Below are 57,671 nucleotides of genomic sequence, written 5' to 3'. Positions count from 1 at the left end.
GAGTTCGGCGACGACGGCGCCAAGCCCGCCAAAACGCAGGCCCTCTTCGAAATTCGTGAGCACGTCCTCTTCCCGGTCAGCTTCGACATAGATCACCCGATCATGATGGAGGCCTGCCTGAGCCAATGCCGGCGCAAACAGATCCGGCCGTGTCAGGCACCAAAGGACGTCGCCTTTGGTGCGCGCGACGATCCCGGCGACAAACAGAGCGGCGGCCGCGCCATGGACCGCATCGGCGCCACCACCGGCCACTTCGTGCAAGGCGCCGCGGGCCAACCCACCACCGGGAAGCTTTGCATCGATCTCGGCAATTCCGAACGACAGCACCTCGCCCTTGCGCGCAGCTCCGCCTTCAAGCCGCCGGATGCGGTCCTGAAGCTCGGAAATGACGGGGTTGGCGGCAGTGATTGGCATCCGGTTCCTACATAAAGAGTGCATTTGCATAGCCAAAAAAAGCTGATATGTTCTGTTTTTGTTTTTTAAACGGCGATGAGTCAACGGGCAAGAATCGGGTGGACTGCAGCCGGCATCACGAGACGGCTGTTGCTCAATCGATTCATCAAGCAGATTCAATTCGATGCTGAATGGGACGAAAAATATCGTAGATGAGAAAATAGAAATATGCCCGGTCTACTGACGCTCAGAGATTTCAAGGGACCGGTGATTACCGTCGAATGCAAGCCGTGCGGGCAACAGGGCGAGCTCGATCGCAAGGCGCTGGTGAAACAGTTTGGCGCCAGCATGCGTTTTGTGGATCTGCGCCGTCGCATGGCGATGGGTTGCGACAAGATGCATTGTTCTGACGGGCAGGATAGATGCGGGACGGGATTTCCCTGTTTGCTGGAGGCGGCCGTGGTTTTTGAGCTGCAAAAGCCCACGTGATCGCTGGAGCTTTCAAAGCTTGCTTGCATTCCGAAAGGGCAGGAAACTTCGCCTTGAGCCGCATTGGATAGGAGGACGGGTAGTGTGTAATCTCTATAATGTGACGACCACGCGCGACGCGGTTCTGCAATTTACAAAGGCGTTCCGGGATCGAGCCGGCTGGAATGAAGCCTCATTCGATGTTTATCCAGGCTATCAGGCGCCGATCGTCCGCGTTGCCGAGGACGGACAGCGCGAGATTGCCCGGGCGACCTGGGGAATGCCCTCGCCGCCGGCTTATGTGAAAAATTACGATCCCGGTGTCACCAATATCCGCAACGTGAGTTCGCCGCACTGGCGGCGCTGGCTCGGCCCAACCAGCCGCTGCGTCGTGCCGTTCACCTCCTTTGCCGAACCGGATCCAGCCAGCAAGGTGGAAGGCGGACGCGTGCCGAACGCGTGGTTTGCCGGCAACGAAGATCGGCCGCTGATGTTTTTCGCCGGATTCTGGACGCCATGGAAGGGTGTGCGCAAGGTCAGGGATGGTGAGCAGGAATATGAACTTATCGGATTTCTGACGACCTCGCCCAACGAGATTGTCTCGCCGATCCATCAAAAGGCCATGCCGGCCATCCTGACCACGCCTGAAGAAGTCGAGACCTGGCTGACAGCACCGTGGGATGAAGCCCGCCACCTACAGCGTCCGCTCCCGGGCAACATGCTGGTGATCGTGCCGCCACAGGCCAAACCGAAGCCGGACGAGGAAGGTCTGTTGCTTTGATCACCAGCACAGAGCACGATCACGGCAGTCAAATGGCCGTTTACCAAATGCCGGCTTATCCTGTGGGCACTGACGTCATGGGGAGCGCGCAAAACGTGCGCAAAATCATCCATGTCGATATGGATGCCTTTTATGCCTCGGTCGAACAACGTGACAATCCGGAGCTGCGTGGCCTGCCACTGGCCGTCGGCGGGTCGGCGGCACGCGGTGTCGTAGCGGCTGCAAGTTACGAGGCCCGTGTCTTCGGCGTGCATTCGGCCATGCCGTCGGTCACCGCCAAGCGCAAATGTCCGGACTTGATCTTTGTGCCGCCGCGCTTCGACGTCTACAAGGTGGTATCGCAGCAGATCCGCGAGATCTTCGCCGAATATACGCCGCTGATCGAGCCGGTGTCGCTGGACGAAGCCTATCTCGATGTCACCGAGAACCTGAAGGGCATGGAGATCGCCACCGAGATTGCGCTGGAGATCCGAGCTAAGATCAAGGCGGTCACAGGCCTCAATGCCTCGGCAGGCATTTCTTACAACAAGTTTCTCGCCAAGATGGCGAGCGATCTGAACAAGCCGAATGGACAGGCTGTTATCACGCCGAAGAACGGCCCGGGTTTTGTCGAAGCCCTCCCCGTCAAGAAATTCCACGGCGTGGGGCCGGCCACCGCCGAGCGGATGAAACAGCATGGCATAGAAACCGGGCTTGATCTGAAGTCCAAGTCCCTCGCCTTCCTCCAGCAGCATTTCGGGAAGTCCGGCCCGTATTTCTACGGTATTGCTCGCGGCATCGACGAACGGCAAGTGAGGCCCGACAGAATCCGCAAGTCGGTCGGCGCTGAAGACACCTTCGTTGAGGACATCGACGATCTCGATCGGGCCAAAGCCGACCTGCGGCCATTGGCCGAGAAAGTCTGGAGGTATTGCGAGGCGCACGACATCATGGGAAAGACCGTGACGGTCAAAATCAAATATTCGGATTTCAGCCCGGCGACACGCAGCCAGACAGTGTCGGGAGCCGTCTCGGGCATCGACCAGATGCTGGAAATTGCGGAGTACCTACTTGCCTCGGTGTTCCCGTTCAAACGTCCAGTGCGGCTCCTGGGGATCACCCTGTCGTCCCTTAACACGGAAGAAAGCGGGCAAGAACCGCAGCTAGCTCTCGGGCTCTGATCAGCAAGTCCGCAAAACGAAAAAGCCTGCCGCGGGAGGAGGTGCGGCAGGCTTTCCGAAAAGAACCGAACAACGGCTGGGAGGAGGAGTGCCGCTGTTCCGACAGACGCCCCTTGGGAGGAGGAGTGGGCCGTCTGAATTCGAAGCTCTGCGGGAGGAGGTGCATCACTTCGATGAAAACCAAGATACCCATTCTCGCCGCACATTAAATAGACTTTGCTGCACTGCAGCTATGCGGAAAATGCACGGCCTAATTCTGATGAGAGCGATCTCCAGCACAGCGCCTCGCGGCGGTCAGACACAGAAACGCCCGCGTCATCAGCGGGCGTAGTGTCATTCAGGATGGGCAGGAAAAAGCCGCTTAGCGAGCGACCGACTGGCGAGCAACGCTGTGGATGTCGGCACGATTGATACCGAGGTCCTGCAGTTCGCGCGAGCTCATGCGGCCGAGTTCGGTAACGGTCTGACGATACTTGCGCCAGCTGTTGAAAGAGCGTGCTACGTTCATGATGATCCCCTTTCGTGAGGTCTCTTGACGCCAGCAACCTTGCGTTGGTTCCAACGTCGTTTCGATGACTGGAATATAGGCTCTTGGACGCCCGTCGATAAGGCACAAGGCCTCAGGTCGGCCATGCGCTTAAAGCATGCCTCCGATCAGGGATGGATCAAGTAGGTTACCTCAGGCCCGGAACCGGTCGAAGGCAGTGAGGCGTTTGATTGGAGGATCGGCGTCTGGATAACGGTAGATTTCGGCCCTGAGATAGCGGAGCTCATCATCGAGCGCTTCTTCCCCCACCTCGATCCACCAGGATTTGGGACGGCCGTCGCTTCCGTCAGACCAGCGATAGCCTCGCGCCCTCAGGTGGTCCTTCATGTCGAAGGGGCTGTTCTCCGCAAAGATACGCACACGCGAAGTCTGGCTTGCTTCATAGAGCTCGGCGAAAGCCGTGGAACCCGATCCATCGTCTTGCCGGGCGAGAACTTCCAAGAGCGCGAAACAATCATCAACAGCACGATGACCCTCATGAAAATATCCCGCTTGCCCGATCAGGTATCCGAGCTTGGTGCCTTCATATCCCCGCAACGACCAGTCGATCTCGGAGTTGGAGCAAGCCCAGGCCTTGCCGGAGAATAAAGGAGAGAATGCCTCGCAGAATGGCCGGTCGAAACCGGCATTGTGGGCGATCAGCAGATCAGCCGGTTCAATCAGTTCCCGCAACGCAGCCATATCGATTGACTGCCCGGCCACCATATTATCCGTGATCCCGGTGAGCCTGGTGATCTCAGTGGGAATGAAAACGCCCGGCTGCTGAAGTCCGCCGTAGATGCCGGTCACGTCACCGATGCTTCCTGTTGCATCGAAGGTGAATGCGATCACGCCAATCTCGATGATCTCATCCTTGCGAGCATTGAGGCCCGTGGTCTCGGTGTCGAGAATGATGCCCTTGAGGGGGTACGTTGGCCGGGCGAATGGCGCGATTGCGCGCGGCACGAGTTTCGTGAGGATCCGATATCGACCAGTCTCCGACAGATGACGAACCATGTCCTCTTCACTCATCGGGATGGCATGCTTTTCGACCTTGGTGGATTTGGAGGTGCCACGCGTGACCATCGGATCGCGCGCCGTCTGCTCCGAAAACATGTCAAACTGTTCTGCCATTCCTGTTGTCCAAGCCCCACCGCCAATGTGCCACCTTCAAAACACGGCACGATCGGCAGATCAACCGTGTTGGTGGGGTGCGATTTCAGCCAACTGGCGAGCAAGGTTTACAATCGCGCAGTTTCACGCGGTGACAGCTGTTGGGTCGTTGAGCGGAAGCGTCCAAAATAGGAAGGGCATACCAGCTGTAGCAGGAACTGCGAAAGCCGTTCGCCTCCCGAAAGACCGGTTAAAAGGGTTGCCGCAGGAGGTTTAGCATAGCGCCGGCAAAAAGCCGGAAATCGGGATCGACAGCCCCCGGCGCGCGGATCCGCTCTTAAACCAGCGACCAGTGTGGCGCCGCTTTTGGGCCGTTAAATGTGAACGCCTTAAAGGATCCGAACCAAGGACCCTGTTGTTTCAAGCCCATTTGTCTCAATCGCGTTCCAAGCGGACAAGCCATGGCTTCGATGAATGTCCGAGTCGGGGCGGAAGCAGACAGCCCGGTATCGAAGACCGATGCGGATAGAGCGGACAAATGTCTTGCAATGCTAAATCTGCAGTGCGATCTGGTTGCATGAAGCAGTGGGGGACTGACTTGCGCATCTCACGAGTAAAAATAAGGAATTTCGCCAACTTTTCGGACCTAGACGTAGAAACGGGCGACAGCATCGTTATCGTAGGCGAGAATAAGGTCGGCAAGAGCAACTTCATCCGCGCTCTCCAATTGATCCTCGACCCCGGTCTATCCGAGCGCGACCGGCAGCTCGGGCTTGAGCATTTCTGGGATGGGTTGGGGGCAGATAAACTCGGGGAAACTATCGAGATTTCCGTCGAGCTAACCGACTTCACCGACGATCCTCGGCTGATGGCTCATCTTGGCGATTGCGTGGTGGACCCTGGTCCGCCGATGGTCGCACGCCTGACTTACCGCTTCCAGCCTAAGGCAAATCTCGGCCGTGATCCGGAGGGCTTGGCCGACTACGAGTATATTATCTTCGGCGGCGACGACCCGGAGATGTCGATCGGCTCTTCGTTACGCCGGATGCTACCGCTCGACGTGCAGGTCGCTTTGCGCGATGCCGAGAAGGATCTGTCGAGCTGGCGCAATTCACCGCTCAGGCCGTTGATCGAGCAGTTGGCGACTTCGCTTGATGAAGATGCGCGCGAAGAAATTCAGGAGTTGGTCAGCGAAGCGCAGGCCGACCTGGTGGGCCGCGCCGAGGTGGTCGCTACGGCGCAACGGATAGGCGAGCGTCTGATTGCCATCGCCGGCGAGCAGCACGCTGTCCCATTGACGCTCGGTCTCGCGCCCACACGGGTGGATGCGCTGCTGCGCAGTTTGCGCTTGCTGATCGACAATGGCGCGCGCGGCATCCCGGACGCCAGCCTTGGCACCGCAAACTTGATTTTCCTGGCGCTGAAGAGCCTCGAGCTCGACCGGCTCGTCACAGACGGCGAGCGGGACCATACGTTTTTCGTGGTCGAGGAGCCGGAAGCCCATCTCCACCCGCATGTGCAGCGGCTCGTCTATCGTTATTTCCTCGGCAACACCGGGGAAGACGAGGAGGATATACCGCCGCTCACGACAATTTTGACGACGCACTCCCCGCATATTGCCAGCGTGACCCCGATCCGTTCAATCGTGCTGCTGCGCCATGATGTCAGCGAAGAGACGACGATCGCGGTTTCGACCGCGAATGCGCCGTTTACCGCGCGAGATGAGGCGGATCTGCAGCGCTACATCGACGTCAGCCGGGGCGAAATCTTCTTCGCGCGCGGCGTAATCCTGGTCGAGGGCGATGCCGAGCGGTTCCTCATCCCCGCCTTCGCGGAAGCGCTGGACATCCCGCTCGACATGTTGGGCATAACGGTGTGCTCAGTGGGCGGCACGAACTTCACTCCCTATGTGAAGTTGTTGGGGCCGCAGGGCTTGAACATTCCGCACGTCATCCTGACGGATCGCGATCCGAACGGCGCCAATCCGCCATTCGTCAGGCGGCGATTGATCAGTATTCTTTCGCTCGTAGAGGCGGGCGTGAATTATCTGCCCCTCGACGCCGACGCGGTGATCGCTCGCGCCGAACCATTCGGCTATTTCGTCAACAGCAACACACTCGAACCCGAGCTGTTCATCGGCGGGCTGGCAGAGGCCATGCAGGAGGTCATCGAACGAGAGCTTCCCATCAGCCAAGCCACACGCGACCTCGTGCAGACCTGGGTCGATGACACTGACGATCTCGACGAGGAGCGCCTGATCAAGCTCATCGAGCGGATTGGAAAAGGGCGCTTCGCACAGGCGCTCGCTCCCCACGTCAGCGACGAGACGTGCCCCGACTATATTTTGCAAGCGTTGGAGCATATCCGTGATGCCGTTTCGTAGCGTCAGTGCAGCTTATCTTTCGCAGGCGGCCGATCTGGCGGGCAATCCGGGCCAGCAGGCGGCTTACGATTCGACCGGACATTGCGTCGTCCTGGCAGGCCCAGGCAGCGGCAAGACCAAGACGCTGGTGCTCAAGCTGGCCCGGATCATGGCAGAAGATGTGCGCGCGCCGCGGGGAGCCGCCTGCATCACCTATAGTCAGGAATGCGCACGCGAGCTGACGCGTCGGCTGGAACGGTTAGGGCTGCGCGAAGCGCCTAACCTGTTCATCGGCACGGTTCACGGCTTCTGCCTGAGGCATCTTCTGATGCCCTACGCCCGTCTCGCCGAACTCCCCTTGCCGTTTCCGCTTGCCGTCGCCACGCAGCGGCAGAGCGATCAGGCAATGAAGCGGGTAGGCGATCGGCTCTTCGGCGTCGGGCATCCCAACAAGCCGATGGATCTCGGACGCCATAGGCGGTCTATCCTCGATCGGGACTCGATTGCTTGGACCAGCGGAGAGGCACTGGCCGCGTGGGCGGAGGAATATGAGGCCGAGCTGCGTAGGATGGGTCTGATCGATTTCGACGATCTCGTGATCTTTGGGCAGCGGCTCGTGTCGGAGCATGACTGGGTGCTCCCCTTGCTTCAGGCAAAATTCCCGGTCCTGGCGGTCGATGAATATCAGGACCTTGGGGTGGCGCTGCACCGCATCGTCAAGCGCATGGCTTTCGCGGGCGGCGTCCGTCTCTTTGCAGTCGGAGACTACGATCAGTCGATATATGGGTTCACGGGGGCCGACGGAGCGCTGCTGCAGGAACTGGCCGAGCGGGACGATGTCGAACGCGTCCAACTTCAGCTTAATTATCGCTCAGCCTCCCGGATTGTCAGCGCTTCTGAAATGGTGCTTGGCGAGGCTCGCGGTTACATATCGAACGACCCGGATAGGGAGGCGGTCATCGCGTTTGTCGAGTGCGATGATGGCCTTGAGGGCCAAGCGGCACACGCTGCCGCCGAAATCATTCCGGCGGCGCTGGCGGCCAAACCCGGCCGCACACTGGGCGACATCGCTATCCTCTATCGAGACTATCGCACTGGAGATGTGGTTGCCGAGGCCGTGGCCGCTGCGGGGTTCGACTTCATCCGCGTCGATACCGCTGCGCCATATCGCAAGGTGGCGCTGACAAGCTGGATCGAGGACTGCGCGGCCTGGTGTGCTGACGGTTGGCGCGCAGGCCGGCCACAGTTGCGCGGATTGCTGGATCGCTGGCTTGGCTTTCACCGCACCCGTCTCGCAGAGGCCGAGGCCCGCGGCGAGGCCCAGCGGCTGACCCGGCTTCTTTGGTCACTACGGGCAGACGCCGGGTTGGCGCGGGACTTCGTCGGCGCGCTGCGTGCGGGAATGCTCGATGCGCTGACGGCGGCGGAGCCAAGCCTCGCGGATCAGCGCGAACAGGTGGTGCGCATGTCGGCCGCGCTCGCAGTCGGCGGGCCGCTCGCCGACCTGGATCTCGCGAGCCTCGGTGGACGCGACGGGTCACCTCTCCACCTCAATCTGTTGACGCTGCATTCGGCAAAGGGCTGCGAATATGACGTCGTGATCATGGTGGGGCTCGATTTGGGTAGTTTGCCGTGGCGCAACGAGTTGCCGGCGGCGCGACGCGAAAGCCGACGGCTGTTCTATGTTGGACTGACTCGGGCACGCGACGAGATCCATATGCTGTATTCCGGTTACGTCGATACCGGCCGCGGGCGAATGCATTGGGGCCGCTCGCCGTTCCTGAACGAGCTTGAAGCGCGAATGGAGGAGGCCGAGGGCGACTAACCTATACTGTCATCCCGTGAAGCCCAGGCTGTCTAAGACCTGGCCAATCTCTTCTACCCGTCCTGGCAGCCCAGCGCTATGAGCGAAAAAGAACATATGGAGACCAAAATCGGGGTTTACCCCCGATTGATCGGGGAACTGAAGCACGCTAAGTTGCGCCATGCGCTACACTCAGAGCCAGATTCGAGACCTTCTTTCCATATCAGTAGATGCCTTTCGCGTCTGGCGGGACGCGGTGCCCGCGTTAACGAAGCACAGGGGCCACGCTCCGACATTCACGCCTGGCGACGTTGTTGCCATAGCCGTCCTAGCCGGGTTGGTCACAGATTTTGGCTTGCGTGTCGGTGTTGTGGGTGAACGGCTGAACCGGCTTTTCGAAACCTGCCACGGTAGGTCGTGGCTGGCCTTAGAGAATTGTATCGTCATCGTAGAAGTTGATGCTATTCGCCTGGTTGATGCTTCCAGCATTAATGCCGTAGCACTGACGGTGTCGTCGATTTGCGTACCCTGCGCACCGATTGTGGCTCGCCTGCAAGCTTTGCTCGTTGCAGCAGAGGCAGAGCAAACGCAGGGACATTTGCAGTTTCCGCCGACCGCGATAGCGACGGGCGCATCTCGATGAAAACTTTTGCCATCGAAGTTCTAACTGCTGCCGGCTATCTTTCGGAAAACGGCTCGCCGTCTGAAGGGCTTGTCCTTCCGACCGATGTCGCTAGCTCGCCAGGTGATGCCGCCCGATTGGGACCGATTCTGTCATCAGAACGTGGCGGGTTGGGCGCTGACGCCGTTTTCCGCGTCGGAACGTCTCCGGTCATACTTTTCAAATCCGCCGAAGCATCTGACGAAGTCGAAGCCGATTGGCATCGTGTCGCGTGGAACTTCGGTGTCGCGCCGCTGCTTTGGATTACCACGCCACAATATGTTCGATTGTACAATGCGTATCAGCCACCGGAAGAATATGGAAAAATACCGCCACTACTCGCTGAATTTCCGCTAAGCCAAGCACTTGGTGGCGCCCTGCACGATGTGGAAGCAGCCTGCGGCAGGCGTCACGTTGCTATGGGATCCTTCTGGAAATCGGCCCTAGCGCGGAAGATCGACCGACGGACGCGCATCGACAATGTGCTTTTATCCGAGCTTGGCTATCTTCTCGGCGCGCTTGTCTCAAAAGGGCTGCGACCGGCACTTGCACAGAAGCTCGTGGGGCGATGTGTTTTCTTTCAATATCTTCTTCACCGGGGCTATCTGAACGAGAACGAGCTCTCCGAACAGTTCGGGGCGTCGACGCTTCACCAAATTCTCTCCAACCTTGACAATACATACAGCCTATTCCGGTGGATACGCACGACGTTTAACGGAGACCTCTTTCCGATTGAAGACGAGGTCAGCGAACGCGAACAACTCGGGCAATCGGCCGACCACTTGGCCCCGCTCGCGGACTTCTTTGGTCATTTCAACATTCGGGATGGACAAGGTCGGCTGTTTCCTTTTCGTTTCGATGCAATTCCGGTCGAGCTGATTAGCTCGATCTACGAGAAGTTCGTTCACATGTCGGATACTGATGGTGCGCCGAAATTGGGCGTCCATTATACCCCCATCAATCTTGTTGACCTTGTACTCGATCCCCTATTTGAAGGCGTCCAGGCAAATGCCCGGGTGCTGGACCCTGCCTGTGGATCTGGCGTTTTCTTGGTGGAAAGTCTGCGACGTTTGGTTTGGCTGCGGGCTCAAGAGCAGGCACTCAGCCGCGAACTCATTCGTGAAACACTGCTCCACCAAATCCGCGGCGTTGATGTCAGCCCTGCTGCTCTCTCGGTCGCGGCCTTTAGCTTATATCTAGCCATTCTGGAGCTTGATCCGTCGCCGCCGCAGGGCATCGATGCTCTCGCTTGCCTGCGCTTTGATCCTCTCAACGACAGAGTCTTGTTCTCTACCAGCACCTTCGAGCCTGGTTTGGAGAACCGTCTGTTTCCAGATTCCGTCGCCCGAGGCTTTGACATAATCGTCGGGAATCCGCCATGGACTTACAGCGCTTCGGAAAAGCTCGCCGACCGTCAATTGGCGCGCGAGACTGACGAGGACGGGGATGAGGCGGAAGCCGACGCGGACGAAAACGCGGACGAACCAACCACCAGTGAGACGGGATCAGAACGTTCCGGAACAACCTATTCTCGACTGGCGGGGTTGCCGGTTCCGCCTCGTTCAACTGATTGGGCTTTCCTCTGGCGTTGCCGGGACCTGAGCCACACTGACACCCGTATAGCATTGGTGATGAAGGCCACGCCATTCTTCAGTTTGGCGCCAAAGACAAGTGCTGCACGCGACTCCGTGCTTCGTGCCTTTCCGAATGTGACACTGGTAAATCTTTCTCAGCTCAGAACTTCGCGCCTGTTTCAAGAATACGAAGGCGGCGACGACGACAGCAGACGCAAAAAGCGAGCTGCCGGTCCAGCGATGCTGTTTCTATCGAACTGCCTACCCTCCGATCCTGCCTCCATCTCGGTCGTAAACTTTCCGTGGTCGTCAACATTCAATCGAACTGGAGTGTTTGAGCTGCCTGCGGACCCGCCCAAGGTTGTTGGTCTTGATCAGTTGAAACGCCGGGGCGGTTTGTTAAAGGCGGCCACCTTCGGGGATGACAGGGACGTTTGGTTTCTCGACCGTCTAACGCGGAATTCCCGCGTTAGTGCATTTGATACCTGGTGTGAAATCTCTGATCTTCCCGCTGGTCGCGGCTATCGCGCCGGAACAACGATGGAAGCGGCGCATCTCATTGGCCTTCCCCAAGCCAATGCTCGGGATGTGAAACGCGGCAGACTGCCGAGGGAATTGCCCTTATTTGAGGACAAGCGGGTAAATCGATCGAGAGAGCCTGCATTGTTTAAAGGACCGTTGGTCCTACTTCCCGAAGGTTCGCTGACAGGGGCGCCATTTCACGGTCGTTACACGGCTGTCTTCGATGAACGCGATATCGCCTACAACTCCTCCTTCGTTGGTGTGTCATTCCACGGTCGCCCTCCGGAACTGGCGCAAGCATTTGCTGCTATCATGCACTCTCGGCTGGTGGCCTATCAACTGGCGCTCATGGGCGGCACGGTTGGGATAAAACAGACAAAAATCGAGGTGGTCGACCTAGAAAACGTAATGTTGCCGCGCCTTGAGATGTTGTCGGCTGCCGACATCACTGCACTCGCCAATGCATTCGACGAGCTGACTGTTGAGTTGGACGTGAAGGCACTCGCCCGGATATCTAAATCAATCGATCATATCGTAGAGAGTGCTTTAGGTCTGAGCGAGATCGATCGAAATCTGCTTCTCGATGCCGATCGACGAACGCGGGCAATCTTCTTCGAGACCGAAGCGGCCCGTCGAAGCATGGAGGTGCCTCCGACGAGGCCCGAGCTTCAGATTTACGCCGAGAATCTCTGCCTCGCTTTCAACGCATTTGCCAGCGAGCCAGACGATCACGTTCTTGTCCCCGCTCGCTACACGGAACTCTCGCACGACATTGTTGTGATGAAGTTCATGCTGACTCTTAAAAGCGAAGCCACCTTCCAAGTCATCGTGCCCGGTGAACTCGATGAACTGGATGACGCGCCAATTCACGCACTAGGCGGGACGGATTTGCCATATCTAAAGCCTGCCAAAACACTGAGGCTCTATGTTGGTCAGGCCGTCTATATCCTGAAGCCGTCACAGTATCGTTGCTTCTCCCCGGCGGCCGGCCAATCAGATGCTGACCGAATTGTCGCCGACCTTATGAATCCGACATTCCCGATATCGGAGGTCGCTGTAGCGTGAGCGTCCTAGGTGAGCATTTGGCGGGAGGGACACAAGCTCTTCCTAACAGCTTCTACCGCGCACGTCCTCAAGTCCTGAGGATCGTCCTTCAGACTCTTGAACGGGCGCTAACTGCGACGGTAACGATCGTTGGTGATGTCCGTATTCATGAACCTCGTTTTACAAGGCAACTCTTTCTCGATTTTGAGCGCGCTAGAGACGAAACACCAGGATCCCCTCGATACGACATCACGCATCAACCAGAGCTACCTATTGCCGACGACACCGGTGCCGTTGCCGTGTTGCGGCGACTGGACCTTCGAATCCTCTTCCAACGCCAAGTTGGTCGCACGGGCGATTATCTCTGCCTCGAATGCAAATATCTGGACGCGAATGACCGCGGGACCGATCGCGAGTATGTCGATGAGGGGGTCGATCGCATCGTGATTGGCGACTACGCCGCGAACCATCCGTGGGCGGTCATGGTAGGCTTGGAGAGAACTGGGCCACTCGATCTAACAGCGTGCAACGTGAATGCCCGCCTGATTGCGAAGTACGGTCTCGTTCACGGATTCAAGTCCAAGTCCGATATTAGGCTCGCCAACGTGCATGAGAGCGATCACTTACAAGCTGACGGTCCTCATCAGATCACAATAATACATGCACTTTATCTGATTACCCCTGCGAAGGCGGATTTGGAACCTAATGGGGCCCGCGGGCGGGTGGGTGAATCCAACGTTGCTTCCTGAACGTGACGCAACCGGGCGACACTACGCCGATAAGGTGCCGTGTAAGGGGAACCGCCAGTTAAAAGCTCAACGACATCGATCCACAGGCATGGCTTGCCAACGTTCTCGCCCGTATCGCCGAAACTTCGATCCCAGGCTGGAGCTACTGCCTCCGTGAAATTGGACGAAGCAGCCATGGCCGCATAACTTAAACGAAATAGACTCCGGCAGACCCGGCGCGGTTCAACGCTCAGGCGGTGTGGCCTGCGGCCCACCAGATGCTTAAACAATATCGTCGTCCGCGAAGCGATCAATCTCGGCAGACCAAAGCGTCTCAGAGGCGGGCATACACCGATGCAGCGTCGGATCGAACCGTTCGCACCCGCCGCGATTTGCATTTATTTATGATTGCAACCTCACACTAGCCAAAGATTTTCTGGTTGCGGTCTCCATTCGGCGATGGTACAGATGAATGCCGTCACCTGAAGCCACCGAGGTTCTACGAATGGATGATCAAATCCCCACCAGACTCATGCGCATGGCGCGTGATGAATCCAAGGTTCGGCAAGCCGACCTTGCTAGCAAACTCAGCGTCAGCGCTAGTGTGCTTTCACGTTTAGAGGCTTCTGAAACGGCTGACGCGAAGATGGCAAAGCGCTACCTTGAGGCACTGGATACATCGTTGGCCAAGGAGATCATCGCGTTTTTCGAACGTCGGTGGCGGCATCTTGATCGCCCGGACTTTCGTCTCCCCGAGCGTGAGGCAATCTGGGCTGCCGAGCAGGGGCTTCAGAAGCTAGATGCGTTTGAAAAGTCCGGTGACTTCGACCCTATTCTTCAAAACCCGCTCAACAACCTTCGCAAGCGACTGTTGGCGGATGTCGACTTTGTCCGCCATACTGAACATGGAATAGCGTTCATCGGCGAGATCGGCGTCGGCAAGACCACGGCTCTTTCATTCGTAACGAACCTGCTCGTTCCGGACGGTGAGAAGAAAACTAGCGTCTTTCCAACCGGTAGCGGCCGCATGACCGTGTGCGAGGTCGCAATCAAGATTGCGCCAGCTTACGGAATAGCGGTCGACAGCATGACTGAAGACGAGATCCGGATGCTGGTTTCCGACCTCGTTAATGGCATCGCAACCGGCAAAGGCGGTCTACCCAGCGAGCTTGATCGAGTTATTCGAAACATGGCCGACGTCCGTCGGGTGACGGTGCGGGCGCGAAAAGCCGGCGAAAAGCCGACCACGGTCGATCATCTGAAAGAACTAATCGATCGCATGGATGACGCCGACGCCGTGATCGCGGAGGTCGTCGCACGAATGAAGCTGGAAACGCGCACCAGCACACAGATAATTCTTTCGAAGGATACGGAGGACAGCATGGAATGGCTGTCCAAGAACATCTCACGCATCAATTACGGGCAGCATCCCGAGTTTTCAGTTCCGGAACGGATCACGGTTCTGCTGCCGCTCGACGCATTGAGGGAGACACCTTATGCGCTGAGTGTGATCGACACCAAAGGGGTTGAAGGCACAACTCAACGCGCTGACTTGATGAGACGCATCGAGGACGAGCGCACCGTCACCGTACTGTGCTGCTCCTTCTCCGACGCCCCCGGCAATGTGCCCTTGTCGATCATGCGAGATGCCTTGGATACGGGTACGGGGGCGATTGAGGGCGACCGGATTTGCTTGCTTGCGCTTCCGCGTAATGATGAAGCTCTAAAGATTGTTGACGACATGGGCAATCGGCCTGACTCGACGGAAGAGGGTTATGCCATCCGTCAGGGTCAGATCGAGCAACAATTCGCGACGGAAGGGCTACCCTCGGTTCCGGTTAACTTTTTCCATGTCGACAGCGAATCCGCGCAAGATGTCTGGGAATGGTTGATCGATCGCATTGGCGCGATCCGCTCTGCAAAGGTCGAGCGAATTGGCCGTCACGTCGAGGCTGCGGACAATCTGATAACGAACGCGGACGTTGCGAAGACGCGCGAGGCGCGTGCTACTATTGCGGAGACGATGCGCAAAGCCGCAGAGCGGTTTCTTGAGCTGCCGCCCGTGATGCGGCCGGCCGCGTCGAACCTCGTGGCGGAGGTCAAAAACACCCATCAGAGTTCGGTGGCGGCTTCCGTTAGCCGCCGAGGCGACTGGCCCCAATTTAACGCCGCCCATATTCTCGGTCAGGGCCTTCGACGCGACGTGAACCTGCGCACCAATGATATATTTGTCCGCATCGACGAGGCGGTTAATGGTCTGAAGGACGACTTCGGCCACCTAGCAGACGTGGCACAGTTCCTGGAAAATCTCTGCGAGGACAGCCAGGAATGGCGTAAAGAATTGCTCTCGCGCGTGGCTCTGGCCGGGCGGATGCTTTACGCGCCGCACCTCCTCAACAACGCAGGCGACCTCTGGCAGGCCTGCCAAGACAGGTATGGCGAAGGCAGCGGATACCGAGTCGATGTCTCCCAGCAGTTCCAGGCTCACTTCGATACCGACGCGGATGCGATGACAACGGCGGTTAAGGTAGAAAACCAGGTCAAAGCGCTCTGGGTTCAGATCGTTATCGACTCGCTTATCGCCAGCTCGGCATTCACGGAAGAATAGTGGATCAGTGAGCTACATCTGCGATTGAGCCGGGCGTCAACTTCGACGCCCGGCTCCATTCCTTTTCCGGGGCGGACCTATCGGGCGGCCTTTTCGATTGCTTCGTGAGCTACTACTACACGGCAAACAAATCAGTTTGAGCGTCGTCGGCAGTTTGGATGCTGCCACTCGCTTTTGCTCCCGCGAGAGCACCGTTAGAGGCAAGAACGTCGGCCGTCAAAAGTGGCCCGGCGCAGATACGATCAAGAAGATCGGCCTGCTTCGGCTCCAACAAAACTATCCTCCCAAGCACATGCAGCAAATCGAGAAGGTCGGTCGTATATTCTGCAAGCCAATGATCCGGTTGAATTCGATCAAGAGGCGACGGTGGACGGCGGTCGCCGATGATGGGCCGTGTCCGGTGGTAATCCCCCCAGCAAATAACGGGCTTCAAAAGTAGAATTTTCTCGGGCCTTATAATCGAGGAGATTTTGATGAAGACGAGCAGATTCAGCGAACCGCAAATCCTTGCCATCCTGCGCCAGGCGGAAGGGGGCATCCCTGTGCCAGATTTGTGCCGGGAGCATGGAATGAGCACAGCTTCGTTTTACAAGTGGCGAGCCAAATATGGTGGCATGGATGCGTCGATGATCAGCCAGATGAAGGCTCTGGAAGACGAGAACCGGCGACTGAAGAAGATGTACGCCGAGATGAGCATGCAAGCCGAATTGCTCAAAGAGGCTCTGGGAAAAAAGTGACGCGGCCATCTCAACGCCGGGAGATGGCCGGGAAAGCAGTGGCGTTGCGTGGAGTGAGCATCGCGCTCGCCTGCCGCACCTTTGGTGTCAGCGAGACCTGCTATCGGTACAGCGCCAAGCTGAACGACGAGAACGAGCAGATCGCCGATCTCCTGATCGGACTGACGCGGGCCAAGAAGAGCTGGGGATTCGGCCTATGCTTCCTATACCTGCGCAATGTCCGGGGACATCGCTGGAACCATAAGCGGGTCTACCGCATCTATCGCGAGCTGGAACTGAACCTGAGGATCAAGCCACGCAAGCGTCTGAAGCGAGACAAGCCCGATACCCTGACTGTGCCGGATGCGCCGAATATGGTCTGGTCCATGGACTTCATGGCGGACCGCCTTGAAGATGGTCGGCAATTCCGACTGCTGAACGTCCTGGACGACTTCAATCGCGAAGGATTGGGCATCGAGGTTGATTTCTCTTTGCCTGCCGAGCGAGTCATTCGCAGCCTGAACCAGATCATCGAATGGCGCGGCAAGCCCATGGCAATACGGGTCGACAACGGCCCGGAATATGTCAGTGGCAAGCTGATGGAGTGGGCAGAGACGCGGGGTATAGCGTTGAGCCACATCCAGCCAGGCAAGCCCCAACAAAACGCCTATGTCGAACGCTATAACCGGACGGTTCGACATGAATGGCTCGACCAGCACATCATCGAAAGCATTGAGGAGGCGCAAGAGTTTGCCACGCAGTGGCTATGGACCTACAACAACGAGCGGCCCAATATGGGCATCGGCGGCATCACTCCCGCACAGAAACTGAAAATGGTTGCGTGAAATTCTACGACTAAAGCCCGCTAAGAACGGGGGGATTACCCGGTCAAGCTTCCGATAGCTGAACCATTGGCGAAGAACATTCTTGCCGGATATCTCATAGTCCCACACCGTCTTCGGTACGTTGTCGATGTAGCCTTTACCAATCTTCAGGCGCTTCAGCGCCGGATCGTAATCGATTGTGTCTGGTAGCGGCTCCGGTGCGCCGGGTATCGCCCCGCCAAGCGGAATCGACGGCCCCTCACCCTTCGGCAAGCGGGGCGGGCCAGAAGGCCTCGCGGCTGCGGGATCAGCGAACCGCTCGCCATAGCATTGCAGCCAGACCACTTCGCGGCCGAGACTGACTGCTTCATTGAACAACGCCGCGTCCGCTGTCATCGGCACACGAAGGCCGGGGCGCACAAGATCGGAGGAAAAGCGTGTGATGAAACCTGGATGCGCCATGACAGCCCCAAGGTATGCTACCACGTCTTCAGGTATGACATGCACGCCGAGGGCGGTCGCAAGGTAATTACGGAAGGTCAACTTTACATTCGAGACATCGAGGCTCGATCTCTCCAGAGCGGAAAAACGCGGCCTCCGAATGATTCCTTTGTAATGATGGAGGTCGGGTATCTGGCCGGCAAATGAAACGGCGGGACCGGATGTAGGTGAGTGAGCCTCCAGGCCCGTCAAATAGACTTGCTGACTTGAATGAGCGTCCCAAAGCGTCGGATTTGGCCTATTTAATAGGCGATTATCTGGAATAATCCATTGCCTATCTAACGTGCGAAAAGCATACCGCACTGGCGTGACTACAGCGCTCGTGTCTTTTGCTACACTTTCCAATCTTTTTTCGTGTCCCGGCAAGCCTTTCGTTGAAGGCTTTATCGATGTCTTGTCGCCGTTTTGGTGAGGGTGGAATAAAATTTCTCTCTTCTCCGGAGCCTTCTCGCGGATCAATATTGTCCAGCGCTCTGCCAGCGACACTTCATCAGGAGCGATGACCCAAGTACGCCCAGGCATGACACCCGAGCCGTTGTAGATGAACAAATCTTCCAACATAGGGTAGTCACCCCATGCACCGCCAGATACAGGCAAAAACGGATCGCGCCAACCTGATGGCCCATCCGCCCACTCCGGTCCGTCCAGTGTGATCTCGGCCAGCGCCTTAAACTTTTCCTCACGCTTTCCTTCAGGCAGAGCATAAAAGCGAAGTCTCGCAGGAGCCGTCCGGTTCTTCGCTGGCTTTCGGGCGGCGAGCACTATGCAGACAGGCTGCTGTACACCCTCGAAAAGGCGAGTCGGAACGTCCGGCTGATATCCCTCGGGCGAGCAATCGATCACCCAAATCTCTGTGCAATCACGCCGCAGATCATCACGCATTTTTTCAAATCCGGGTCCGTTCAGAAACCCGGCAACCGTGATAAAGCACACAATACCGGCGCGGTCTTTTTCAACCTCGCCAGTCGTTTCTTCTACACCCGAACCGAACACTTTCCAGGTCGCCCAACGCCAGAAGTACACGTAAAGATTCTTAAGGTGCTTCGAGTGCGCTCCGACACCCCACGCCTTCGGCGGCGACCAGCGGTCCATTGGAGCGATGCGACCGTCGCTGCCCGCTTCGATCCAGCCGCCCCGCCCCTTGGCTTTTTCCTTATATGGGGGGTTGCCAATAACCACCGTAATGGGCTCGCCGCGCTTGACTGCATTCGCATCCCGCCTCGACTTGCCGATGGGCTGAAGCATTTGAGGCAGCCGTTCCTCTTCGGCGTAAGGATTTCCCAGAGTGTCCGTGATGAACAGACGTAGATTTGGAACCTGCGTGGAGTTCGTCAACGCGTGCATCTCGGCCAGTAGGCGGAGCTGTGCAACGGCAAACGGGCCAAATTGAAGCTCAAACCCAATCAGTCTACGAGCAGCTGCTTCGATCGCTGCAGGGACAGCGCCAGGACCTTGGTCATCTTCGATGATCGCCGCGATCTGACGCAGCACGCCGAGTAGAAACGTACCCGTGCCTACTGCGGGGTCAGCGACGATAACGTCGGCAGAGGCGAAACCAGAGGGGCGGTCGAATAAATCTGGGCTGCGCAAAGCGTCATCAACGAGCCGAACCATGGCGCTTACAACCTCTGGGGGCGTGTAGTATGAGCCGGTGCGCTTCCTGAGCGCGTTATCATAGACCTCAAGAAAATCTTCGTAGAAATACAGCCAAGCGTCCGTGTTGCCTTTGCTCAGCGTCGACCAATTCACCTCCTCAAGTACGCGGGTCAATGTTCCGAGGGATGTCTTTAAGGCGTCCTGGTTGGCAGTATCATCCGTCAGAAGACGCAGTGCCGTTCCGATGAGCGAGTCGGTTTTGCGGAGTTCTTGGGCCGCGTGATCGATGCCACCTGCCAAAGATATATCCTTGGCACGCGCGACCAGCAGACCGAATGTCACGGCTTGCGCATAGCCGTCGGCGAACTCGTCATCCGTGGCCTGAGGGAAAAGAAGAACTCGCCAATCCTTCGCCAGCTCTGTAAGAGCGACGCTTCCCCGCGCGATCTGTTCGACAACCTCATCTCGCAAAAGTCGACAAAGGCGGGCCGCAATTTCGGCGAGCTGTTTCGGATTTCGTGGCGGTACAGGATGCCATCCTAGAAAGTCCGAGATAAGTGGCAAAAGCGCTGTAGGAGCTGTAAGGGCGGAGCCGCTTGATTCTACGTCGCCTTCGAGACGAACGATTGATCCCTGAAGCTCACCGTCTCTCCAAATACTGAAAGCGTTTCCATCAGTATAAAGAAGGTTCGGTAAGGATTTCAGCTTCTTCCATTGATCTTTGTCGTGAGGATCATTGAAACGGCGAGGATCCGCACCCTTCCCCGGCGCCTTTACCTCGATGAAACCCACGAGAGCCTTGTGTGCCACGACCGCATAGTCCGGGCGGGTAGCGAGATCAGACAGTGACGTCTCGCCAACCATATCAATAGAACCGATAGGAAATCCCGCGATCATCGCCAGATCGTGAATGAGTTTTTCAAGGGGAGCACGAAGCTGATCTTCCGCAGCGCCGACCACGGCAATGTTGGAGAGCTTGGCTTTGGTAGATGTTCCGAAGGCAGAAACAGCCTCGACGAATGGATTGGTAACAGCCAAATTTCCCCCCAACAAAGCTATAGCAAATCAATGAGATGCACTATGGTTACTCAGGTGGCGAGAGACAAGCGAACGTTCAAAAAATCGTAGGGAAATACAATCTGAGAGCGTGCGCGAACACTGAAACCGACGAATATTAGGTATTTAGCAAAACGAGAAACGATTGTTTCGCCAGCACGCAACTTAGACCATATCTCCGATCTTCCTTCGCGATCAAACCGTAGGCATCGGGATAAACGCTACTGTATTCGTCGCCGACAGTCCGACCGAGGAACTGATGTGTTTCACCCAGAAACACGATCATCGGAAGATCGCGAAAAACATCGCTGCGCGCGCAATCGAGCAAGAAGCATCCGATGATGTTCAGCAGAATTTCCGGCGTGTGATGCTCGAACCGCACGTTCGTTCGCCATCGCACGCGAACGCCGAAGGCCCTACCAAAATAGTTTGGGTCGGGCCGTTGTCAGATTATCCCCCACGCCCGAAACCTCCCCCTCCCCGTCATCTCCCGAAGACCGAGCTCCAAAACAATCCGCCGCGCTCCCTGCGGCGTGACGTCGAGCGCTTTTGCCACCATCCCGGCCGACACCAGCGGTTTTGCCATCACCAGCTCGACCAGTTCTGGCAGCTTTGACGATGTCCGCCGCCCCTCCAACTTTCGCTCCATCAGTGTTTTCGCGAGCGCCAGCCGGTCATGCTCCTTCAATCCGATCTCTGCCGCCGCGATCAGACCGTGGGCGATGGCGAGCAGCCGGACCTCCCGATTGCGATGCCGGCGTCGATCGACGGGGATGGTTTTCAGGCCGAAATTGATCGCCGCGAGATGGATGCCAGTGGTAACACCACCCTGGCGCAGGATGGAGGCGGCGAGCAGCCGGCCCATCCAGGATGCATGTTGCAGCACACTGATCTCATTCCAAGCATCAAGGGCGACGATCGCCTGCAGCACCGCCGGCAAATCCTGGGCCTGGCGCAGCACGGCGCGCCATTCCTCCAGCCGCTCGTCCTCGTCCCAATCAAGATCATAGACGAGAGGGTCCCGTTCCCGGGCCGCGCCCGCGCCCGGGGCCCGGCCTGGCTTCTTTGCCTGTTCGATGGCGGCCTCCGAACGCGCCAGCAGCGCATCGATGGCGGCGAGCTCGGCATCCAGCGCGCTGTCGTGCTCGTCACCGCCGTCCTCGCCACGGCGCTCCGGCCCCTCCCCTCCCCCGTCAACAACACCCGCAAGGGTTTCGTCGGCCACACCGGCGCCTGCATCTCCCAAAGATGCTGCGGGCCACGCCTGCCGCAGGCCGCGCAGGCCCTCTTCCGACAGAGGCCAGCCTGGTTTCTGCGATGCTATGCGTCGGCGGGTGCGCAGGACGTCACGGGCGATGGTGAGTTCGTGGGTGGGGGTGCGGATATCTCTGGTGGCGTCGTGGAGGACGAGGTCTTCGAGGTGGACGAGTTCGCCGTCGATCCACAGCGATGCGCAGGCGTCGGTGAAATTTTGGCGTTCGATCCAGCCCGGGCCGACGGCTGAGCGGGCGATGCGCTCGTCGAGACGGGAAAGCGCGCTGCTGGCGTCGGCGACGGGTTTCAGCAGGGTGTGGATGGGCAGTTTCGCGAGATCGTAAGCCATTGTTTTCATGGTAAACAACATCTTAAACGAAAGCTACAGGGTCACTATGGTTCCACACATGGTATAAGAAAGCCCCCGGTGGCTCACCACCGATAAGTATCCCTTATCGGCGGTTAGCCATCTCAGGTGATTTCCTTGCTATCTGGCGCGTAGATCGCTATCTTGAAGGCGAGCAAATCCACCGAGGCCGCCATGTCCGAACCCCAGCTTTCTATTCGCAGCAGCAAAGCCAGAGATCTGGCGCATTCCCTGTCTCGCCGCACCGGCCAGCCCATCAACCGGCTCGTCGAACTGGCGCTCGAGCGTTATGATCAGGAGCTGCGTGCTGACAACACCCGCTATCCTATGGACGCCGTATGGGATTTGGCAGCTGAGGATCTACGCCATATCGCACCCGGCACGACGTCCAACCATGATGAATTCTACGACGAAAACGGTCTGCCGATATGATTGCCGTCGACACGTCGATCATTATCGCGATGTCGATGAAAGAGCCGGAATCAGAGACGTTCAGACCACTGATGGGACGCGAGCCAGTCATCATCGGTTGGCCGACCTTGTTTGAGACGAGGATGGTCCTGTCTGGCAAAGGTTTCGTGAGTGCCGCCAAGATCATCCGGCGGCTTGTCGAAACTCCGAATGTTACGACCGTCGCATTCGACGAAAAGCATTATCGCGCGGCCGAAGACGCGTTCGAGCGCTTTGGCCGGGGACGCCATCCAGCTGCCCTTAACATGGGCGACTGCTTCTCCTATGCCGTTGCCGCAATCGCTAACGCGCCACTCTTGTTCAAAGGGCACGACTTTGGCAAAACGGATCTCAAACTGCATCCCGCGTCTTCGATGACATGACAGGCGCTGGCACAGACCCGCTTAACCGTCGCGCCCTCGAACTCGACACGATCGCCGCCGTCCTGCCGATGGAGCGGCGCGATGAGCTTGCTGAGCTGCTCACCGACCAGGATGTCGAAACACTACGACACCTGGTCAATGAGGGCATGGGCGTCAACACATTGCGCGCGCTTGCCTCCGACCTCACCTATCTGCAGGCATGGTCGCTCGCTTCGACGGGAGCCTCCCTACCCTGGCCGGCGCCAGAAGCGTTGCTCCTGAAGTTTATAGCCCATCACCTGTGGGATCCGGAAAAGCGGCGGTCGGATCCACAGCATGGCATGCCAGTTGAGGTGGAGCGGATGCTCCGCGACCAGGCCCTTCTCAAGGTCGTCGGTCCGCATGCGCCCGATACGGTGCGCCGGCGCCTCGCCACCTGGTCGACGTTGACGAAATGGCGGGGGCTGAATGGCAGCTTTGCCTCCCCTGCCCTCAAGTCAGCATTGCGCTTGGCGGTTCGCGCTACGCCACGCCCCAGAAAGCGCAAAAGCGCCAAGGCGGTGACTGGTGACGTGCTGGCAAAGCTCTTGGCCACCTGCCGCACGGACAGTCTTCGCGACGCGCGCGACCGGGCAATCCTGATGGTGGCGTTTGCCTCCGGCGGGCGCCGGCGCAGCGAAATAGCCGGTCTGCGCAAGGAACAGCTGACGGTCGAGCCTCCCATACCTGTTGATGGCGCTCCTCCCCTCCCCTCAATGTCGATCCACCTCGGCCGAACCAAGACCAGCGGCGCTGACAGCGACGAAGTGGTTTACATGGCAGGTCGACCGGTCGAAGCCCTCAATGCCTGGATGACACACGCCAGGATCGACAGCGGCAGTGTGTTTCGGGCGATTGATCGCTGGGGCAATGTTTCCAAGCGCGCGCTGGACCCAAAGGCTATCAATGACATTGTCAAACAGAGAGCGGCACAGGCTGGCCTCGATGCTGCGGAGTTTTCGGCGCACGGCCTGCGCTCTGGCTATCTGACCGAAGCGGCCAATCGCGGCATTCCGCTACCAGAAGCAATGGAGCAATCCCGGCATCGATCGGTCCAGCAGGCGTCGGGATACTACAATAGCGCAACTAGGCGGAGTGGCAGAGCAGCCCGACTTCTCTAGGTCGGGGACCGACCATGGCCTACAAAGTCACAGATTGTCTAGATCGATGATAGGCTCCCTAAGGCGTGCAGACTGATTATTCCCAACCGGGTATACCTTCTGAGACAATCTGCGTGAGACACATATCAGTGTATCATTTGGGTTGATTTTGAAGTTATGAGACGCTACCCATTAAAGGTCTAGAACCTATTGAGACGTTTCATGGCAATTTACGGGTACGCGCGTGTCAGCACCATCGATCAGGATCTGGCAATTCAAGAGGCGGCTTTGAAGGCGGCCGGGTGCACGGTCATCCGGGCGGAAAAGAAATCCGGATCAACTAAGCAGGATCGGAGGGAGCTTAACACGCTTCTAGAATTCATGCGCGACGGCGACAGCCTGGTCGTGACGCGGGTCGATCGGCTGGCGCGGTCAGTTGGAGATCTGCAGGACATCATACGGCTGCTTAAGCAGAAAGGGGTGACCCTGAAGGCGACGGAACAGCCGATCGACACGAGCTCGGCGGCCGGCAAGGCTTTCCTCGATATGCTCGGCGTATTCGCTGAGTTCGAGACGAACCTTCGTAGAGAAAGACAGATGGAAGGCATCGCCGCTGCAAAAAGCAGAGGGGTCTACAAAGGCAGGAAGCCTCATGTTGATGTTGCTGGGATCCGCCGACTGAAATCCGACGGGATGGGACCAACAGAAATTGCCAAGACGCTGAACATAGGTCGTGCAAGCGTGTATCGCGCCCTCAGAGAAGCCGCATCATCGTAGGGCAAGAAGGCGGCTTCGCGCCAACAGCGGACATTGCAGTCCAACGCATACGGCTGCGTTGCGGCAATCTCTAAAGCGACACTCTCCGTTTCGCGAGCCGAACGCGGCCATTCCTGCCCCAGGATCACGGGTGAACCCGCTGGTGATGTCACCTGCGGATCAACCTGAAGTTCAACCTACGAGCAGATGGCTCATTGCCGGGTCGGGAATGACCACGATGCGGCTGCCATCTCTTACCTCGTCGTGAAGGTGAATCACGTCCTGATTGATGAGCCGGATGCAACCTGAGGAAACGGCCTTCCCAATGCTGAAGGCCTCAGGTGTGCCGTGGATTCGATATAAGGTGTCCCTCCCGTCCTCATGGATGTAGAGCGCCCGCGCGCCGAGCGGATTCTTCAGTCCGGGAGGCATGCCGCCATTTGCAATGCTGTAGGGTTCCAGTTCCGGTTGCCGCGCGACCATGGAATCGGGCGGCGTCCAGCGCGGCCATTCCCGCCTGTAGGCCATGATAGCCTGTCCCGCCCAGGCAAATCCTTCACGTCCGACCCCGATCCCGTACCGCATGGCACGGCCATCGGCCTTGACGTGGTAAAGATACTTGCCTGGCGTATCGACTACGAGGGTTCCCGGTCTCTCGCTCGTAGGATAATCGACCTCCGTCCGCCAGAATTGCGGGTCGAGTTGAGTGATATCGATTTCCGGGACCGGAAAACGCTCATTCGGCATGGCATAGTACATCGGCGGCACCACTGGTGTGGGCGCCGGCAGGGGTTCCGGGAGCGTCGCCAAAACGGGCGGGGGCTCGGTCGAGACGCAGCCTGAAACGGCGATTGCTCCAATCCCAAGGATAAATGAACGCCTCGGCAAGCTTGCGCCAATGCGGCTCGCGGTTGAGCAGCTAGTTCTTCTTTTGGTCTGGATCTCATTGGTCATGCGGCGACTCTTCGTTGATTTCTTCGACCTCTTCCAAGCCCGGCAGCCTTAAGGCACCCTGAAGGCTCTGCCGGTGCTTCTTGCAGAACAAGACCGGCTCCAAAAATCCGTCCACTCATGCCGCGCGGGCCTCTGCTATCGCGCCCTTCAGCCCTTTCTCGTCGAGGACGCCGGCGAAAGTCGTCCGCCCAATGACAAAGGAGGGCGTGCCTGCGAAGTTGAAGGCCAGTGCCTGACTGTAATTGCGGTCGAGCAGCCCCGAGATCTTGGCACTATGCTTGTTCACAGCGGCAGCAATCTCCTGCATGGTGAGGCCGGTGCTCGTGAGCGCCTTTTCCACCTCTTCCTCCGTCAGCTTTCCCGTCGTCTTCATCAGCGCTTCCATGGCTGGTTCGTACTTTCCCATCTGTGCGGCTCCAAGGACGGCCTGGGCGGCAAAGATCGATGCGCCGCCGAAGACAGGCCAGTCCTTCAGCACCAGCCGGACATTGCCGTCCTCGCGAACCACCCTTTCGACCATCGGATGGATTTTTTTGCAGTAAGGGCATTGGTAGTCGAAGAACTCGACGACCGTGACGTCTCCCTTCGGGTTTCCGAGAACGGGCGCGTCTGGGTCGTAGAAGACTGACTTTTCGGTGATCTCCTGGCTGAACGCCATCCGAGGCAAGATAGCGGTGTTGATTTCCGCTGAGAAGTGACCCGGGTTTTCCATCGAGTTTTGACCCGGCTGAAGTTTATGTTCTTGGGGTCACGCTGGGGTCAAGGGCCGTGGGTCCTCCTTCCGTTTTGTTGCCGCAGCCGAGCTTGCCTTGAAGCGGAAGCTGTCGTTTCCGGTTTCCAGGATGTGGCAGCGGTGGGTGAGACGATCGAGCAGCGCGGTCGTCATCTTGGCGTCGCCGAAGACGGTGGACCATTCGCTGAAGCTGAGGTTGGTGGTGATGACGACGCTGGTTCGCTCATAGAGCTTGCTCAGGAGATGGAACAGCAAGGCCCCGCCGGATGCGCTGAAGGGCAGATAGCCCAACTCGTCCAGGATCACGAGATCGAGGCGCACGAGGCTTTCGGCAAGCTGGCCGGCCTTGCCTTTGGCCTTTTCCTGTTCCAGCGCGTTGACCAGCTCGATGGTGGAGAAGAAGCGGACCTTGCGCCGGTGGTGTTCGACGGCCTGGACGCCGAGAGCAGTTGCGACATGGGTCTTTCCGGTTCCCGGTCCGCCGATCAGGACAACGTTGTGAGCATCCTCGAGGAACTCGCCGCGGTGCAGCTGGCGCACCATGGCCTCGTTGATCTCGCTGTCGGCAAAGGTGAAGCCGGACAGATCCTTGTAGGCCGGGAAGCGCGCCGCCTTCATGTGATAGGCAATGGAGCGCACCTCGCGTTCAGCGAGTTCGGCTTTCAGGAGCTGCGCGAGCATAGGCACGGCGGCATCGAAGGCCGGTGCGCCCTGTTCCATCAGATCGGTGACGGCCTGGGCCATTCCGAACATCTTCAGGCTGCGCAGCATGATCACGATGGCGGCGCTGGCGGGATCATGACGCATGACGGATCTCCTTCACATCATGGCCGCGCAGTCCGTCATATCGTTCGACGTTGGCCCTGGGCTCGTTGTTCAGGGCAAGTGCCTGTGGGGGATCGATGGGTGGTGCGACATGCGTCTTTGCGTCGATCAGCCGATGCAGGATGTTCAGCACATGGGTCTTGGTCGGCACGCCCGCCTGCAGGGCCAGTTCCACTGCCGTCAACACGGTCTGCTCGTCGTGATGCAATACCAGGGCCAGCACGTCGACCATCTCGCGGTCGCCGCCTGGCCGCCGCAGCAGGAGTTCCTGCAACTGCCGGAAGGCAGGCGGCATCTCCACGAAGGGAGCCCCGTTGCGCAGGGCGCCCGGCTTGCGCTGGATGACGGCCAGATAATGCCGCCAGTCGTAAATGGTGCACGGCGGCAGATGGTGGGAACGCTGGATCAGCCGCGGATGCTCGCACAGGATCCGCCCCTCGGCCGCCACGACGATCCGCTCGGGATACACCCTCAGGCTGACCGGCCGGTTCGCAAACGAGGCTGGCACACTGTAGCGGGTGCGCTCGAAGCTGATCAGGCAGGTCGGCGAGACACGCTTGCTCAGTTCGACGAAGCCGTCGAAGGCAGGTGGCATCTGCATGAGAGCCGCTCTCTCCTCGGCCAGAGCATCGGCGATGCTGCCCGGCAAAGCCCCGTGCGGAATCTCGTGCCATAGCTCCAGGCAGCGCCGCTCCAGCCAGGCGTTCAGCGCCGCCAGGTCCGGGAAGCTCGGGATCGGCTGCCAAAGGCGATGGCGGGCGTCCTGGACATTCTTCTCCACCTGGCCCTTCTCCCATCCGGCGGCCGGATTGCAGAACTCGGGCTCGAACACGTAGTGGCTGGTCATCGCCAGGAACCGAGCATTGACCTGGCGCTCCTTGCCCTTGCCGACGCGGTCAACAGCGGTGCGCATGTTGTCGTAGATGCCCCGCGCGGGAACACCGCCGAAGACCCGGAAGGCATGACCGTGGGCATCGAACAGCATCTCGTGGGTCTGCAGCAGATAGGCCCGCAGCAAGAATGCCCGGCTGTGCGACAGCTTGATATGCGCCACCTGCAGCTTGGTGCGCTCGCCGCCCAGAATGGCCCAGTCCTCGCTCCAGTCGAACTGGAAGGCCTCGCCGGGCGCGAAGACGAGCGGCACGAAGGTCCCGCGCCCCGTGGTCTGCAGTTCCCGATGCCGATCCGCCCGCCACTCTCGTGCAAAGGCGGCGACCCGGTTGTAGGAACCGGTGAAGCCCAGGGCGACAAGATCGGCGTGCAGCTGCTTGACGGTGCGGCGCTGCTTGCGCGACTTGCCGGCCTCGGTCTTCAGCCAACCCGCCAGCTTCGCGGCATAAGGATCGAGCTTGCTCGGCCTCTCGGGCACGGTGAACTTCGGCTCAACTGAGCCCGACCTCAGATACTTCCTGATCGTATTCCGCGACAGACCAGTCCGCCGCGCGATCTCCCGGATGGGCACGTGCTCACGCAGTGCCCAGCGCCGGATAATAGTCAAAAACGCCATGTCGATCACTCCGATAACCCCCGACGATGCCTGCCAGGGGAAGGGTCTCACATGGGTCAATTCTCAGTGGAAATCTTGCGCCCGCCCGGGTCACTTCTCGGTGGAAATCAACACCCACGCTCTTCATTGCGCTCAATGGTCTCGATCTCCGCGCGCAGTTCCGGATCTTCGTTGGCAACATCCCGGAGATAGCCGTTTCCGGTAGCGGCGAGTTGAGCTGCATGATGAAGCGAAGCCTCAAGGCCCTTCTCATACTGCTCCCGGTTTTCGTCTCCGAGCTCGCCGGCTTCGATATGGGCGAGGCCGGAGCGATAGTGTTCCACATTTGCCATCGCATCGTTACCAGCCTCAACGACAGCCTCTCCATGCTTGGCAACAGCCGCCTCCCACTGAAGGTTAGCATTCGTCTGCTCTAGCACCTCAGATGCCGTTCTTTCCGGCGCGACGCCACTTTCTCTGGAGACGTCGCCAGCAGCGTTGCGTCCATCCTGCTCATCAAGCCCACGCTCCTTCATTTCGAGCATCTGCCTGCGCAGATCGACGATCTCGCGAGCGAGGGAGGAAACTTCTTCGAAGCCTGACCGGTCCTCTGGACCAGCGCTGCGCTGAAGGTTGAATAGAGCCGTTTCAACAGTCTTTTCGTACGCTTCGAACTCTGGGCGTGTCTGCTCGCGCATGTCCTTTGCCTCCGACAACATGTCTCTGATTGCTACCATATTGGAGCGGTAATCACCGCCGAAATCTGCATGAATGACTGCACCAGCAGCCGATTGATCCGTTTGGGCAAGGCCGTTTTCCAGATAGGAGCGATGCTGAGCGGCGTAGGCCGCAACCACTGTGTCGCCGGCGTTGACTGCAATCTTCTGCCAGGTCTCCTGCGCTTTTAGGATGTACTGGCGGCTTCTCTGGCTCGTCGCCACCACGCGCCGACCAGCTCGCTTTGCGTCATATCGCGCCTGCGCCGGATCGCTGGTGCCTACATGCTCGGTTCGACCGTCATGCTTGACGGCGCGAACCTGATTTCGCGTGAAGGCTGGCGGCGTGGCGAACTCTCGCCGATCGGTCATTTCCATGTTGATGCCGTGGTCACGCGCCTTCTCGGCCATGACCTCACGCCATTGCCTGAAGGTGGCCGGAGTCGTCTCGATTCGGTCGCCCGATTCCGAACGCATGGTAACGATGGCATGAGCATGAACATGCGGCCGCTTGCCCCCCTCCCCTGCTTCTTTCGGATCGCTCTCCGGATCGTGCATAGCGAAAACGTACCGATGGCCCGCAAACTGCTCAGCCAGGAAGTCGCGAACAGCTCCTTCGAAAGCGACAGCATCCGTGCCGGCACGCGCCGACATGATCACGTGCATCACGTCACGGCTCTTGCGGCTGTGCAGCTCATCCCGCCATTCCTTTTGCACCAGGTCGCCCGCAGCCTTGTCATCGGCAATCGAGCGTCCCTGATCGTCTCGAACGTCGTTCCGCTGCGCGATCAGGTCTCGCAACTTGGCAGCGCCATATTCCACGCCATTGCCATAGCCTGTGAACGAGAAAGCCGCGGGGGCCTCTTTCGCAACGGCGCTGGCGTCGAAACGCTCCTGAACGATGGCGGCCGCCTTCGCGTCAGCCGTCAGCCGCTCGCCCTGCCCGCTGCGCAACACAACATAGCCCTCGACCTTCAGCGATCCGTCGCTACGGGTTTCGACAGAGTAAGCGTAGCATCGATCACCAAAGCCACTGCTGAGAATGTCCCGCACCTGCTCATGCGGGTTCGAGCCGCCGGAAACGCTCACGTCGACGCAAAACGCGCCGATATCGCGGCTCTCGGTCCTGTTTTGGAAAAGGTGATCCCAATCGCCACGGAGACGCGCCAGCTCCTCACGGCCACGCAACGTCTCGCCGTTCTCGTTCTCAACCTTCAGCTCCCCCCCTCTGGAAACATAGTTGAGCATCGAGCCGACGCGGACGCCACCACCGTAGGAAGCCAGTTTGACAACTGCTGGCTGGCTCCCTTTGGCAACGCTCGCAAGACGAACGTCCATTGATCGCATAGCACCCGAACCGGCAGCCATCGTTCTCGAAGGCGATGACACGTTGAATGCCGAAGTCCTCATCCCTCCCCTAGATCCCGACCCGCCTTTAGACATCCCAACCTGGTGCTGCAGATTCTTCAGTCTCTTCTCAAGCTCTTCCTCGACAGCCCTCCCACGGCCGCCGAGCGTCATTTCGTGCAATAGCGCCGCGCGCCTTTGCTCCCATTCGCTTGTGAAAGTGCCGAAAAAGAACTCCACGGCCTACACCTCGCCTCGGCGCTCATGCCCGGCACGGCGCGAAAGTGTCCGCAGCTCACTCATTACAGCCGCCTGAATCCGCTGGACGTTGCCAAGGTTGATGTCCAGCTCTGAGGGATGGACACCCTTTCCTGCATTCAGGGAGCGGGCTACCTGATTCAAATTGATGCCGATCATCCGCATGTCTTCGAGCAACGCGGCCATGATCAACCTGTCTTCCGCAGTCAGAATAGGTCGAACGCCAGCACCCTCGAGGAGCAGAGAACGGAAAAAAGCAGACACACTCATACCGGCCGACTTGGCCGCTTCTTCGATGGCCGAATGCTCTGCATCGCTGACGCGCACGTTGATTAGACGCCCCTTGCGTTGCTTGGCTGTCGGCACTTCGATTGTGTCCTCACTCATCAATCAACTAGGCCTTCCCGGAGCTTTGCGACCCTCATCGTGGGCTTGTCCCACGATCGCAATGCAAAATGTAAAACATTTTTGCGTATCCTGCCACTCCTAACCTAAAGCACTATCTCCTAATTTCAACCTAATTGCACCTCTCGACTGGCTCCGCTTCGCTTCGCACTCTTTCCGTTGGAACGCTCACCAGGGTTCACCGCCAAAACCGCTTCTGAAGGCCTTTATCTGTCCCTCGTACTCAGGCGAAAGGGACGCTTCGCTCTTCGCCCTTGCGCCCTCCGTGCGAGCGCCAAAGACGGCCTCACGCGGCTCCGGGGTTCACCACTCGACCCAGACAGTCGTAAAAGCCACACGACCAACTCGTGTGGTTTTATTGATGTCTAACAGCGTGCGATCACACGCACGTTTTGATCTTAACCTACGTATTTTTACATGGTAGGTGCTCTTCGATGTGAAGATCTTAACGACGATACTTATGTTCCGATCGAACACACGTCGGACCGCTAGGGGACGGGGTGAAGTCTTAGACAGGAAGTGGATCGTGAAATGGCAATTTGCATGTCGCTGGTAAGCGGCAAGGGCGGCGCGGGGAAAACGACCGCCGTAATCCTGATCGCCGGGGAATATGCGCTTCAAGGTAAGCAAGTGCTTTTGGTTGATGCAGACGGACGACAAAACCTGAATGAGTGGTGGTCCCGTTCAGAGGCGAAGGACAACAGGCCAGACGGCATTGAGCTTCGAACGGCGGTAACTAACGCATCACTTCAGCATATTCTGGAGAACGAGACCGCCGGGTTTGACGTCGTGTTAATAGACTCCCCCGGGCAAGACACCGTGCTACGGGACACGATCATCGCCGGCTCCGACATCGTTATGACCCCGATCCAGCCAAACCAAGACGAGATCCTTGCTGCCGGCCAGGCAGCAATGGACGTGGCTGACACCTGCGATCGTACCGGGCGAAACATTCCACATCTCAACTTCAGAACCCGGATCACTCTCCCCGGCCGCTCACTGGAAGCTTACCGCCTGATCCGCCCCTTCATCGCAAACCTGCAAGAGCAGGGATATGATTCACACCTCCTTGATACCGAGCTGTATGAGCGAAACCCCTATCGGGACATCAGACTGGGATATGGGACACTGCAAATGCTGGAGCTCAGCGACTCGGTCAGAAAGGCCCGGAGTGAGGTTATGGGCATGATGCAAGAAATTGAACGGTTCCTGACAAACGAGGAAAAGAGGGCGTAAGATGGCTAAAGGGACTTCCAGTATATCTGATTTTCCCGTTGCACCGCGACGGTCACGGGGGAATGTGCCCAATTCAATGTCGCAGCCGGCTATAGACAACGAAGCAGAAAACTTGGTGGCCAGCGATCATCCAGACCAGGTTGCTATCGAAGAAGCTCCCGCGAAGGTCCCTGACGTTCAAGTGCCACAACGGTCGAGCTTGATTCTGCCATCACCGGAGGCTCGCCGGGAGAGAGCGACGAGCAGATCGTTAGAGCGTGAGGCATCCAGAATACGACTGCAGGAGCTGAAGCAGAATAAAGCGCGGGAGAGCAAACACTTCGTCAACTGCCCCCTTGATTACGATACTAAGAAACGTCTGGAGCGAGCAGCCTCTGAAAACGACTTGAAAATGACGGTGATCGTCAAGGCCGCTATCGACCAGTTTCTGAAGGATAATGGTTATTGATCCTCGACCTTCGATTCCTGGGCGGGGTGGCGCTAGGCGCAACCCTTGGATTTTTGATCAACCCTGGAGCGACGGAGAAGGTCGGGATCGATATTCGCGCCATAAAGAGAACTTTACTCAGTGTCGGCGCCACTCCACCGGAGCCTTTCAAGCAAACCGACTGGCCAACGGACGATCGCGCCAAACGCGAGCTGTTCCGGTTTGCAATGTGGGACTTCGAGGAACACGGACCGAAGTCTGAGATCCGGATCACAAGATGCATCAGCATCGACCAGTTCTCCCTAGCTTGCGAAATGCGCGTGAAGTTGAGTTGGGTCAGCGAGGAGAGGATCCTTGAAGGCATTTTTCAACCCAATGCCCGAAGCTGGAATCTGATTGCTGCGAAGGCGGTGAACAGGAATGCTCGCAGTCAAACTTGACTCGAGGCACAACGCGCCTCTGAGTTGCGCATTTCGATCCCAAGAGAGCAATACTACAGATCATTCCCCCCAATATTGTTAGGTTTGTGTGACTGGCGCGCAGGATGACAGTGCCTTAATGGCACGTTATGGTGCGTGATATCTGCCACTGGCGGATTTGGGGACTGAGGGAATACCGACGGTGCGGAATCTATCCGACTATATCAATTCAAGGGAACTGGTTGAGACCACAGATCCAGATTTCCAGAGACCCTTGTACCGCCAGGAGGGCTTCGACGGCATTGTCAGCTTCGGGGAAATCGACGCAAAGCTTTCCGCATTCCTCTTAGACGAACGTGCGAAAACTGGTTTGACCCAGAGTGATTTCGCGACCTTGGCTGGTCTCGCACGAGTGGTTTATAGCCGCTATGAACTGAACATTTCGCGCCTTACCGTATCACGAATGATCCACCTTTCTGAGCTCCTTGGTTTCCTGCCAATGCAGATGATTCATGCTGCGGCACCTCATCTTTACGGCAAAGATCCTCAAGAGGCCGATGATCGGGTTGAATTGTTCAGACTTATTCATGACCTCCCCCACGACACCATACGCAGTTTGATTGGCATAGTTGGCCAATTGACGCCAAGCGATGTTCTTGAGGCTCGACAGAAAGCGGAAGCGGAGGCTGAAGCGCAAGCTGAGGCTGAACGCCAACGATTGAACCGAAAAGCTGCGAGAGCCAGCAGGAGAGGCCGTCCGCCTGGTCGCCCACCAGGTCGCAAGTCATCTACAACCGAAACACCTACAGACGAATGAGAGCTGAAACCGGTCGTAAGTGCTGTCAATGTAGGAAGGCTGAATTCAGGCCTTTTCCATCGAAACCTCACCCTAGTGGGGGTCGGTTCCGGCTGGGGGCGGAATGACACCCTAAGCGTTTGCCTCCGTGGGCCAAAGATATTCGCCGGTCAGCAGGATATGCGCCCAGCCCAGAGGAGAGATGTGGGCTAAAAGTTCGGGTGGCACATCGAGGCCTTCGTTTCGCCGTTCGGCGACGGCGTGGCCAAGGTGGACGGTATTCCAGTAGATGATGATCGCCGTCAGCAGATTCAGCCCGGCGATCCGGTAATGCTGCCCCTCAGTGGTTCGATCACGGATTTCACCTTGACGGCCGATGCGCAGGGCACTCTTGAGGGCATGGTGGGCTTCGCCCTTGTTGAGGCCAATCTGGGCGCGGCGCTGCATATCGGTATCGAGGATCCACTCGATGATAAAGAGAGTGCGCTCGACGCGGCCGACTTCCCGAAGCGCGGCCGCAAGATCGTTCTGTCGGGGATAGGATGCGAGTTTCCGGAGCAACTGGCTCGGTCTGATCTTTCCGGCGGCCATCGTGGCAGCACAGCGGAAGAGATCAGGCCAGTTTGACACAATCAGTTCTTCGCGGATTTTGCCGCCCACCAGCTTGCGTAAATCTTTGGGTGTCCCCGCGGGATCGAAGACATAAAGCCGTTTCGACGGTAAGTCGCGGATGCGCAAGACGAGCCGGTAGCCGAGCATGGCACTGGTCCCGAACAAATGATCGGTAAACCCCGCCGTATCGGCGTATTGCTCGCCGACCTGCCGGCCGACTTCATTCATCAGCAGGCCATCGAGGATGTACGTAGCTTCACTGACGGTTGCGGGAATAGTCTGTGAGGCGAACGGCGCGAACTGGTCATTGACGTGGGTATAAGCCTTGAGCCCAGGCTCACTGCCGTACTTGGCGTTGATCATGTTCATGGCCTCGCCCTGTCGTGCCGAAGGGAAAAACTGACCATCGCTTGATGCGGTTTTTCCCATGCCCCAGAACCGGGACATCGGCAGCTTGCCCTGCGCGGCCACGACCATCGCCAGCGCCTGGTTCATGCCCTCGCTTTCGACATGCCAGCGGGCAAGGCGCGAGAGCTGCCAGTAATCATGCGTGTTCGAGGCTTCCGCCATTTTTCGAAGGCCTAGGTTCAGCCCTTCGGCGAGCAGAACGTTCAGCAAGCCGACCCGATCGCTGCATGGCGCTCCGGTTCTGAGATGGGAAAAGGCGTCCGAGAATCCGACCGCCGCGTCAACTTCCAGCAAGATGTCAGTGATCCGCACAGGCGGCATTCGACGATAAAGATCGAGGACCAGTTCCTCTGCGCTTTCGGGAACGTCTGCGGTCAACCGGTCGATCCGCAACGTTCCATCTTCAATGCTACCATGGGGGATGGTCCCGTCGCGAGCGGCACGTGCCAGCCGCTTCAGACCATCCGCAAGGCGACCCTTGCGGTCAGCCAGCCAAGCTTGAGGATCGAGAGGAACAGCCATCCTGGCATTCGCCTGCGCCGAGGTCATCGGAACAAGCACCTGCTTGAGATCGCCGTAGCGGCGGGAATGATCCAGCCATATGTCTCCAGACCGGAAAGCATCGCGAAGATGAAACAGCACCGCGACCTCCCATAAACGACCATCGCCTCGGTCTTGCGCTCGGAGATGGCGATGCCATTTCGAATTCGGCCGCAGGAATGATATACCTGTTGATGTCGGCGCACGTGTTTCGCCGATGGCTTTCGCGGCTGCAATCAATGGCTCCGCCACCGACGCAGCCTTGAGCTTCAGGCATCGCAACATCCGCGGCGCATATCGGCGAAAACGATGATACCCTTGTCCGACGTGAGCCAACGGCTCGTCTGCCAATGTACTGGTGAATTGCGTCCCTACGGCAACCAGCTGTTCAAGCTGATGCCATTCGGCCGACCGTGCCAACACATTGTCCAACGGAACACCATCGTCGCGAGCTTCCAGCAAAGAGGCTCCCAATGCCGTGAAAGCGCGAAGCGTATCGGTGACTGCGGCCTTGGAACCGGCAATCCGCTCGTCATGTAGCCGTTTCGCCTCTCGCCAAGTTTTCCCAACGATGCGGTCGTGGGTTTCGATGATGGCATCGGCGATCGCGGCTTCCCATTCGACGACGCAAACGGCGAGGATCGCCCACCGCCGATCCGAACTGATGTCGCGCAGGCCATCCGTGAAGTAACGCTCGCCCTGCCGACGCAGGCGCGCGATGCGGTGTGGCGGTACGCCTAGGAGGATCTGGGGATCGACTTCCAGACCGCGCAGGAACTCCAGCCGATCAAGCAAGCGGTTCGCTGATGCGGAATTGCTGCCGACTTCGAACTGGCGAAGCCAGATGAAACGGCTGATGTTTCCGTCAACCATTTCGGTCAGAAGCCCGTCCAGTTGCTCGCGCACACTAAAGTCGAGCCTTTCCGCTATCCGTGTCTCAATGCATCGCTCGGCGGCAACAAGGGCATCGGCGCACAGACGCTCGATCGTTGACGCCGCCGGCAGGATGGTCACCATTTTCCTGCATTGCGCGACGAAGCGCCGCGCCAGATCTTCGTTCGACCTGGCATCTTCAGCCTGATCGAAAAGCCAATCCCGCAGATCACGGGCCCCGCGCCCCGTGAATGTCTTGTAGCCGTAGATCTCGCGCAACGCCTCCATATGTTGCTGGCGGGTCTGACGCCGGGCGGCATAGGTGAGAAGCGCATCGGCCGGAACGCCGAGCTGAGCTCCGATGAAGGAAAGGACTTCATGCGGAATCATTTCGCCCGGAGCCAGCGCGCGCCCTGGATAGCGTAGTGCACAAAGCTGCAGGGCGAAACCCAGCCTGTTTTCTGGTCTGCGGCGTTCCTGAATGTTTGCCAGATCGTCGTCGCCCAATGTGTAATGCTTCAGCAGTGATAACTCGTCCGTCGGCAGGTCGAGCAACGCCGAGCGCTGTCGCTCGGCGAGAATATGTCGTCTTGGCATGCGCGCGTTGTCCCTGTTGAAGTACAGTCTGTTTTGGACAACAATCGCCCCATGCAAATCAAGGCTTTGCGAGCCACAAAACCACGAGGGTTCAATTGGGACAGCGCGTGGCCATCTATTGCCGGGTTTCGACGGCTGATCAGTCCTGCGAACGACAGGAGCGAGATCTGACCGCCTTCGCCGGACGTGCCGGATATAAAATTGCCGGCATATATAAAGAGACGGGCTCGGGCGTGAAGCTGGACCGGGCCGAGCGCAAGAAGATCATGGCGCTCGCTCAGGCCAGACACATCGACGCCATCCTGGTCACAGAACTCTCCCGCTGGGGACGCTCGACGATCGATCTCCTCAACACGTTGCGCGAGCTGGAAAGCTGGAAGGTCTCAGTCATCGCCATGAACGGCATGACCTTCGATCTGTCATCTCCTCATGGCCGTATGCTGGCGACTTTCCTCTCCGGTATCGCTGAATTCGAACGCGATCTTATCAGCGAACGGGTCAAATCGGGCTTGGCCGTTGCCAAAGCGCGCGGCAAGAAACTCGGTCGACAGCGGGGGCAGCGCCCGAAGTCGGACCGTCTGGCTCCGCGAGTTCTGGCGCTCGTTGCTGAAGGCCGCAGCTATCGGCTCATTGGTCGCGAACTTGGGCTCAGCAAGAACACCGTCTCCGATATCGTGCAACGTAACCGCAACGCTATCGTCGCTCGCGAGCCAAATCGTTGAGCCCGATAAAGGTCCCGATGACATCGAGCGAGAACCGGAACGCCGGTTGATCGCCGGGCAACGCCGGCTCCATGACCAGAGATACGCCTACATCGTCTCCCGTTCGCCAAAAGCGAACTGATTGTTTCGGTGTTACCGGCTCCTTAGCTGGCGTACTCTGAGCCAGACATTGAGAAAACTGGCGGCGATCAAACCAGAGATGCCGACGTAGGCCAGGACAAGGCTTGGCATGAGACCGAGAAACACGACCGCTATCGCCAGCGTACTGAGCCCCCCGATGATGAGAGCCCACGGTTGATGATGGCTGCGTGTTCCAAGATATAGCCCGAGTAGGGTGACGGCCAGAAACGCTGCTAACAATGGGAACAGGATCGCATCTCTTTTGATGAAGCCAAGCCCGACGGCCGATACAATCGAAAGGAGTACCGGGGAACCGAGGCAGCAGAGCGCCGCGAAGACCGATCCGGCGGCCCCGAATTTGTCCAGGTGCCGTTTCCAAAAGGTACTTTGCTCGATGGTGTTCGCGGCCATAGCTGCAGTCTCCTACACACCTGCAACTTCGCACCCGCCGGGTGGATATTTTCGACGGCGCCGTTCACCCTTTGAGGCAGCAGCGTGCCGATGTGGAGCAGCGAAGAGAGGTGATACCGCTCTCCGCCCGCCGCCGCCAATCAGCCGGCGGCTATTGCGCCACATGCGACGGATAGCCGGCGTTGGTCGTCGCAGCAATGAGGGTCGGTACGCCGGTGACTGCGTCATCGAAAGAGACCGTGGCGACAGCACCCGACATTGCGTCGGCTTCCTTTACCTGGACCGCTGTGACACCCGAGACACGAGAGAGGGCCGTTTTGACGATGGGGGCGCAGAGCGCGCAGGTGGCGTTGTCAACGTTCAGTATAACAGTCTTCTCGCCGGCCACGGCGGCGAGCGGGGAAAGCAGAGCGAGGAGAACGGCAACTGCGACAGGGCGGATCATGGGATCATTCTCCTTTGGCTTAGAGGAACAGGGGCGCAAGTCTCGGGAACCCTAGTCCGACGATGACGAGGACGGTGGCAACCCAGAGGCCGGCTTTGGCGATCCGTCCCGACTTGGGCTGGGCGCAATAGGAGCCCTCAGCGCAGGCGACCTTTGGCTCGCGATAGACGAGATAGAACCCGTAGCCGAGGATACCGAACGTCATGGCGGCAAAAATCGGTTGATACGGTTCGAGGGCGGTGAGGTTGCTGATCCAGGCTCCGCCGATGCCCACGGTGAACAGGGCAAACGGGATGACGCAGCAACTCGAGACGGCGATCGCCCCGAGAATGCCGCCGGCGGCGAGCAGTTGCTGGCGTCCGCCCCGCTGGTGTTCCGATGTCACGTGGATGGCGGCGGTCGCCGACGTTCGGGATCCTTTGAGACCTGATGATGCCTCCATAATTGCTCACTTTCTGCATCGTTGAACAGCGATTTGCGAAGTAGCCTACGCCTTGTAGTCACTACAGACTCAAGGGGGATTTCAACGATTTGCGATCACGCTTCTGTGAGGGCGTTGGAAAGTGGAACCCGTTGAGCAGTCGCTGTCGTCTGAAGACCGTAGCTGGGGTTTTCAAGCATCATGAACCGTGGCGCTACCAATCTCTGTTTCCGCAGTGCCTACGTGGCCAAGCGATCAAGATTTTGTCTTGACCCTGTACCGAGTACAGGGTGTAACGAATCTCTTTGGCAGCGATCGCGTCATCGGGATACCCGACGCGGTCGTGCTTGTGATTAATGGACCGCGCCGCAGCGATGCTATGGATCTGCGATCAGAACGGAGAGCGCCTTGGACGACAAACCGACCGCCGGCATCGTGACCGCGATCATCATCGCGCCTTTAGTCGCGCTTTGCTGCCTTGGACCGGTAGTCATCGGCTCGGCGGTGGGCGGCGTTTTGGGCTGGTTCAGCGGGCAAGGTCTCGTGATAGGGGGTGTGCTGACACTCCTGGCTGGAGCCGCCGGCTATGCCCTCATGCGCTGGCGCCGGGCTTCATCTCGTCGGGAAGATGCCTCCCCGACATGCACATGTGACGAGCCCAAAGCACGGCCCGGCAGCCGCCAACCACCAACCATCCTTTGAGCCGGCACACTCCAATCGCGAAATACCCCGTACACTCGGAGATACGCCCTTGCCCATGACCACGCCGGCCGCGGACCTCGCGGAAACGATCGAAGAAAACTCCATTCTGACGCCGCAATTCAACGCGGATGGGCTCATTCCTGCAGTCGCCACGGATGCGGCGAACGGTGTGGTGCTAATGCTGGCGTGGATGAATGCGGAGGCGCTGGAAAAGACGATCGAGACCGGTCAGGCCTGGTACTGGAGCCGGTCCCGCAAGTGTCTTTGGCATAAGGGCGCGACGAGTGGGCAAGTCCAGCAGGTCGAGGAACTGCGCATCGATTGTGATCAGGACGCGGTGTGGCTCAAGGTGCGCGCTGGCGGAGACGGCGGATGTTGCCATACCGGCCGGGCGAGTTGCTTCTATCGCCGGATCGTTACGGCGCCGGGTCGCCCGACGCTCCGCCGGGTGCCGGATGCCCCGCCGAGATAGGTCCTCAGGGTAATATCGATGTTTTCGAGCGCGACCAGGCGCTCCAGTATCACGGTCAGAAGACCGACCAGCCGCCGAAAACCCTCCAAAGCCACCTCCGGAAAGCCGTTCCGCCGGCGTGTCGCGATGGAGAGAGTATTGATCGTGCCATCACCGAAGCGCAGCGGAACGATAAGATAGTCGGTAAAGCCGTCAGCCCTAAGTTCGCCGTAGAGGTCGCACCGAAACGCTCGGACGTCCTGCAGGCGAGGAACGCGGAGCTCCGTGCGCGTCGTGTGCACATGATGATCCGGGGAAGCGAGATAGCCCGGTCGGTTCTTCAGACCATGCGGCCAATCGATGACACGAACTCTGTCGTCGTCGGCAAGCCAGAGATAGGTCCGGGCACGGAAGGCCGGATGCAGCGGCTGCGCGCTCACAAAGATGCGATCGACGCGAAGCGTTGCCGCGGACAGCAACCGTCCGATATCGCGGATCACCGCACGCGCGTCGGTCGACGCAGCGGCGCTGTCGGAGAGACCGAGTGCGAGGCGGCCGAGATGCATGCCCGGATCGCCGTAGGGTGCCTCGGAATCACAGACCCGGCGCTTGGTCATGGGCGTAATCCTGCTGAACGGGCAGGACTAAGACGCTCGACCGTCGGGAATCGCTGACTGGGGGACATTCCTTTGCTCATGCTGTCCTCGATGGTAAGGCCGTTGGCCGTTCGAAACGATCGTGTGTCTGCCGGTGGGGCGCCTCCCAAACTCTGCTCCCCGTCGCGTCGAGCGTTTTCAGAGACGCCCGCAATCGAAATGCCAGCCTTGCCGCATCAGCTACACCATCGAACTGATGTCCGACGCATAGCTGGGATAGGCGAAGATGATGCCCTTGATCCTGTTCGCGGTCAGCCCTGCGCCCATAGCCATGGCAAAGAGATTGATTTGTTCCTCCGCTCCGGGGCCGATCAGATGTGCACCAAGAATATGGCCGGTCCCGTTCTCGACCAGAACCTTGTAGGCACTGTAGCGCGCCCCGACCCGCAGCGACGAGTACCAGCCGGCGGTCTTTTCGAAATGCGTGTCAAAGGCCAGCCCCTTGTCGCGTGCTGCGGCTTCGGACAGGCCGACCGAGGAAAGCTGCGGCAGCGTGAAGACAACGCTTGGGATCGGCGGATAACTGACCGCGCGCTCATCCTTTCCTGCGAGCAGGTTCTTGCCTGCAATCCGGCCTTCGTTGGCCGAAACCGGGGTCAGATTAGGCCCACTGTCGGCACAGTCGCCGGCTGCAAAAATGGCGGAATTTGTGGTCCGCATGTAGGGGCTGACCTTGATGCCTTTGCGGCCGTATTCCACGCCCGCGGCCTCCAGGTTGAGATGCTCGATGTTGGGCACGCGCCCGGTGGCATGAACCACCAGATCACAATTGATCGTCTGCTTTCCTTCCGGCGTCTTATAGGTAACGGTGAAATCCGACCCGTCTTTCTCGATCTTCAGAACCTTGGCCTCGGTCCGCAGGTCAATCCCCAGATCGGCGGTCGCCTCGGAAAGGATACCGACCAGGTCGGGGTCGAAATTGCCCAGCGGTCGCTCCATCATCTCCAGAACCGTGACTTCCCGCGCCCCTGCGCGTTTGGAGATATGGGCAAATTCCATCGCAATGAATCCGCCGCCGACGAACACGACCCGGTCCGGCCGTTCGGGCAGCTCGAGAAAGTCGGTGCTAGTCGCCAGCAACTCCTCGCCGGGGATATTCAGCGTCATTGGCCGAGCGCCGGTGGCGATATGAAAGTTCCGGGACGACAAGATCTCGCCATTCACCTCGATCTTGTCTCGCCCGGTGAAGCGTGCCTCGCCATGCAACACGGTGATACCGGCTTTCTCCAGCCCGCCCTCGATGCGACCAGGCATCGCGTCGGTGAACGTGCGCTTGAAGGCGATCATGTCCGCCCAGTCGACGGATGTCTGTGCTTCCAGCCCCTTGCCGCTCAAGTTGCGGGCCCAGTCAATGCCCTCAGTCACGGCGATCAGCATCTTTTTGGGATCGCAGCCTCGCAATGCACAGGTGCCGCCGAAAGGAAGGGCGTCGATGCTGGCGACCTTCCAGCCAGCGTCAGCGGCCATCCGGGCGACACCATTTCCACCCGTCCCACCTCCGATCACGATCAGATCGAAGCTTTTGTTATCGCTCATGCAATTCTCCTCTCCTAAAAGACTACTTTTCCCCCTGACAAAAAACCTAACCCCCACAGCAAGGTTTGCAACGCCCTGCCTGCAATAATACCCTTCTCAACATGACATCCGGCGACGCTTTTGAGCAGAACTACTTGCGCCGACCGTATATCGGTTGACCGACGGGGCCTTTGCCGTCGGTCTTGCCATTTGCCCGCGCGCGGTGCCGCCACAAGTAGATTCCGACAATGGCCAAGACGGCCGCTGCCAGCCAGAAGTAGCCGCCGCCGACCAGCCAACTGGCAAGGCCGGCAAAGCTGATCGCGCCTGTTGCTGCCAGTACAATCGCGCCGCAGCAGACGATCTTAGCCGCGAGCAATCCCGCAAGGCCGTATCCGTTCGAAGGTTCCATCGAAGCCTCCTATCCGGCGCAGCATGACAGCTTCGCCACGTCCTTGCCGAAGCCCTGCGCCGCCAGTTTCAACCCTTCGACCGTGGTGAGATAAGGGAAGATTGTCTCGCCGAGCGCCTTCGCCGTCATGCCGTGCTTGATGGCCAACACCACCGTCTGGATGCTGTCGGCGCCCTCGGGCGCGAGGATCTGTCCACCAAGCAATCGGTCGCTTTTGGCGTCGGCAACCAGTTTGATGAGCCCGCGCGTGTCGCGCGCGGCCAGCGCCCTCGGCACCTGGTCAAGAGATACGATCGAAGTCTTGGTCTCGAAGCCGGCGTCGCGAGCCGCCTGTTCGGTCAGGCCGACGCCCGCGACCTGCGGATCGGTGAACGTCACCCACGGCATGGCCGCATTGTCATAGACAAGGCTGTCACCGTTCAGTGCGTTTTGGGCAGCGAGCTTGGCGCCATAGGCTGCCATATAGACGAACTGGTCGCGACCGGTGACATCACCTGCCGCATAGACGCCAGGCTTTGAGGTGCGCATCCGCTCATCAACCAAGACGCCGCCATTACCGCATAGCTTAACTCCCGCCTCGGCAAGGCCAAGACCGCCGGTGTTCGGGGACCGCCCAGTGGTCAAAAGCACCTGCTCGGCCGCGATCACTTCGTCCGCTCCGTCGATGGCGACCGTCAGTTCGACACCGCGGTCCGTGCGCGCGATCCGGCGATAGGAGAGGCCGGTTAGGACGGTAATGCCCTCGTCGCGAAGATAACCGGTCAATGCTGCGGAGATTTCCGGCTCGGCTTCCGGCAACAGGCGGCGGCGGGTTACAAGTGTCACTTCCGCCCCGGCACGGGCGAACATCTGCGCCAGTTCACAGCCGATATAGCCACCGCCGATCACCAGCAGCGAACGCGGCAGCTCGGAAAGCTCGAGCGCGGTCGTGCTGGTGAGGTAAGGCACATCCCCAATGCCGGGAATGTCCGGCAGGGCCGGCGCTGATCCGGTAGCAATGATGATTTTGCCAGCCATGATCGGATCGCCGTTCACAATCAGAGCGCCCTGACCATTCAGGCGCGCTTTCCCTTCCAGATAGGCGACGCCGTTGTATTGTGGCAGAAGGTCGACATATTTCTTCTGCCTGAGCGTGGTCACCAGGTCGTCCTTGGCGGCGACCAAACGGCCCCAGTCAGCGACGTTGGCTTCCCCGGCAAGACCGGGAAAGCGATGCGCGGCGCGTGCACCATGCAGCGCCTCGGCAGCGCGGATCATCGTCTTCGACGGTACGCAGCCGACATTGACACAGGTGCCGCCGATCGTGCCGTGGCCGATCAGGGCGACATTCGCCCCCTGCTCAGAGGCCGTGATTGCGGCCGAGAACCCGGCCGAACCGGCACCGATCACCGCAAGATCGTAGCGGCCATTGCCTTTTTGGGGCGCACAGCAGTCAGACATGAAAATCTCCTAATGTTTCCTGGTATCGATGTGTGAACGATGTCGCCACAGCAGGTAACCGGCTGCGGCAATGATGAGGATGAGAATTGGCACCAGACCGTAGACCGCTGTTGTCAGCGCTCCCACGCCGATCAAACCTGCCGCCACCAGCAGGATCGGCACCAGACAGCACAGCGCCGCGATCAAGACGCCAACCACTCCGACGCCAAGCATGGACCGGTCAGGCACGGACTCAACTCCCGATCGCCTTGGCAGGATAGCCAACATTGGTGGAAGCAGCGGCAATGGCCGCGACCGTCGCGGTCGACGGGTCATAGGCAACCGTCGCCGTCTTGGCCTCGAAATCCACCTTGACCGACTTCACGCCCGCAACGCCTTCCATGGCCTTGCGCACGGTGACCGGACAAAGGGCACAATACATGTTCTCGATTGCGAAGGTCTGCGTCAGCTCCTTGACGGTAACCGTTTCCGACGCGGATTGTGCGGACGCGGGAAGGGCAAGTGGCAGCATAATAGTACCGCTCAAGCCAAGCGCAGCCGCGGCGACCAGATGTTTCGACAGGTATTTCACGTGGTTATCTCCTCGTTTCAATAGAACAGCGGCGCCCACCAGCCGATGGTGCTGGCGAGCACGATGAGGATCGTTGCGATCCAAAGCGCGGTCTTGGTGATGATGGCGGAGCGCGGACGGGCGCAGTAGGAACCCGGCTCGCACGCGGCTTTGGGCTTGAAATAGACCTGCCAGAAGCCAAACCCGAGCGGCACGAGTGTCGCCGCCGCGATATAGGGCTTATAGGGTTCGAGCATCGTCAGGTTGCCGATCCATGCGCCCGATACACCGAGTGTCACCAGGAGCAGCGGGACGATGCAACAGGCCGATGCCAGAAAAGCGCCGATAACGCTTATCGCCGCGAGCCCGCCCTCGCGCCGATCCGGTTCGGCGGCCGCCTTCGAAGAATTCAATGTCTTGCTACCAATTTCGTTCATCGCAAACCATCCTCGATTTCTGACTGAAAACAGGATAGGCTCTGTAGCCAGTACAGACTCAAGAGGTATTTTCACCATGAATTCTCTTCTTTCCGCCAAGGGACTGCAGCGCCACCAATTGGCCCGTGCGACCGGCTGCCATCTGGAGACCATCCGCTATTACGAGAAGATCGGCCTGCTACCCGACCCGCCGCGCAGCGCCAGCGGTTATCGCATCTATGACGAAACCGACGTCCGCCGCCTGCGCTTCATCCTCAGGGCGCGCGAACTCGGCTTTGGCATCGACGAGGTCCGCGGCCTGCTTCATCTTGTCGATTGCAGAAGCCAGACCTGCGCGGAGGTGCAGCGCCGGACCGAACCGCATCTAGCCGAGGTTCGCGCCAAGATTGCCGACCTCCAGCGCATTGAAGCGGTGCTCGTGACAATGATCTCGCAATGCTCTGGCGAAGACGTGCCGGAATGCCCGATCCTTAACGCGCTCGCCGCTTGACGGGCGCTTAGGGTGTCATTTCGCCCCATACCGGAACCGACCCCTAGTGCGTCAGCACAGCCCCTCACCCGGCTTTCCGGCCTCCGTTCGTATTGGCGCGCATCAACGACATCAGCATTGGTCCGAGCCCGAACTCCCCTGCCCTCGCTCGACGCGTGAGATCGCGGAGATATCCACCTGCCGAATTGATATGCCCTGCCCTCTCCAGGATTGCAGCCATAGCAACCGCCGCGTTCTCCGGCCCCATCACCTCACACGCTTCCTCATAAGCCGACGGGCTAACACCAAGCATTGATCGAACCACCACCGCGGCCCCCATCAGCTCCCGCCAATGGGAGATCGTCCCCCCGGGCCCGTAATCCAAAATCTGCGGGCAGGCTTTCAGGACCATCGACAGCGGGAACGCCTTCATCTGTTCCGGCTTTGCCAACGGCTGGGCAACCGCTTTGGGTGCTACTTCCAGCTCGACGGCTCCGCCCTGCTCTTTTCCAGAGCTAGGTTCAAGTTCATAGATGGATTCGGGTTTTGAATTCTGTATGTGACAGCCATTTTGAACAGCATTGCCGTCCATATTTTTAGAATCTAACTGATTTTCCAGAAGGTTGAGGACTTCGGTGCGCAAAAGCTGCATCTCGTCGAGGATTGCCTCCACCTGGCGACGGTCAGGATTGCGGGGGAGTCGGCTGACAATGCCGACATACATGTCTTCGATGGCTTCCCAGTCGCCGTCGGCCCCCTCCTCCATCGCGGCGGAAATTAGCTTGCGTACATCACGCCGGCAGATAGTCAGCGCTTCTTTGGCTCGTCTGAACTGCAGGCGCTCGGCAGCGACTTCCTGTGCCAGACCTGCAAGTTCCGCAGCACGAGCCAAAAGTGGAGAAAGATCGAATCCAAAAGCCTGCTCGATATCGCCACCCTTGTCACGGTGAGCGTAGCGCTTGCCGTTCGGACTATCCTTGCGCTGGATGAGCCCGGCTTCGACCAAGGCAGCCAAATGCCGCCGCAAGGTCGTTCCGGTTATGCCGTGCGCTCTGACAGACAGCTGAGCATTGGATGGAAAGACCACCAATCCACTATCGCAGTTGAGCTCGCTCTCTGGATAAAACGTCAGCAATGCGTCCAGCACAGTCAGCGCCCTGTCCTGGAGGCCAAGGCGTTCACGGGCCTCACAAGCGTCGCGAAACACTTTCCATTTTTCGACCTGGCGGCTTGGTTTCGTCTCGGACGTCTGGAGCTGCCTCTTTACAAGAGCAAGCACAGCCGGCCGCCGCCCAAAGGGCGTCGTCACATTTCCCGTCTGCATATTCCTTCACCTTTCTTCAGGCAAAAGAAATCCGCTCACCAAAACGATGCCAAAGACTCTTGACTGGGATTCATGGAAATGCGATTCTCGATCTTGCTAGGAATTGAGAGAGGCTTCCATGACGGAAACGTTTTGGGGGCCTTTTTCTTTTGTCGCGGTCTCTCCTCTTGACCAATTAATGAGTGTCTCGATCACACCTCTTTGTGAGTTGGATCTGAACGATTGTTGTATTCGCTTAGAAGATCAGGCATTCGGTCCGCGAGCCAGCGCGCGAAAGTGCGTTCCTGCTTCGGGATTGAGACCGTAGTTCCAGCCGAATTACTCTTCATGCGGCCAAAAACTCGGTCACCCACGGCGAAGTCAACAATCTCTTCAGCTGGCTCCGTAGTCACTTTGTCGGCCGCCGAACTTGCAGCACGTATCGCTTGGGCAATACGGCTGGAGCTGTCAGCGCCTCGAAACTCGACCGTGTCGATTATTTTACGAACACGTGCTGCGCTGCTCGGATCTTTCAGCAACTCGGCAAATGCGGTCCATTTCGGTCGACCAACTCCCTTTGCTCTTCCGATCGCAAGAATGATGTCTTCGGGTACCGCCTCCGTCACTCGAAAAAGATGCGATATTGCCGCTTCTGAAGCTCCCAAGATTGGGCACATGGCGCGATGGGAAAGGCCAGCACTTTTCAGCTGTACGGCCCACATTGCCTGCTCAATCCAGGTCAGGTTTTCCCGAACACCATTCTCGAGCGATTGCTCTTCAATCAACTGCCGATCGGAAAGTTCTCGAACATAGGCTCGAATCTTTATGGTCTCCGGGCGGTCCGATTCTGCCATTATGGCCTTGATCGCTGCCCATCGACGGTAACCGTATGCAAGCTGGTAATGATCCGCTTTCGTCGGATGCGGCCGAACAAGAACCGGAATTTTTTGGCCTTCACTTGCGATTGAAATCTTAAGCGCCTCGAGCTCTTTGGCCGCGTCCTCGTCGTTGCCAAAGCGATCTCTATAGGGGGAGCGGTCGATACGGTCAGGATCGAGTGAAATGACACTATCTTCTGTGAGCTGTGTCAGTGCCCGACCCACATTGGAAATGACAGGTGAAGAGTGCCGCCGCGCCAGCGAGGGCTTGTCGGACGCGTCCGAGGACACAGGAGATTCCGTCCGGGTTTCGGCGGCCGCCATTCGCTGAAGGATGCTTTTCTTCATGTGCTACGTCCCCAAACTTTGTGAACGAGGTCGAGGATCTCGGAGTTAACTCGGTCAGCGCTCTCAATTGCGCGCTTCAACGCCTCACGACCGACCTCACCCGACTCAAGCTCGTATAGGGTCTTCTTCGCTACCGCTGCACCGGCGATTGCCGTCGATTCGAGCGCCTCCGCCACGAGTACATCATCACCAAACAATCGGCGCATGACTCCGGACATGTACTTCTGCGGCCCGTCATTCGGGTTCACGCGCGTGAGCAGGAAGCGGAAAAAGTCATGCTCAAATTTAGCTCCAAACTGCCCCAGCACCTCCGATAGATCGGAGATCATGATCAGGAACTGATTGCACGATGCAACGTCGAGCATCGCCGGGTGAACGGTAATGATTAAGGACGTGGCTGCATAAAGAGCAGCGAGTGTCGAGTATCCAAGGGACGGTGGGGTGTCGATGATAACGATATCGTATCGATCATCGACGCGGGCCAGGGCACTGCTTAGCCGCTCGAAAAACAAACCCAGGTCATCTCTGGTTTTCGAGGTCAGATAGGACGGGGTATCAAACTCAAAGTCCATTAGCTCCAGATTGCCAGGAACTAGATCGACACCTGGGAAATAGGTTGGCCGGATCACTTCAGCGAGCGGCCGCCTCTCATTGTCATATCGAATGGCTGCATAGGCTGTCTGGTTCTCGCCGAGATCGAACTCGGGCTGAATACCAAATAGCGCAGTCATCGATGCTTGCGGATCAAGATCCAGACACAAGACCCGATAACCCTGAAGCCCTAAAAAATGTGCGAGATGGATAGAAGTGGTTGTCTTGGAACTACCACCTTTGAAATTCGCCGTAGCAATTACCTGAAGCTTTTCCCCTTTGCGACGATGCGGAAGCAGCTCGCCAGCTTCGTCAGGACGAAGTTCGGCCAGGAATCGCCTCAGTTCCTTGACCTGCTCTATCGTGTACGTTCGCCTATTGTTTTCTGCGCGCTCGGGCAAAGGCCCCTTCCCTTCCAGCGTCAACTGGCGAAGAGTACTTTCCGGAACCTTGAGTAGCCTCACTAGGTCAAGGGTTGAGAATGTCCGGCCAAATGTTTTCTGCGCAGAGGGTGGATAGACAGCTTCACGCATATCGTTCAGCTCCGCAGAGAGTTTCGAGGTGTAGACCTCGATCTTCGACGCAGTGTCTCTGACGCTCTGAGAAGCTGGCTGCAACATGCAATCCTCGTGACGGTTCTGATCACTTTACGAGATCATTTCCGTCAGGGATGCCAGACTGACTCCGATTCTTCAAGGCGTTTTTCGTTAACAAGAAGTTAACCCATCAAGGATGCCCGACTTTACAGTTGTAAAGTTTTGGGTCGATGCGCATGAGGCCCGACAGTTTTGCTAGGGCCCCTTCCCTGTAGAAGAGCTGAACTGTCGGAGATAGTCAGCGACTGCCTGAGCCTTCGCGGCGGCAGTGATGACTGCACGTGAATCCTGCTTCAGCACCTTGAGCCAGTTTTCAACGTAAGTCGCGGTGTTGTCTCGCGGATCATGCTCAATGCCAAGATCGGCGCAGACGAACGCGGCTGAGATTTCGGCAATAAGCTCCTCCATTGCGTAGGTCTCGCTCCCGAACCGCCCGCTAAGGTCACGATCAAGGCGTGATTTTGCGCCGCTCCAGTGCCCGAGCTCATGAAAAATCGTGCTGTAAAGATGAATCTCGCTGAGGAACCGACCGCGCTCCGGCATTTGGATGTCATCGGGGCCAGGCCGATAGCAGGCTTGCTTTCCGCCGTAGGCTATCTTTGCGCCTGTGGCCCGAATGAAGGTTTCGACATGATCGATAACCGGAACCGGCTCGATCGGCGCCGCCTCGGCCGGGCTCTTGAAGCGGTCAGGCAGGTTGTCGATCTGCTCGACGTTGAAGACGGTGTAGCCCTTGAGAAAGGGGATTGCACGATCGTCCGCCTCCTGCTCCTTCGGCGTGAAGGTGCCGTACTTGACGACGAGGGTTCCTTGTTCGCCCTTGCGGACCTGAGCACCAAGCTCCTGAGCCTGCCGGTAAGTCATCCATGTGTTTTCGTCGTGGCCGGCAAGTTGCCCGGAGAGCCACAGCATGACCACGTTGATGCCGCGATAGGCTTCGCCGGAGGCGCGGAGCGGCGTAGCCGACCTGCGGCTGTTTCCGCGCCATGGCCGGATCCAAGGCTTGGTGCCGGCCTCGAGCTGCTGAATGATGGTGTCGGTGATCCGCTGGTAGGTGTCCTTTACGCTCTGCATCGCCGTCTCCTGTTCGTTGGTTGACGGCAAAGATCCGAAGATAGCGAAACGACCCCATGCACCCGTAGGGCCGCAACGGAGTGTAGGACCGCGCAGCGGTTGAATGGGGGAGGGGCTATCGTAGTTTGTCCGTCAAATCATCCAACGGACAGGGGAGGGCGCAGAGCTCCGGCACCCCGGCCAATGACACAGGCCCTCACTGCAGCGACCGGGCCGCAGGTCAGCGCTCTCGGTCGTCTTGGTCGCGGTTTCGCTGGCGATCGGCAAGCTGCTGCGCTTCGATAGCCTTAAGCTCGGCGTTGATGTGCTGCGACTGAGGCTCTTGGGCCTTTTGCTGACCTGGCGGCGATTGAGCATCTTGGACCTGTTCCGGCCGCCCCAGAGTCTTGAAATCAGATCGAGCGGTGAACTTCACCTCCTCGTCGTCGGGAGGCATTCGCTCGGGAAGGTCAGCGCGGTCAACGGCCACAATCCCCCTGTCGGTCACGAGGCTCGCCACGCGATTGTCGTGCCCGAGAACCTGCCCTTCGATCACTTCGCCCGGGCGGGCCGTGCGGATGTTGTGCTCGAACGGATTCTCGCCAGCCTGCTCAAGATCTGACATGGCACTGCGGATAGCCTCGCGGCGGTTAGGATCCATCGCATCCTGGATGAGATGCTTCATCGCCGGACTGGACGGATCATTGGTGGTCTCAATGGATGCCTCGATCATGCGAGGCTTGGTGATGACGGTAAGATCGATGTCATGACCGTAGGTGCGGCCCAACGAGACCACTAGCGCCTCGTTTGCCCTTCCATTGCCTTCCCGAAAAGCGTGAACGTAATTCAGCTCAGAAAGGACGTGCGCGGCTTTCTCGGCAAATTGCTCAGGTGTCGCAGCTCTTAGGCCCTGATCGTCTCTGGCGGGCCTCAGCGCCTCGTTGAGACCCATTTCGATGCGCGAGCCGGGGAGGAAAGTTGTGTCGCCCTTCGAAAGCCCACCTACCGGCTCTACCCGCTGGCCATCGACGACAGGACTTTCATTTCGCGTATGTCCTGCCCATTCATAGACATCCTGAAAGATGTAGCCGTGCAGAGCCTTCAGATGCGCTGCGTCGTGATTACCGGTCGGACCTTTTCCCTCAGCCAACTCCGTTTGCCTCAAAGCCGTGAAAGCGTATTCGGCCTCACGCAGCGCCGAATGGCTTCTGATATCCAGCTTGTTCTTCAGAACATCCCTGAAATCCTTATCCTCTGAAGTGTTTGGATAGGTGTAGGAGCCTTTGGCTTCATCATCGCGGGCCAAGCGAAACCTCATGCAAAAAAGCCGCCTGAGATCACAGGCGGCCGCGAGAAATATCTAAGTGATGATCAAGCCCGCTTGAAGCGGGCCAACAACTCTTGGCGCATTTCCTCGGAAGTGATATCTCCCGCAACGTAACGGCCGTTTGCTTCTTCCAAAACCGGATCGCCAGTGTAACCCTGCCGCATATTGGCAGCACGAGCCTGATCGACGGCTTTCTGTCGGGCTGCAACAGCTTCCGGAGAGCGATCGGGGCGAGGGGCATGAACGTTCATTGGCAGAGCCTCCAGTTACTATTCAACTTAGCACAAAAAGAGCCGAATATCCAGCGAATGCGGGGTAAGCGGCTCTTTATGGTGGGAGCCCGATCAGAGATCGGGCCTCCCAGAGCGATCAATCGCGGGGTTCCCATTCGATGATGGCCTGCAGTGCCAGGTCATCTTGGCCGGGGTAGCGGCCCAAGTTGGCGTTGAAACCGAGGCGCTTGATGGAGAGGGTGTAGTACGGCTTCCCTTCTCCGTTGGTCTTCTTCCAGATGCCGCCAACTTCGATGTCGTGGCCGCGAGGTGACTTGGCATAGACGCGATGCGTTGGAGCCTTTTCGTTGGTGGAGTCGAACGGTGTAACCTTGATGTCCAGGTCCCGGTCGATGGTGGAGATGAGGCCGGTTCCCTTGGCGTTGTCGATGTCGTCTTTGTCGAACTGGATGAAGTTGGTCATGCTCATGTTAATCACTCCTCTATGGTGGTTGCGATGATCGTTCATAAGGCACGGCGTAAAGCGGTGCGCACCGTAGGCCGGAGCGCAGCGAAGGAGGCTGGGCGGGGACAAATTTTGTTTCGCGAGGAAGCCGAAGGCGGGGAAAATTTGGAGACGAACGGCTTTGCGCCAACCGCGTCCCCGTGCGAACGGGCATCAAGAGCAACCCCTTTGGAGGTGTGGGGCCTGAACGCTTGCAGCAATGCGTCACCTCGACAAATGGGACATCTACACTGGTAGCGGGCGGGATTGAGCTGAATGCAGCCGAACCAGCAGCCTGAAACAAGAGGCTGGGGTAACCGATGGTTTCGCCAAAACATGAGATCTCGCCATCTGTTGCCCATATGAGCGCCCCAGTCGTTCAGTTGCCGGAATGGCTGCGGCGATAGGAGGAGGGCGATTCAACCTGGGCGCCCCACAAGCCTTGGCCTCGCTGTCGGGCACGATCCTCGGCGTGGCGGTACTGGCTCAGGTCAATCGGGTGGGATCTTGGCAGATAGCGCAACAGGAGGCTGGCTTGGCCCGCCTTCACCATTTCAAGGCCAATATCCGAGCCATCGACGAAGCACTGGCCGACAAGGCGTTTGTACTGGTCTCGATCGACTTCAATGCAGCGGACATGCTTGCCATCGATCAAGCTGGCGAGGAACCGTCGTGCCTCGATGCCGCACCTCCATATCGCGCCATTCCTGAAGCCGGTTTGATCGCGCTCACAAGCATCAATAGCCGCAATGCGGATCCTCTGCTGACGAATGCTGAAGGTGTCTCCATCAATCACGCGCGCCTGGCCTGAAAAATCGGCCGACGCAGCGGAGGCAGTGAACAGAAGCGCAGCCAGCGCGGCTCCCACCAAGCGAATATTCATCAAGCGCGCGCCTCCATAGAATTGCGGGCTGCCAACCCAAATACCGAGCGGTTCAGATGAAGCTCTCCGCTCGCGGCTCGGTCTGTCATGGCCCGCAAATACCCGCCCGGCGAGCTGATTTCGGCGCGCGTGTATTTCTCAAAGGTCAGAGCGATCGCAACCGCAGCCGCCTGCTGGCCCATTCGTTCCACGGCCCGCTGGCGCGCATCCTCGGACACGCCGGCGATGCGGCAAAGTTTGGGAGCGATCCGGTCCAGGTCCGCCCAGCTACGCGGGGGCTGGTAGCCATATTCGGCAAGGCTTGGCGTAGCCCGCCACACATCTTCCAGCGCCACAAGTGAAGGCCGCACTTGCAGTTGCCTATTGCTTTGGCGCGAACGGCTCCCCAGGCTTTCCTCAAAAGCCCTCTTGCTGGCGGAGCCAGCCCTTAACGAACTGATCTGTTCGCCGTTAGGCGAACGCCGTTCATCATTACGAGCTTCAAAAGGTCTTGAGGTTGTAATCTGTATGTGCATGTCGTTTTCGACATCCGCGCATGTCAGATTTGCATCTATGTCGGGCGCTTGCGGGGACCGATTCACGTTGCGCAATCGGTCGGCAAGCCACTCCAAAAGCATTGTTGCCTTCCGGAGGACATGGGCCGGTGCGTGCTTGGCCGATCCTATGAAGGCCGCGATCTTCTCAACACGGGACCCGATCCGCCCGAGAATGGCTTCCCCTCGCTCGGTTGAGGACGCCAGAGCATATCTCGCGGCACGCAGAGCGTCCCGGAAGCGACGCGCCGCGCTGTCGCGCACTCGAATCTCTTCCCGCTTCTGGCGCACCAGCTGATCAAGTTCATGGTGCCGAGCGATCAGGACACGCAGATCAATGCCGCAGGCGTCGGCAATATCACCTTCGCCGTCACGGATCGGGTAGCGCTTGAAATTCGCACTGTCCTGCATGGTGACAAGGCCGAGGTCGTACAATCGGGAGAGAATCCGGCTTACGCGCCCTGGCGACTTGTTGATGTCATAGCCGAGCTGTCGGTTCGACTTGTAGACGATCGGCCGCCCTCCTTTGTCGAAGGCGTCTGCCTTGGCGGTCGTTATGATGGCTTCCAGCAACGCATATTCTGCGGTCGTAACCATCCCAATTGTCATCAGGTTTCTTGCAAGTACCGCCAGCTGGCCGCGCGTCACCGTTCCGATTTCCGTTGACTGCGCCAGTCGCCGGAATTCGGCTCGCTCCTTCGTCATTCTGCGACCTGTCGGCCGCTTGTGTTGTGTGGGTTCCCCCATCGTCCGTCTCCTGTCAGAGGCCAGACAAAGCTCCGCCGTTCACCGAAAAGGTGTTTTGATTATTGACATCGGAGGGGAGGTCTGCGAGAACGGTTTTGGCTTATTATTACCGAACTGCAGACCGCTTCCGGATTCTTCGGGAGCGGTTTTCTTTTCTGGGCCGGGTGTGATCTCCAAAAAGCTGTTAGAATGTGTGAGTCGGAATCGGTTACGGTTCCGCTCGTTACGATTTGTAGCCTGAGATACCGGATTGATGCAAGTTGACACATTTCCGCGCTGCTGCGCCGGTTCAGCCGACATCTGAAATAGCGCTTACGTTTCAATTTGTTAGCATGCTTTTCCGCGTCTTCCCTCTCTTCACGCTGAAATCTGGAACGTTTCCAGAGTAGGATTTACCCCCCGTTATTGTTGGGGAAATTCAACCGGGTGGGGAGGAGAGTTTGAGAGGAGGGGGCGCGGGCCTCCTCTCAACAAGCGGCCTGATGTGCCGTCCCCCGATACGTTTCTGCCTCCCAGGCACCTGCGAAAGCGCCCGCATTGGCTCGATGCCAAAGCGGGCGCTAAGGTGCGATCTTGCAGTAAACTCAGCCGCGCTGAATAGCCTCCTCAAAGTGGGTCGGTGGCAGATCGAAGGCCTTTAGCGCTGTATCGAGTGCCTTTTGCACGTCATCCCAATCAACATGCTCCGGATCGTTCAGGTAGGCGTTGATTAGCTGGCAGCAGCTTTTGGCGGCAAGGGTCGGATCAGGTACGGAATCAAGCATGGCTTGTCCTCTGGAATAGGGTAGCCGGTCACGCTGGAGGACGTGACCGGCGGAAAGCAGCGGCGGGATTATTCCGCTGCCATCGGGAACGAGTGTTCGTTCTTGTCCTCTGAGGTTTCAGCCTCACCCTCTGCGTCGGGGTCAGACGCGATCCGAACGTGAGGCGGAAGCCAACCGCTGTCCTTGATGGACTTGGCGGCATACTCCGCAGCCTCGCCCTTCTTCATGTTGCCGACACCAGCGGCGAAATCCTCGCCGCGCACCTCGGCAACAACGGCTTGAATGGTCGGCCTGTTGACGTGGCTGAAATAGCTTTCCGCCGTAGTCTCAAACCAGTCATGCATGTCCACGTTCAATGCGCGGCCCATCTGGTCGGCATGGGCCAGCGCTTGGCTGCGACTGCTGAACTTCTTCTCAACCGCATTGACGGAATGGGCGGCGGCATAGGCCAGAAGCTGCAACAATTCGCTTTGTGATTGATCCATCAGCCATTCCCAAAGGTCAGCAGGATCGCCGGGAAGCCGATGCCCATAGTTTTCCTCAAGGCTTCCCCACGCCTCAAGGGCCTTGTTCTCGGCGGGACGCTTCATCGAACCGTCCAGCACTTCATGGGTGACAGAGATTTCAAGCGCGCTCTGGTGGCTGGGAATGCCCCATGCCGTACGGTACTGCACCTTGAGCAGTATCGCGTGGACGACCGCCACAAGCGCAATGTCGGGATTGTTCGCCAGCTCGACACGAAGTGCCGCCGTCTTCTGAGCGGTCAGGTCTTCAATCAATGCGGCTGAATGGGTCAGCCCCGTAGATTTCGAAGCGCCGTCAGCCTCCTCGGTCGCCCCCCCTTGCTTCCCTTCCGTGGCCTCGGCCTTCTTCTTGTCCTCGTCGCGGACAAGGCCTCTCAGCACCGACAACTTGCCCCAATGGTCGATTGTGACGATTGCCCCTGCCATTGCGAGATCTTCGCTGCGATAGGCTTCTTCGCGCTTCTGCAGGACGGCGATTTCCTGCTCGACGGCGGACAAGGCGGCCTCTGCACCTTCATCCTCCTGATCCGCATCGATCTGCGCCGCCAGTTCGTCATAACGCTCAGTCAGTGCGTCAAGCTTGGCTTGATCCTCGTCGCTGAGGTCCACGCGCTGCGGGTAAACCCGGGCCATCTGATAGATGTTATCCGGCTGCTGAGCGCACCACTCGACCCATTTCCAGCCTTCGGCCTTCAAAGCTTCCGCCTCGACCTCCAACTTCTCGGCAACCAGCTTTTCAAGCAAGCCGCTATCGCATGCAAAGCCTCCTCCCTGCTCGGCAAACAGGTCGCGGCGCACTGGACCGCCAGCCGCCTCATAAACCTCTAACCCGCCGATCAGCGCGAGCCGCTTGTCGCTTGCGGGGACTTCATCCACGGCGAGACGGCGCTTGATTGTGTTGGCGCTGCGATCCCATGAGGGGAGGGCATTCCACACCTCTTCCTGTCGAGCGTGATCGTCGGTGATGGTGAAGGCGGCAAGCTGCTCAAAGGTCATATCCTCGGCGCGGAACGCCGCGAACAAGACAGGGGAAACCTTCGCCAGCGCAAGACGGCGGTTGACGATGATTTCGGTTGTCCCGAACCGGGCGGCGATGTCCTTGATTGACTTGCCCTCATTGAACAACGCTCTGAATGCCTCGAACTGGTCGGCGGGGTGGAGCGCTTAGGTTATGCGTCAAGTGTCCTGTTAGCTGGATGACGCTGATTCTAAGGACTTTTCAGCTGTGAGCGGTAGTTCGAGTGTATCTTTGGCTCCGC

55 protein-coding genes and 1 pseudogene (1 of these 56 running past the window's edge) are annotated in these 57,671 nt (G+C 58.5%); 22 read left to right on the top strand and 34 right to left on the bottom strand.

The window, feature by feature from the left end; translation table 11 throughout:
• On the bottom strand, positions 1-414 hold the 5' portion of the coding sequence (locus DES43_RS13325) for an ImuA family protein (RefSeq protein WP_133675632.1). The gene continues 342 nt to the left of window position 1, outside the view; 414 of the gene's 756 nt are visible here — the first part of the coding sequence; it begins with the start codon at positions 412-414; its stop codon lies beyond the left edge, outside the window.
• A 207-nt stretch (positions 415-621) separates the two neighbouring features.
• Here DES43_RS13325 and DES43_RS13320 point away from each other — a divergent pair, with 207 nt between their 5' ends.
• The 3 genes from DES43_RS13320 to dinB all read left to right on the top strand — a co-directional run bounded on the left by DES43_RS13320 (position 622) and on the right by dinB (position 2,802).
• The gene (locus tag DES43_RS13320) at positions 622-882 is read left to right on the top strand and encodes a hypothetical protein (RefSeq protein ID WP_133675556.1); all 261 of its coding nucleotides are present in this window, start codon (positions 622-624) and stop codon (positions 880-882) included.
• Between the two features lie 82 nt (positions 883-964).
• Positions 965-1,642: an SOS response-associated peptidase gene (locus DES43_RS13315; RefSeq protein WP_133675628.1), complete on the top strand. Its 678-nt coding sequence runs from the start codon at positions 965-967 to the stop codon at positions 1,640-1,642.
• A 77-nt stretch (positions 1,643-1,719) separates the two neighbouring features.
• A complete protein-coding gene (dinB, locus tag DES43_RS13310; protein ID WP_133675626.1) occupies positions 1,720-2,802 on the top strand; it encodes a DNA polymerase IV in 1,083 nt (360 codons plus the stop codon).
• Between the two features lie 361 nt (positions 2,803-3,163).
• Here dinB and DES43_RS13305 read toward each other — a convergent pair whose 3' ends face one another.
• Both DES43_RS13305 and DES43_RS13300 read right to left on the bottom strand, forming a co-directional pair.
• Entirely contained in the window at positions 3,164-3,310 is a 147-nt protein-coding gene (locus DES43_RS13305; RefSeq protein WP_080952685.1) for a DUF1127 domain-containing protein, read from the bottom strand.
• Positions 3,311-3,481: 171 nt separating this feature from the next.
• Positions 3,482-4,462 carry a 3'-5' exonuclease gene (locus DES43_RS13300; RefSeq protein ID WP_166647752.1) on the bottom strand — a complete coding sequence of 327 codons (981 nt, stop codon included), beginning with the start codon at positions 4,460-4,462 and terminating at the stop codon, positions 3,482-3,484.
• A gap of 556 nt (positions 4,463-5,018) precedes the next feature.
• Here DES43_RS13300 and DES43_RS13295 point away from each other — a divergent pair.
• The 7 genes and pseudogenes from DES43_RS13295 to DES43_RS13265 all read left to right on the top strand — a co-directional run bounded on the left by DES43_RS13295 (position 5,019) and on the right by DES43_RS13265 (position 17,305).
• Positions 5,019-6,824, top strand: coding sequence for an ATP-dependent nuclease (locus DES43_RS13295; protein WP_245514579.1), 1,806 nt, complete (start codon positions 5,019-5,021; stop codon positions 6,822-6,824).
• Positions 6,811-8,628: an ATP-dependent helicase gene (locus DES43_RS13290; protein WP_133675554.1), complete on the top strand. Its 1,818-nt coding sequence runs from the start codon at positions 6,811-6,813 to the stop codon at positions 8,626-8,628. Before DES43_RS13295 ends, DES43_RS13290 begins: the two co-directional genes overlap by 14 nt.
• Positions 8,629-9,246: 618 nt before the next feature.
• On the top strand, positions 9,247-12,429 hold the full coding sequence (locus DES43_RS13280; protein ID WP_133675550.1) for an N-6 DNA methylase: 3,183 nt from the start codon (positions 9,247-9,249) through the stop codon (positions 12,427-12,429).
• Entirely contained in the window at positions 12,426-13,157 is a 732-nt protein-coding gene (locus tag DES43_RS13275; RefSeq protein WP_133675548.1) for a hypothetical protein, read from the top strand. The genes DES43_RS13280 and DES43_RS13275 overlap by 4 nt, the downstream gene beginning before the upstream one ends.
• A gap of 62 nt (positions 13,158-13,219) precedes the next feature.
• Positions 13,220-13,348 (top strand): annotated as a pseudogene (locus tag DES43_RS23370) (transposase domain-containing protein); the annotation flags it as partial.
• A gap of 293 nt (positions 13,349-13,641) precedes the next feature.
• Positions 13,642-15,744 carry a helix-turn-helix domain-containing protein gene (locus tag DES43_RS13270; protein ID WP_166647751.1) on the top strand — a complete coding sequence of 701 codons (2,103 nt, stop codon included), beginning with the start codon at positions 13,642-13,644 and terminating at the stop codon, positions 15,742-15,744.
• A gap of 473 nt (positions 15,745-16,217) precedes the next feature.
• Positions 16,218-17,305 (top strand): IS3 family transposase gene (locus DES43_RS13265; protein ID WP_133675544.1). Its coding sequence is split into 2 segments (ribosomal slippage): positions 16,218-16,479 and positions 16,479-17,305, totalling 1,089 coding nucleotides; the frame shifts between segments, so codons are not numbered across the junction.
• Here DES43_RS13265 and DES43_RS13260 read toward each other — a convergent pair.
• The 3 genes from DES43_RS13260 to DES43_RS13250 form a co-directional block, all read right to left on the bottom strand.
• A complete protein-coding gene (locus tag DES43_RS13260) occupies positions 17,225-20,419 on the bottom strand; it encodes a type ISP restriction/modification enzyme (protein WP_245514578.1) in 3,195 nt (1,064 codons plus the stop codon). The genes DES43_RS13265 and DES43_RS13260 overlap by 81 nt on opposite strands.
• Before the next feature lie 136 nt (positions 20,420-20,555).
• Complete coding sequence (locus DES43_RS13255) at positions 20,556-20,819, bottom strand: hypothetical protein (protein ID WP_133675542.1); 264 nt, start codon at positions 20,817-20,819, stop codon at positions 20,556-20,558.
• A 63-nt stretch (positions 20,820-20,882) separates the two neighbouring features.
• The gene (locus tag DES43_RS13250; RefSeq protein ID WP_133675540.1) at positions 20,883-22,049 is read right to left on the bottom strand and encodes an RHE_PE00001 family protein; all 1,167 of its coding nucleotides are present in this window, start codon (positions 22,047-22,049) and stop codon (positions 20,883-20,885) included.
• A gap of 183 nt (positions 22,050-22,232) precedes the next feature.
• On the opposite strand from DES43_RS13250, the gene DES43_RS13245 reads away from it, so the two are divergent.
• The 4 genes from DES43_RS13245 to DES43_RS13230 all read left to right on the top strand — a co-directional run bounded on the left by DES43_RS13245 (position 22,233) and on the right by DES43_RS13230 (position 24,786).
• Positions 22,233-22,490, top strand: coding sequence for a type II toxin-antitoxin system VapB family antitoxin (locus DES43_RS13245; protein ID WP_133675620.1), 258 nt, complete (start codon positions 22,233-22,235; stop codon positions 22,488-22,490).
• A complete protein-coding gene (locus DES43_RS13240) occupies positions 22,487-22,891 on the top strand; it encodes a type II toxin-antitoxin system VapC family toxin (protein ID WP_133675538.1) in 405 nt (134 codons plus the stop codon). The genes DES43_RS13245 and DES43_RS13240 overlap by 4 nt, the downstream gene beginning before the upstream one ends.
• Positions 22,888-24,030, top strand: a complete 1,143-nt coding sequence (locus DES43_RS13235) for a site-specific integrase (RefSeq protein WP_133675536.1) — start codon at positions 22,888-22,890, stop codon at positions 24,028-24,030. Before DES43_RS13240 ends, DES43_RS13235 begins: the two co-directional genes overlap by 4 nt.
• A 201-nt stretch (positions 24,031-24,231) precedes the next feature.
• Positions 24,232-24,786 carry a recombinase family protein gene (locus tag DES43_RS13230; RefSeq protein ID WP_062654064.1) on the top strand — a complete coding sequence of 185 codons (555 nt, stop codon included), beginning with the start codon at positions 24,232-24,234 and terminating at the stop codon, positions 24,784-24,786.
• A 171-nt stretch (positions 24,787-24,957) separates the two neighbouring features.
• Here DES43_RS13230 and DES43_RS13225 read toward each other — a convergent pair whose 3' ends face one another.
• The 6 genes from DES43_RS13225 to DES43_RS13200 form a co-directional block, all read right to left on the bottom strand.
• A complete protein-coding gene (locus DES43_RS13225) occupies positions 24,958-25,719 on the bottom strand; it encodes a L,D-transpeptidase (protein ID WP_062653989.1) in 762 nt (253 codons plus the stop codon).
• A 115-nt stretch (positions 25,720-25,834) separates the two neighbouring features.
• The gene (locus DES43_RS13220) at positions 25,835-26,431 is read right to left on the bottom strand and encodes a DsbA family protein (protein WP_133675534.1); all 597 of its coding nucleotides are present in this window, start codon (positions 26,429-26,431) and stop codon (positions 25,835-25,837) included.
• A gap of 36 nt (positions 26,432-26,467) precedes the next feature.
• The gene (istB, locus tag DES43_RS13215) at positions 26,468-27,259 is read right to left on the bottom strand and encodes an IS21-like element helper ATPase IstB (protein ID WP_133675532.1); all 792 of its coding nucleotides are present in this window, start codon (positions 27,257-27,259) and stop codon (positions 26,468-26,470) included.
• Positions 27,249-28,784 (bottom strand): IS21 family transposase, encoded by a 1,536-nt coding sequence (gene istA, locus DES43_RS13210; RefSeq protein ID WP_133675530.1) that lies wholly within the window; start codon positions 28,782-28,784, stop codon positions 27,249-27,251. Before istA ends, istB begins: the two co-directional genes overlap by 11 nt.
• A gap of 107 nt (positions 28,785-28,891) precedes the next feature.
• Entirely contained in the window at positions 28,892-30,817 is a 1,926-nt protein-coding gene (locus DES43_RS13205) for a relaxase/mobilization nuclease domain-containing protein (RefSeq protein ID WP_133675528.1), read from the bottom strand.
• Between the two features lie 252 nt (positions 30,818-31,069).
• Positions 31,070-31,471, bottom strand: coding sequence for a DUF6290 family protein (locus DES43_RS13200; protein WP_133675526.1), 402 nt, complete (start codon positions 31,469-31,471; stop codon positions 31,070-31,072).
• A 561-nt stretch (positions 31,472-32,032) separates the two neighbouring features.
• On the opposite strand from DES43_RS13200, the gene DES43_RS13195 reads away from it, so the two are divergent.
• The 4 genes from DES43_RS13195 to DES43_RS13180 all read left to right on the top strand — a co-directional run bounded on the left by DES43_RS13195 (position 32,033) and on the right by DES43_RS13180 (position 34,388).
• On the top strand, positions 32,033-32,725 hold the full coding sequence (locus DES43_RS13195) for a ParA family protein (RefSeq protein WP_376909612.1): 693 nt from the start codon (positions 32,033-32,035) through the stop codon (positions 32,723-32,725).
• Position 32,726: 1 nt separating this feature from the next.
• Entirely contained in the window at positions 32,727-33,173 is a 447-nt protein-coding gene (locus DES43_RS13190; protein ID WP_037093775.1) for a hypothetical protein, read from the top strand.
• Positions 33,170-33,592 (top strand): hypothetical protein, encoded by a 423-nt coding sequence (locus DES43_RS13185; protein ID WP_133675524.1) that lies wholly within the window; start codon positions 33,170-33,172, stop codon positions 33,590-33,592. Before DES43_RS13190 ends, DES43_RS13185 begins: the two co-directional genes overlap by 4 nt.
• Positions 33,593-33,773: 181 nt before the next feature.
• Positions 33,774-34,388 (top strand): helix-turn-helix domain-containing protein, encoded by a 615-nt coding sequence (locus tag DES43_RS13180; protein WP_227705943.1) that lies wholly within the window; start codon positions 33,774-33,776, stop codon positions 34,386-34,388.
• A gap of 111 nt (positions 34,389-34,499) precedes the next feature.
• On the opposite strand, the gene DES43_RS13175 is transcribed toward DES43_RS13180, so the two are convergent.
• Complete coding sequence (locus DES43_RS13175) at positions 34,500-37,397, bottom strand: Tn3 family transposase (RefSeq protein WP_077472847.1); 2,898 nt, start codon at positions 37,395-37,397, stop codon at positions 34,500-34,502.
• Positions 37,398-37,504: 107 nt separating this feature from the next.
• Between DES43_RS13175 and DES43_RS13170 the strand changes: the two genes are divergently transcribed.
• Complete coding sequence (locus tag DES43_RS13170; RefSeq protein WP_245292647.1) at positions 37,505-38,119, top strand: recombinase family protein; 615 nt, start codon at positions 37,505-37,507, stop codon at positions 38,117-38,119.
• Between the two features lie 132 nt (positions 38,120-38,251).
• On the opposite strand, the gene DES43_RS13165 is transcribed toward DES43_RS13170, so the two are convergent.
• The 3 genes from DES43_RS13165 to DES43_RS13155 all read right to left on the bottom strand — a co-directional run bounded on the left by DES43_RS13165 (position 38,252) and on the right by DES43_RS13155 (position 39,480).
• Positions 38,252-38,650 (bottom strand): MerC domain-containing protein, encoded by a 399-nt coding sequence (locus DES43_RS13165; protein ID WP_052642519.1) that lies wholly within the window; start codon positions 38,648-38,650, stop codon positions 38,252-38,254.
• A 151-nt stretch (positions 38,651-38,801) separates the two neighbouring features.
• Positions 38,802-39,095, bottom strand: coding sequence for a cation transporter (locus DES43_RS13160; protein WP_052642517.1), 294 nt, complete (start codon positions 39,093-39,095; stop codon positions 38,802-38,804).
• Positions 39,096-39,114: 19 nt separating this feature from the next.
• Positions 39,115-39,480 (bottom strand): mercuric transporter MerT family protein, encoded by a 366-nt coding sequence (locus tag DES43_RS13155; protein WP_225246253.1) that lies wholly within the window; start codon positions 39,478-39,480, stop codon positions 39,115-39,117.
• Positions 39,481-39,924: 444 nt separating this feature from the next.
• Here DES43_RS13155 and DES43_RS13150 point away from each other — a divergent pair, with 444 nt between their 5' ends.
• Together DES43_RS13150 and hisI are read left to right on the top strand one after the other, a co-directional pair.
• Positions 39,925-40,218, top strand: coding sequence for a hypothetical protein (locus tag DES43_RS13150; RefSeq protein ID WP_077472850.1), 294 nt, complete (start codon positions 39,925-39,927; stop codon positions 40,216-40,218).
• A gap of 55 nt (positions 40,219-40,273) precedes the next feature.
• The gene (gene hisI / locus DES43_RS13145; RefSeq protein WP_077472851.1) at positions 40,274-40,690 is read left to right on the top strand and encodes a phosphoribosyl-AMP cyclohydrolase; all 417 of its coding nucleotides are present in this window, start codon (positions 40,274-40,276) and stop codon (positions 40,688-40,690) included.
• On the opposite strand, the gene DES43_RS13140 is transcribed toward hisI, so the two are convergent.
• From DES43_RS13140 to DES43_RS13115, 7 genes are all read right to left on the bottom strand, one after another.
• A complete protein-coding gene (locus tag DES43_RS13140) occupies positions 40,621-41,286 on the bottom strand; it encodes a hypothetical protein (RefSeq protein WP_052642511.1) in 666 nt (221 codons plus the stop codon). The two genes, hisI and DES43_RS13140, sit on opposite strands and share 70 nt — an antisense overlap.
• Before the next feature lie 219 nt (positions 41,287-41,505).
• Positions 41,506-42,861, bottom strand: coding sequence for a dihydrolipoyl dehydrogenase family protein (locus DES43_RS13135; RefSeq protein ID WP_052642509.1), 1,356 nt, complete (start codon positions 42,859-42,861; stop codon positions 41,506-41,508).
• 130 nt (positions 42,862-42,991) lie between these two features.
• Positions 42,992-43,252 (bottom strand): hypothetical protein, encoded by a 261-nt coding sequence (locus DES43_RS13130; protein ID WP_052642507.1) that lies wholly within the window; start codon positions 43,250-43,252, stop codon positions 42,992-42,994.
• A gap of 9 nt (positions 43,253-43,261) precedes the next feature.
• Complete coding sequence (gene merA / locus DES43_RS13125; RefSeq protein WP_425359071.1) at positions 43,262-44,641, bottom strand: mercury(II) reductase; 1,380 nt, start codon at positions 44,639-44,641, stop codon at positions 43,262-43,264.
• Between the two features lie 60 nt (positions 44,642-44,701).
• Positions 44,702-44,920, bottom strand: a complete 219-nt coding sequence (locus DES43_RS22410; protein ID WP_125302879.1) for a hypothetical protein — start codon at positions 44,918-44,920, stop codon at positions 44,702-44,704.
• A 4-nt stretch (positions 44,921-44,924) separates the two neighbouring features.
• Complete coding sequence (locus DES43_RS13120) at positions 44,925-45,263, bottom strand: heavy-metal-associated domain-containing protein (protein ID WP_225246255.1); 339 nt, start codon at positions 45,261-45,263, stop codon at positions 44,925-44,927.
• Positions 45,264-45,280: 17 nt separating this feature from the next.
• Positions 45,281-45,655 carry a mercuric transporter MerT family protein gene (locus DES43_RS13115; protein ID WP_425359070.1) on the bottom strand — a complete coding sequence of 125 codons (375 nt, stop codon included), beginning with the start codon at positions 45,653-45,655 and terminating at the stop codon, positions 45,281-45,283.
• Here DES43_RS13115 and DES43_RS13110 point away from each other — a divergent pair.
• Positions 45,558-46,169 (top strand): MerR family transcriptional regulator, encoded by a 612-nt coding sequence (locus tag DES43_RS13110; protein WP_425359069.1) that lies wholly within the window; start codon positions 45,558-45,560, stop codon positions 46,167-46,169. The two genes, DES43_RS13115 and DES43_RS13110, sit on opposite strands and share 98 nt — an antisense overlap.
• Before the next feature lie 64 nt (positions 46,170-46,233).
• Here DES43_RS13110 and repC (DES43_RS13105) read toward each other — a convergent pair whose 3' ends face one another.
• From repC (DES43_RS13105) to DES43_RS13055, 11 genes are all read right to left on the bottom strand, one after another.
• Positions 46,234-47,472 carry a plasmid replication protein RepC gene (gene repC, locus DES43_RS13105; protein ID WP_077472852.1) on the bottom strand — a complete coding sequence of 413 codons (1,239 nt, stop codon included), beginning with the start codon at positions 47,470-47,472 and terminating at the stop codon, positions 46,234-46,236.
• 191 nt (positions 47,473-47,663) lie between these two features.
• Complete coding sequence (gene repB / locus DES43_RS13100) at positions 47,664-48,677, bottom strand: plasmid partitioning protein RepB (RefSeq protein ID WP_133675522.1); 1,014 nt, start codon at positions 48,675-48,677, stop codon at positions 47,664-47,666.
• A complete protein-coding gene (gene repA, locus DES43_RS13095) occupies positions 48,674-49,888 on the bottom strand; it encodes a plasmid partitioning protein RepA (protein WP_052642541.1) in 1,215 nt (404 codons plus the stop codon). The genes repB and repA overlap by 4 nt, the downstream gene beginning before the upstream one ends.
• Positions 49,889-50,059: 171 nt before the next feature.
• Entirely contained in the window at positions 50,060-50,938 is an 879-nt protein-coding gene (locus tag DES43_RS13090) for an ArdC family protein (RefSeq protein ID WP_133675520.1), read from the bottom strand.
• A gap of 220 nt (positions 50,939-51,158) precedes the next feature.
• On the bottom strand, positions 51,159-52,223 hold the full coding sequence (locus DES43_RS13085) for a Fic/DOC family protein (protein ID WP_245507861.1): 1,065 nt from the start codon (positions 52,221-52,223) through the stop codon (positions 51,159-51,161).
• Positions 52,224-52,288: 65 nt separating this feature from the next.
• Positions 52,289-52,495, bottom strand: a complete 207-nt coding sequence (locus DES43_RS13080; RefSeq protein WP_037093580.1) for an antitoxin VbhA family protein — start codon at positions 52,493-52,495, stop codon at positions 52,289-52,291.
• Between the two features lie 118 nt (positions 52,496-52,613).
• Complete coding sequence (locus DES43_RS13075; protein ID WP_111565340.1) at positions 52,614-52,946, bottom strand: DUF736 family protein; 333 nt, start codon at positions 52,944-52,946, stop codon at positions 52,614-52,616.
• A 394-nt stretch (positions 52,947-53,340) separates the two neighbouring features.
• Positions 53,341-53,844, bottom strand: coding sequence for a thermonuclease family protein (locus DES43_RS13070; RefSeq protein WP_133675616.1), 504 nt, complete (start codon positions 53,842-53,844; stop codon positions 53,341-53,343).
• Positions 53,844-55,082: a plasmid replication protein RepC gene (repC, locus tag DES43_RS13065; RefSeq protein ID WP_245514577.1), complete on the bottom strand. Its 1,239-nt coding sequence runs from the start codon at positions 55,080-55,082 to the stop codon at positions 53,844-53,846. The genes DES43_RS13070 and repC (DES43_RS13065) overlap by 1 nt, the downstream gene beginning before the upstream one ends.
• Before the next feature lie 626 nt (positions 55,083-55,708).
• Entirely contained in the window at positions 55,709-55,888 is a 180-nt protein-coding gene (locus DES43_RS13060) for a hypothetical protein (protein WP_133675516.1), read from the bottom strand.
• Between the two features lie 68 nt (positions 55,889-55,956).
• Positions 55,957-57,537 (bottom strand): hypothetical protein, encoded by a 1,581-nt coding sequence (locus DES43_RS13055; protein ID WP_133675514.1) that lies wholly within the window; start codon positions 57,535-57,537, stop codon positions 55,957-55,959.
• Positions 57,538-57,671 lie beyond the last annotated feature (134 nt).

Origin of the sequence: Aquamicrobium defluvii, from assembly GCF_004363725.1 — a bacterium.
Lineage (GTDB): Bacteria > Pseudomonadota > Alphaproteobacteria > Rhizobiales > Rhizobiaceae > Mesorhizobium > Mesorhizobium defluvii.
Note: the sequence above shows the minus strand (reverse complement) of the source record. Positions and strands in the feature narration are given on the sequence as shown.

What these genes read in the sequence shown, in the direction of transcription:
- DES43_RS13320 (WP_133675556.1), top strand. Translation starts at nt 622, where the DNA reads ATGCCCGGTCTACTGACGCTCAGAGATTTCAAGGGACCGGTGATTACC.
- dinB (WP_133675626.1), top strand. Translation starts at nt 1,720, where the DNA reads ATGGGGAGCGCGCAAAACGTGCGCAAAATCATCCATGTCGATATGGAT.
- DES43_RS13305 (WP_080952685.1), bottom strand. Translation starts at nt 3,310, where the DNA reads ATGAACGTAGCACGCTCTTTCAACAGCTGGCGCAAGTATCGTCAGACC.
- DES43_RS13300 (WP_166647752.1), bottom strand. Translation starts at nt 4,462, where the DNA reads ATGGCAGAACAGTTTGACATGTTTTCGGAGCAGACGGCGCGCGATCCG.
- DES43_RS13295 (WP_245514579.1), top strand. Translation starts at nt 5,019, where the DNA reads ATGAAGCAGTGGGGGACTGACTTGCGCATCTCACGAGTAAAAATAAGG.
- DES43_RS13290 (WP_133675554.1), top strand. Translation starts at nt 6,811, where the DNA reads ATGCCGTTTCGTAGCGTCAGTGCAGCTTATCTTTCGCAGGCGGCCGAT.
- DES43_RS13280 (WP_133675550.1), top strand. Translation starts at nt 9,247, where the DNA reads ATGAAAACTTTTGCCATCGAAGTTCTAACTGCTGCCGGCTATCTTTCG.
- DES43_RS13270 (WP_166647751.1), top strand. Translation starts at nt 13,642, where the DNA reads ATGGATGATCAAATCCCCACCAGACTCATGCGCATGGCGCGTGATGAA.
- DES43_RS13250 (WP_133675540.1), bottom strand. Translation starts at nt 22,049, where the DNA reads ATGAAAACAATGGCTTACGATCTCGCGAAACTGCCCATCCACACCCTG.
- DES43_RS13245 (WP_133675620.1), top strand. Translation starts at nt 22,233, where the DNA reads ATGTCCGAACCCCAGCTTTCTATTCGCAGCAGCAAAGCCAGAGATCTG.
- DES43_RS13240 (WP_133675538.1), top strand. Translation starts at nt 22,487, where the DNA reads ATGATTGCCGTCGACACGTCGATCATTATCGCGATGTCGATGAAAGAG.
- DES43_RS13235 (WP_133675536.1), top strand. Translation starts at nt 22,888, where the DNA reads ATGACAGGCGCTGGCACAGACCCGCTTAACCGTCGCGCCCTCGAACTC.
- DES43_RS13230 (WP_062654064.1), top strand. Translation starts at nt 24,232, where the DNA reads ATGGCAATTTACGGGTACGCGCGTGTCAGCACCATCGATCAGGATCTG.
- DES43_RS13225 (WP_062653989.1), bottom strand. Translation starts at nt 25,719, where the DNA reads ATGACCAATGAGATCCAGACCAAAAGAAGAACTAGCTGCTCAACCGCG.
- DES43_RS13220 (WP_133675534.1), bottom strand. Translation starts at nt 26,431, where the DNA reads ATGGAAAACCCGGGTCACTTCTCAGCGGAAATCAACACCGCTATCTTG.
- istB (WP_133675532.1), bottom strand. Translation starts at nt 27,259, where the DNA reads ATGCGTCATGATCCCGCCAGCGCCGCCATCGTGATCATGCTGCGCAGC.
- istA (WP_133675530.1), bottom strand. Translation starts at nt 28,784, where the DNA reads ATGGCGTTTTTGACTATTATCCGGCGCTGGGCACTGCGTGAGCACGTG.
- DES43_RS13205 (WP_133675528.1), bottom strand. Translation starts at nt 30,817, where the DNA reads ATGGACGTTCGTCTTGCGAGCGTTGCCAAAGGGAGCCAGCCAGCAGTT.
- DES43_RS13200 (WP_133675526.1), bottom strand. Translation starts at nt 31,471, where the DNA reads ATGAGTGAGGACACAATCGAAGTGCCGACAGCCAAGCAACGCAAGGGG.
- DES43_RS13195 (WP_376909612.1), top strand. Translation starts at nt 32,033, where the DNA reads ATGTCGCTGGTAAGCGGCAAGGGCGGCGCGGGGAAAACGACCGCCGTA.
- DES43_RS13190 (WP_037093775.1), top strand. Translation starts at nt 32,727, where the DNA reads ATGGCTAAAGGGACTTCCAGTATATCTGATTTTCCCGTTGCACCGCGA.
- DES43_RS13175 (WP_077472847.1), bottom strand. Translation starts at nt 37,397, where the DNA reads ATGCCAAGACGACATATTCTCGCCGAGCGACAGCGCTCGGCGTTGCTC.
- DES43_RS13165 (WP_052642519.1), bottom strand. Translation starts at nt 38,650, where the DNA reads ATGGCCGCGAACACCATCGAGCAAAGTACCTTTTGGAAACGGCACCTG.
- DES43_RS13160 (WP_052642517.1), bottom strand. Translation starts at nt 39,095, where the DNA reads ATGATCCGCCCTGTCGCAGTTGCCGTTCTCCTCGCTCTGCTTTCCCCG.
- hisI (WP_077472851.1), top strand. Translation starts at nt 40,274, where the DNA reads ATGACCACGCCGGCCGCGGACCTCGCGGAAACGATCGAAGAAAACTCC.
- DES43_RS13140 (WP_052642511.1), bottom strand. Translation starts at nt 41,286, where the DNA reads ATGACCAAGCGCCGGGTCTGTGATTCCGAGGCACCCTACGGCGATCCG.
- DES43_RS13135 (WP_052642509.1), bottom strand. Translation starts at nt 42,861, where the DNA reads ATGAGCGATAACAAAAGCTTCGATCTGATCGTGATCGGAGGTGGGACG.
- DES43_RS13130 (WP_052642507.1), bottom strand. Translation starts at nt 43,252, where the DNA reads ATGGAACCTTCGAACGGATACGGCCTTGCGGGATTGCTCGCGGCTAAG.
- DES43_RS13110 (WP_425359069.1), top strand. Translation starts at nt 45,558, where the DNA reads ATGCAACAGGCCGATGCCAGAAAAGCGCCGATAACGCTTATCGCCGCG.
- repC (WP_077472852.1), bottom strand. Translation starts at nt 47,472, where the DNA reads ATGCAGACGGGAAATGTGACGACGCCCTTTGGGCGGCGGCCGGCTGTG.
- repB (WP_133675522.1), bottom strand. Translation starts at nt 48,677, where the DNA reads ATGAAGAAAAGCATCCTTCAGCGAATGGCGGCCGCCGAAACCCGGACG.
- repA (WP_052642541.1), bottom strand. Translation starts at nt 49,888, where the DNA reads ATGTTGCAGCCAGCTTCTCAGAGCGTCAGAGACACTGCGTCGAAGATC.
- DES43_RS13090 (WP_133675520.1), bottom strand. Translation starts at nt 50,938, where the DNA reads ATGCAGAGCGTAAAGGACACCTACCAGCGGATCACCGACACCATCATT.
- DES43_RS13080 (WP_037093580.1), bottom strand. Translation starts at nt 52,495, where the DNA reads ATGAACGTTCATGCCCCTCGCCCCGATCGCTCTCCGGAAGCTGTTGCA.
- DES43_RS13075 (WP_111565340.1), bottom strand. Translation starts at nt 52,946, where the DNA reads ATGAGCATGACCAACTTCATCCAGTTCGACAAAGACGACATCGACAAC.
- DES43_RS13070 (WP_133675616.1), bottom strand. Translation starts at nt 53,844, where the DNA reads ATGAATATTCGCTTGGTGGGAGCCGCGCTGGCTGCGCTTCTGTTCACT.
- repC (WP_245514577.1), bottom strand. Translation starts at nt 55,082, where the DNA reads ATGACGAAGGAGCGAGCCGAATTCCGGCGACTGGCGCAGTCAACGGAA.
- DES43_RS13060 (WP_133675516.1), bottom strand. Translation starts at nt 55,888, where the DNA reads ATGCTTGATTCCGTACCTGATCCGACCCTTGCCGCCAAAAGCTGCTGC.